The organism is Bradyrhizobium liaoningense (genome assembly GCF_018130825.1).
Taxonomy (GTDB): Bacteria; Pseudomonadota; Alphaproteobacteria; order Rhizobiales; family Xanthobacteraceae; genus Bradyrhizobium; species Bradyrhizobium liaoningense_B.
Map to the genome: position 1 here is coordinate 114,581 of NZ_JAFCJS010000013.1, position 54,509 is coordinate 169,089.

Below are 54,509 nucleotides of genomic sequence, written 5' to 3' on the forward strand. Positions count from 1 at the left end.
CTCGGTCTCGGGCATGGGCTTCGCCTATTGCGACTTCCATCACCAGGGCGGCAACCAGATGCTGATGGCGCGCGCGTCGGCGCGTCCGCGTTCGCTGCGCTCCTCAGAGCACACCGGGTCGGTCGCCTCCTCGAATACCGAGGTTGCGGCGCGTGTCGAGACCCCGCGTGTCGAGAGCAGCCGGATTGAGCCGGTGAAGGCCGAAGCCAAGCCGGAGCCCGCCAAGAACGAGGGCCCGCTGGAGCTGCGTCGCTCCACCCAGTGAGCCGCCCGCGCGGGGGCAATCCGCGCCTTTCGCTGCACATATCCATCGAACACGAAGCCGCCGCGCCGTAGTCATACGGACGGCGGCTTTCATGCGTTGGTAGCTGTTCGTGCCCCAGTTTGCGTACGGCCGGGGGGCGCGGCCCTAGACAAGGGTTCAACGATGTCGCTGTACTTCTTCCGCATCAGTACCGGTCGCTACTCCGGCGCCGCCGATCAGCCGTACGAGTTCGAGAATCGCGCGGCCGCGTGGAACGAGATGACCGAGGTCTGCGCCAACCTGCTCGGCGGGATCGCGCGCAGCATGAAGCCGAATGCGAAGTGGAGCATGGAGCTGCTCGACGAGAACAAGGAGCCGGTGTTCCGCATCAGCATCGTGGGCGAGACGGTCAGCTGACGAGGCTCACAAACGGGACGGTCCGTTAACGGACGCATTGTCCGCAAATCCGCGAAGTGCAAATTCAGTGCACGCGAAAAGTGTGCAAGTCCCATGGTTTGAGCCGCGTTTTCAGTATTTCTACCCAGGCCGCAGGCGCTCTCGCTTAACGTTAATGAGGAACCTCGCGGGCTAGCCTTCCCGAACTGTTCACGCGCATCGGCGCGACAATGCGTATCCCGGGATTGCTTCAATGTCGTTCATTCAGAACTTGCGAATTGGCACTAAGCTCGCCGTCACCTCCGCGCTGACCATCGCCCTCGTCGCGCTGATGCTCTTCCTCCAGATGAACGGTGGCACCGAAGTCCAGAGGCTCAGCAACGCCGCATCGGGTCAGCAGGCGATCGCGCAAAACGCCGCGGAGGCGAAGGCGTCGGTCCGCGGGATGCAGATCGGCATTCGCGACATACTGACCTCATCCTCGCCGGCCGAGATGCAGAAGGCGGTCACCTATTTCGGCGATCGCAAGACCTCGGTCCTGCAATCCGCGGGGGAGATGGCGAAGCTGTCACACTCGCCGGAGAGCCACAAGCGGATCGACCGCCTGACCGTGCTGATCGGCAATTTCAGCAGGGGCGGGCAGCAGATCGAAGCTGTCCGCAAACAGGAGCTTGCGCTCGAAGGCAAGAAGGACGGCGAAGCGGCGGCGGAGCACGCAAGGCTCGCGGCCGAGGTCAACCGGATCCGCAAGGAAATCCTGGCGCCGATCAACGAAGAGATATCCGAGCTCGCGAACCAGATCATCGACTTCGCCAAGAAGAGCAGCGCCGAGGCGCGTGCGGAGGCGGAAGCCGAGGCCGCGTCCGTTGCCCGGGTGTCGCTCGTCACGGGCGTGCTGGTCGCGCTGGTTCTGATCGGCGCGTGCATCTTCTCCGTCTTCAGCATCGCGCGGCCCATGCGGGCGCTGACGTCGGCGATGGAGAAGCTGGCCGGCGGTGATTTCTCGGTGATTCTGCCGGGCCTCGGCCGCAAGGACGAGGTCGGCGAAGTTGCGGGCGCCGTCGAGAAATTCAAGATCGTGTCCGAGCAGAAGGCGCGGGAGGAAGCCGAAGCCAAGATGCGGCAGGATCAGATTGCAGCCGAGCAGCGCAAATCGGAGATGCGCAGGCTTGCCGACAGCTTCGAAGGCGCCGTCGGCGAGATCGTCGGAACGGTGTCATCGGCTTCGACCGAGCTGGAAGCGTCCGCAACGACGCTGACCTCGACCGCCGAGCGCACGCAGCAGCTCACGACCGTGGTCGCGGCGGCCTCGGAAGAAGCCTCCACCAACGTGCAGTCGGTCGCCTCGGCCACGGAAGAGCTGTCGTCCTCGATCACGGAGATCAGCCGGCAGGTGCAGGAATCCGCGCGCGTGGCGAGCGAAGCCGTCGGGCAGGCCCGCACCACGACTGAGCGCGTCAGCGAGTTGTCCAAGGCGGCGACGCGGATCGGCGACGTCGTCGAGCTGATCAACACCATCGCCGGCCAGACCAACCTGCTGGCGCTCAATGCCACGATCGAGGCCGCGCGTGCCGGCGAGGCCGGCAAGGGGTTTGCAGTCGTCGCATCCGAAGTCAAGGCGCTCGCCGAGCAGACGGCGAAGGCGACCGGTGAGATCGGCCAGCAGATCTCCGGCATTCAGGCCGCGACGCAGGAATCGGTTGGCGCCATCAGGGACATCAGCGACACCATCGAAAAGCTGTCCGAGATCTCCTCGACGATCGCGGCCGCGGTGGAAGAGCAGGGCGCCGCAACGCAGGAAATCTCCCGCAACGTGCAGCAGGCCGCGCATGGCACGCAGCTGGTCTCGTCCAACATCACCGACGTGCAGCGCGGCGCCAGCGAGACCGGCTCGGCTTCCTCGCAGGTGCTGTCCGCCGCGCAGATGCTGTCGGGCGACAGCAACCGTCTCAAGCTCGAGGTCGGGAGATTTCTCGAGACGGTGCGGGCCGCCTGACCTTCCCATCTTCGCGTGTGATTAACTTGTTAAGCTCGCATTCCGTGCTGAATTTCAAGGGGTTTTCGTACTAATTCAGTATTTGAACGGTAGCGCTGTTAACCAATTTGGAATGGCTGGCGCTCACCTTTTGAGCAAGAGCGATCAACGCCAGGGAGCGCCGACAACGACTCGGCTGCGCATTCCTTTGGGGAAACACCAATGTTGAGCCTCGTTCGGAATTTGCGGATCGGGACCAAGCTGGCGATCGCGTCGGCACTCGGCATCCTCCTGGTCCTTTGCATCATCGCAAGCCAGCTCGTCGGCAACGGCAATGTGCGGGACTCCAACAAGGCCGCGGTCGCGCAGCTCGCGCTGGCGCGCGAGGCGGTGGAAGCCAAGCTTGCGGCGCGCAGCATGCAGCTCGCCGTCCGTGACATCCGGCTCGCCGGCAACGCGGCCGAGCTGCAGAAGGCCGGCGATGCTCTGGTCGAGCGCGCCGAAACGTTGACCAAAGTCGCTGAGGCGATGCTGAAGCTGTCGCAAGTGCCGGAAAACCGGACCCGGATGGAAAAGCTCAAGAGCCTCGGTGCGGATTATCTTAGGGCTGCCCGACGGGTCGCGGCCATCCGCGGCGAGGCCATCGCAGCGACGGGGCCCGACGCGGCCGCCAATGTCGCCAGGCTCGTTGAGGAAGGCGCGCGCCTGGTGCGTGAGGTGACGCTGCCGATTGCTGCCGAGCTCGATACGATCACGAGCGAGATTGCGGATTTTTCCAAGCACAAAAGCGAGGAAGAACTTGCCGCCGCCGCGCAGGAGATGGCGGCGGGCGAACGTCTCGGCATCGCGGTCGGTATCTGCGCCATGCTCGTTCTGATCGGCTCCTGGATGATGTCCTTCTTCACCATTGCCCGGCCGATCCGCGCGCTCACCGCGGCCATGGACAAGCTCGCCGGCGGCGACTTCTCCGTGGTGCTGCCCGGGCTCGGCCGCAAGGACGAGGTCGGTGGCGTCGCTGCGGCCGTCGAGAAGTTCAAGGTCGTGTCGGAACAGAAGGCGCGCGAGGAGGCCGAAGCGAAGGTCAGGCAGGACCACGCCGCGGCCGCGCAGCGCAAGGCCGAGATGCACAGGCTTGCCGACGGCTTCGAGGCCGCGATCGGCGAGATCGTCGATACCGTGTCATCGGCTGCGACCGAGTTGGAGGCTTCGGCATCGACGCTCACCTCGACCGCGGAACGCGGCCAGCAACTCACCACCATGGTTGCCGCCGCTTCCGAAGAGGCGTCCACCAACGTGCAGTCGGTGGCTTCGGCCACGGAAGAATTGTCATCGTCGATCACCGAGATCAGCCGCCAGGTGCAGGAATCTGCGCGAGTGGCCAATGAGGCGGTCGGCCAGGCGCGCACCACGACCGAGCGCGTCAGCGAACTGTCCAAGGCGGCGACGCGCATCGGCGACGTGGTCGAACTGATCAACACCATCGCCGGCCAGACCAACCTGCTGGCGCTCAATGCCACGATCGAGGCGGCGCGCGCCGGCGAGGCCGGCAAGGGATTTGCGGTCGTCGCATCGGAGGTCAAGGCGCTCGCGGAGCAGACGGCGAAGGCGACGGGCGAGATCGGCCATCAGATTGCAAGCATCCAGACCGCGACCGAGCATTCGGTCGGCGCCATCAAGGACATCAGCGACACCATCGAAAAGCTTTCGGAGATCTCCTCGACGATCGCGGCCGCGGTGGAAGAGCAGGGCGCGGCGACGCAGGAAATTTCCCGCAACGTGCAGCAGGCGGCGGAAGGCACCCATCAGGTGTCGTCCAACATCACCGACGTGCAGCGCGGTGCGAGCGAGACCGGCTCGGCATCGTCGCAGGTGCTGTCCGCCGCGCAGATGCTGTCGGGCGACAGCAATCGCCTCAAGTTGGAGGTCGGGAAATTTCTCGAGACCGTGCGGGCGGCCTGACGGCGGGCCGTCCTTCCACAGCTCGAGCCTGCAACCGCCGCGCGTGGCAGCGCGGCGCTTGCGCGTACGCATGCTGCGGCGCCATGACGGATAAGGCGCAGGGTTAACTTTCCGGAAAAGCGACGCAGTCATGATGCCCGCGATTTTCCGGGGCTGAGTCGTCCTGCCTGTATTGCGTCCCGAGCGTATTGGAGCACATTCATGAGCGGCATCTCCATCCGCCTGACCCACAAGGTCATGGCGATCGGACTCTTCGGCCTTGTCGGTCTTGCCGCCTTCGGCGCGATCTATCAGATCGGCAGCCTCTCCCAGGATGCCTCCCGCACTGTTGCCAACCGCGCCCGCGCGATCGCCGATCTCGACAAGCAGCTCTCGATCGACATGCTGGAGGCCCGTCGTAACGAGAAGAATTTCCAGCAGCGCCGTACCGAGAGCTATGCCAGGGCGCATGCCGAGCTGATCGGGCCGATCAACCGCGATTTCGACGAGGTGGAGCGGCTGATGGCGGCCGCCGGCATGAGCGCACTGTCCGAGAAGATGAAGCAGGCCCAGGATGGCTTCAAGCGTTACGCCTCCGACTTCGCCGCACTGGTGGCGGCCGAGACCAGGCTCGGGCTGAATGAGACGCTCGGCCTGTCCGGTTCGCTTCGCGGCGCGGTGCACGACATCGAGGTCAAGCTGAAGGAGATCGACGATCCCAGGACGACGACCTGGATGCTGATGATGCGCCGGCACGAGAAGGACTTCATGCTGCGGCGCGACCCCAAATACATTGCCGAGGTGAAGAAGGCCGGGGTTGAATTCTCCAAGGCGATAGAGGTCGTCGCAATCCCCACGGCGGCGATGAACGACATCACGGCCAAGCTCCAGAAATACCAGTCCGAGTTCGCGGCCTGGGCCGAGACGGCACGGCAGAGTGCGGCTCTCGACGCCGCCATGATGAAGACCTTCCGCGAAATCGAGCCTGCGATGGTCGAGGTGCGAACCGCGGTCGATGCCATGTACAAGCAGGCTGACGCGGCCGAGGCCGCGACCCGCGAGGCCGTGCGCTTGTGGATGGCCGTGGCCTTCGGCATCACCGTCGCTGTGCTCGCCGTGACCGGCTTTCTGCTCGGACGTTCGATCTCGAAGGCGCTCGGTGCCATGGTCGGTGCGATGACGCGGCTTGCGCGCGGCGAACTCTCGATCTCCGTTCCCGGCGTCGGGCGCAGGGACGAGATCGGCGAAATGGCCGGCGCCGTCGAGGTGTTCAGGACCAGCATGGCGGAGGCCGAGCGGCTGCGCGTTGAACAGTCGGAAGCGGCTGCGCGCGGACGCGAACAGCGCAAGGCCGACATGCGGCGGCTTGCCGATACGTTCGAAGGCGCGGTCGGCGAGATCATCGAGACCGTGTCGTCGGCGGCAACCGAGCTCGAGGCCTCATCCAACACGCTGACGCAGGCCGCCGAACGCGGCAACGGGCTCGCAACCGCCGTGGCGGCGGCCTCGGAGGAGGCGTCCGCCAATGTGCAGTCAGTGTCGTCGGCGAGCGAGGAGATGACCTCCTCGATCTCCGAGATCAGCCGCCAGGTGCAGGAATCGGCGCGTGTCGCCGACGTTGCGGTCGGACAGGCCGAGCGGACCAACGCGCGCGTCGCCGAGTTGACGAAGGCGGCGAGCCGCATCGGCGACGTGGTCGAATTGATCAACACCATCGCCGCCCAGACCAACCTCCTGGCGCTGAACGCGACGATCGAGGCGGCGCGTGCCGGTGAAGCCGGCAAGGGATTTGCGGTGGTCGCGACCGAAGTGAAGGCGCTGGCCGAGCAGACCGCGAAAGCCACGGGCGAGATCAGTCAGCACATCGGCGCGATTCAGACCGCGACGGAAGACTCCGTCGGCGCAATCAAGGAGATTGGCGACACCATCGCGCGGATGTCGGAGATCTCGTCGACCATCGCCGCCGCGGTGGAGGAGCAGGGCGCGGCGACGCAGGAGATCTCCCGCAACATCCAGCATGCCGCGCACGGCACGTCCGAGGTCTCGGCGAATATCGGCGACGTCCAGCGTGGCGCCGGCGAGACTGGAGCCGCCTCGGCGCAGGTGCATTCGGCCGCCCGGTCGCTGTCGCGGGAGAGCAACCGGTTGAAGGGCGAGGTCGCGCGCTTCTTGGAGTCGGTACGGGCCGCGTGACGATGTCGGTGCCGCCGTTCCAATGTTGCATTGCGGTGTGCTGGTGCGGCACCGCGCGATATCTGCGCGGCCGCAACAAATGGTTGCGGAAAAAATAACGCGGGCCGGATCGCCCCCGTAGTTCCACGTAGGTCCCTGTTAACGCCTGTTTGCGACTATGTGCGCAATCTTACCGGACAAGAACCAGCCAGCATTATTGGAATGACTTCCGCCCTGTCGTCGGTCGTGACGATGGCGGCGCGGGTGATTTGCGCGTTGCTAGTCTCATCGGGATTTGTCGTGATGTCGAAGTTGTCGATCGTCTTCAAGCTACTGACCGTGTTGTCGATCCTCGTGCTCTCGCTCGCCGGCGTCGGCGTGACGGCGATCGGCACCATGCAGAACATCAATGCCCACACGGTCGAGATCGCGGAAAGCTGGCTGCCGAGCGTGCGTGCGCTCGGCTCGCTCCGCGCCGACATCAACGAGCTGCGCGTCGCGCTCCGACTGCACCTGATGCAGGACAGCGCCGAGGGCAAGGAGGCCGCAGAGAAGCGGCTGGCCTCGTTGCAGGGGCGCATCGAGCAGACCCGCAAGATCTACGAGCCCTTGATCACCTCCGCCGAGGAGCGCTCGCTCTACGAGCAATGGACCAAGGCCTGGGCCGAATATCTAATTGGCGTGCAGGACGTGATGGCGCTGTCGCGCAAGGGCGTCGGACGCTTCCCGACTGACGCCAACGAGCTGTTGCAAACCAAGGTTGCGAAGATGGCCCAGGCGGCCGATCCCCTGCTTCAGAAGGACATCGAGCTCAACAATCGCGGCGCCGAGCTGGAGACGAAGCAGGCGGCCGACAGCTATGCCCTGATCTTCCGCGTGCTGGTCGGCATCATCGTGCTCTCGGTCGTGATCGCGATCAGCGCGGCCTATTACCTCGTGCGCGACGTGTCGCGTGGCATCGCTTCGATCATCAAGCCGATGCAGTCGCTCGGCGAGGGCGACCTCTCGGCCGAGGTGCCGCATCGCGGCGAGAAGACCGAGATCGGCTCGATGGCGAATGCGCTGCAGATCTTCAAGGAAGCGCTGATCGCCAAGCGGGCCGCCGACGAAGCGGCCAGGCTCGACGCCGAGGCCAAGATCGAGCGCGGCCGCCGGGTCGATGCCATCACGCGAAAGTTCGAGACGATGATCGGCGAAGTCGTCGGCACCGTCTCCTCGGCCTCGACCGAGCTCGAGGCGTCGGCGTCGACGCTGACCAGCACCGCGCAGCGCGGCCAGGAGCTCGCCACCGTCGTTGCGGCGGCCTCCGAGGAAGCCTCCACCAACGTCCAGGCGGTCGCCTCCGCCTCGGAAGAGCTGTCGTCCTCGATCACCGAGATCAGCCGCCGCGTGCAGGATTCGGCGCGGATGGCGGCGGAAGCGGTCGAGCAGGCGGCGCGGACCAACGAGCGCGTCAACGCGCTTTCGCAGGCCGCCTCCCGCATCGGCGACGTCGTCGAGCTCATCAACACCATCGCGGGCCAGACCAATCTTTTGGCGCTGAACGCGACCATCGAGGCGGCGCGGGCGGGCGAAGCCGGCCGCGGCTTTGCCGTCGTCGCGGCCGAGGTCAAGGCGCTGGCCGAGCAGACCGCGAAGGCGACCGGCGAGATCGGAGCACAGGTGTCCGGCATCCAGGCCGCGACGCAGGAATCCGTCAGCGCCATCCAGGAGATCGGCGGCACCATCGAGCGGCTGTCCGAAGTGTCCGCGGCGATCGCCGCCGCCGTCGAAGAGCAGGGCGCGGCGACGCAGGAGATCTCGCGCAACGTTCAGCAGGCCTCGGTCGGCACGCAGGAGGTCTCCTCCAACATCACCGACGTGCAGCGCGGCGCGATCGAAACCGGCGAGGCCTCGGTCGAGGTGCTGTCGGCGGCGAAATCGCTGGCGACTGACAGCACCCGCCTCAAGGTCGAGGTCGCGCAGTTCCTGGAATCGGTCCGCGCGGCTTGATCCTCATGAGCATGATCCGGAAAAGTGTGAAGCGGTTTTCCAAAAAGATCATGCTCAAGCAGTTTAGCTGCCCGTCTGCGGAGCCGGCGGCGGTGCGACCTGCCGCCGGAACAGGATGCGCTGGTAGAGCCAGCCGATCGCGACCAGCACGATGCCGAGGCACATGAACGACAGCGCGCGATAAACGCCTGTCAGCGTCGACATGTCGATGACGAAGGCCTTCAGGATCGTCAGCGCGATGACGGCGGCGGACGCCAGCCGTGCCCGTTCCGAGTTGACGAGAATGCCGACCCCGAGCAGCACCACGCCGAAGGCGAGCCAGCCGATCGAATAGGTGTATTGCTCGGCCCCGGTGGTCGGACCGCTGGAGAGGATCGGGCCGTGATAGAAGCGGCGGATCTCCAGCGTCACATAGGCGAGTGCGAACACCAGTGCGCCGCCGGCGATGCTGTTGGCGTAGACCTTGCCGCGCTCGCCGACCACCGCGTAGGACAATAGCAGCATCAGCACCGCCGGCAGCGCATAGCCGAGCAGCAGCAGGTTGAACACCGCGCCGCCGACGTCGATGCGCCAGATCAGCGGGTTCTCCAGGATGAAGAGGCCGAAAACGCTGATGAGGCCGGCGATCGCGGTCAATACGACCGCGCCGACATTGTGGACGATGCTGCGGCTGCGCAGCCGCAGGCGTTCCAGTCCGATCGCCATGGCGAGCGCGACGCAGACCTGCAGCGCGCATTCGAGTAGCGAGGGCGCCGAGGTCATCTGGCCGCCGGTGGCAAAATGACGGATCTCCACGAAGGCGAGCAGCGCGGTGAACAGGATCGCGGCCGCCTCGACGACGCGCAAGGGGACATCGTCGCCGCGGCGTCTCAGGAAGATGCTCGCGCCCCAGAACGAGGCGGCTGGCAGGCCGTAGCCCCACAGCAGCCAGTTGAAGATCGGCGTCGTGCCGACCGCATCGCCGACGATGCGCGGATCATAGACGATGCGCGCGGTGACGATCGCGGCGAAGATCGCCGCTAACCGGCGCAGCACCGGAATCGGCCGCTGCAACGAGATCCAGGCGGTGCCGAGCGACATCAGCGCGAGCGCAATGGTGAGCCAGCCCTTCTCCAGCGCGAAGGTCAGCGCCAGCGCCAGCGCGCCGAGTGTACCGGTTGCGAACAATGCGATCGAGGTGGCAACACCCGGTCGTTCTTCGCGACGCATCAGCGCTTCGGTCGCAGCACCGAAGGCTGCGGCGAGCAGAACGGCGAGGATCGCGAACGGGATCGAACGGTCGAGATGGGCGATGCGCGCATAAAGCGCGACCAGGATCGCGATCGGCGTGGCGACGCCCGCCGCTGACCACACCACGGGAATGATCGCCGAGTTCGAGCGGCCCTGCGCGAAGAAGCCCGCGACGCCGAAGCCGGCGGCGAAGATCGCGGCCATCACCAGATGCAGCGTCACCGAGCTGTCGGTCGCGACAGGGCCGACGCCGGGCATCGGGCCACCCGGCAGCACCAGCATATCGGGGTTGGCGCGCACCGCCCATTCGGCGAATACGATGAAGACGGTCGCAGCAGCAGCGCCCAGCGTGCCGGTCGCCGCAGGCGCGCGCCAGGCGACGAACAGCGTGCCGCCGACCAGCAGCGTGAAGGCGATCAGCGCGAGATCGGCATGCGCGCTCGACAGCACGACCAGCATCGCACCGAACAGATAGGCGCCGAGCGCGCCGGACGAGACCGGCTCGATCTCGCCGTCCTCGATGGTCGGGCCGAACATGAAGCCGCAGACCACGAGCAGCGCGGCGAGCACGAAGCCGGCGATGACATGGAAGGCGTGCGGCGCGACCTGCACCTGTTCGGTATCGAGCCCCGGGAAGATCCAGAGCACCGCGAATGCGATCGTCGTGACGGCCAGCCAGCGCCACAGCCGGATACGCGCTAGGCCAAAACTCGCGGCAGTGACGATGGCGAGATAGATGTAGAGCGCCCAATAGTCCGGCTTGCCGCTGGAGACGAGGATCGGCGTCACGAAGGCGCCGACCACGCCGAGGCCGGCGAGCGCGGGCCCGTGCAGCAGCGCGGCGGCGAGCGTGCCCATGGCAACGATGCCGAGCAGCACGAAGGCGGTTGCCGGCACGAGGAAGCCGTAGAGCGCATAGGCCGCGTAGATGGTGGCGAACGCCACCGCCGTACCGGCCGCGGTGAGGATCGCGGGAATGTTGGCGATCGGCAGCGCCTGGATGGTGGAGATGCTCTCCTTGCGCCGCGTCCATTCGCCGGCACCGAGCAGCGCTGCCGCGAACAGGCCGCCGAGGAAGACGCGCACGCCGGGGCCGACGAGGCCGGCCTCGATCGAATAACGCACCATGAAGAAGCCGCCGAGCGCGAGCGCAAGGCCGCCGATCCACACCACCCAGCGCGTGCCGAGACGCTCCTCGAAGCCGGGCGCGGGCGCGGCCTCCGGCACCGGAGGCGGCGCATCAGTGCCCGTGCTCGGTTCGAGCGGGGGCGGTGAAACCTCTTCGGTGACGAGCGGAGGCGGCGTCGTTTCCGCTTCCGGCGCAAGCGGCGGCGGCTCGGCGGCGGGCGTTGCGGGCGCTTCGGCCTGCACCTGCGCGGGCATCAGCGGCGGCGGCTGCACGACAGGCCGCTGCGCGTAAAACTTCTCTTCGAGCAAGTTCAGCCGACGGCGCAGCTCGGCCGCCTGGCTGGAGGCCTTGATCGCGATCAGGAAGGCGATGATCGCAATGATCAGCGCAAAGACGTCGAACGGGCCGTCGAACATGAAGCCTCCAGGCAACCGGCGGGCAGGGGCCGGTCCCACTGATATCAGGATCTAGCGCCGGGAGCGCACACGCAAGCCCGGCGCGGGCCGCTCCTGGAGCACCTCGCGGCGGAAGCGGTAGAGCGCTGCCGGCCGTCCGCCCGTCTGTGTCGACATCACGCCGGTCGGTTCGACCAGGGCTTCCGTTTCGACCAGGCGGCGGAAATTCTGCTTGTGCAGATGCCGGCCGGAGATCGCCTCCACCGTATGCTGCAATTCCGTAAGTGTGAACTCGGCGGGCAAAAGTTCAAACACCACAGGACGATACTTCAGCTTTGCGCGCAGCCGCGCGATTCCCGTGGCGAGAATTCGGCGGTGATCGAACCGCATCGAGGTCCCGAGCGCCGGCAGTGCCTTGCGCGCTAATGCCGCAGGACGGCCGTCGCGCCGTGCCTCCTCGATCAGCCCGGCCTCGTAGAGCAGCTCGTAGCGGTCGAGCACGCGCTCCTCGTCCCAGGGCGCGCCGTCGAGGCCGAAATAGAACCGCACGCGATCCCTGCGCGGCAATGCGCGCGTCGTCTCCGGCGTCTCCTGCTCCGCCCAAGCCGTCAGCGCGGGGATGATGTCGCGGGCAATGATCGCGGGCGGCTCCTCGCGCCAGTCTTCCCAGGGCAGGAAGCGGTACCACGGCTCGAAGCTTGCGCCGTTGGCTGCGAGCTCGCCGCCCGCGGCGCGCGTGAGCGCGAGATAGCCGATCGACACCATATGCGCGCCGGTGTCGCCGGCCTCGGCGTGACGGCCGCGATCGCCAAAGGTGTAGAGCTGCTCGACATAGCCGAGCCGCAAGCCCGCCTGCTCCTCGACCCAGGCGCGCAGGCCGATCTCGAAGGTACGATGGCTCAGCGCATCGAACGGCCCGAACGGCAGGCCCGCCAGCCCGTCGCTGCTGTGCGCGGTGAGGATCAGCGGCTCATGGTCCTCGATCGCGACGATCGCGGCGGTCAGGCCGATCTCGATCGGTGTCAGCAGCGTCTCGCTCATGCGGCTGAGATCGCTTGTGTCATTCGAGCTCGATCACGAAGGGGCGGCCCTCGACCATCATCGCGCCCGGGCCCATCTCGTCGAGCGCGCGCAGCATGCGGCCGTTGCGCCCGAGCGCGCGGTCGGCGAGGCCGACGATGCGCCGGTTCGGCGAGGCGATCGGCGAGGCGGCGCGGATCTTCTTCGCGATCTCGATCTCGTCGCGATGCGGATTGAGCGCGCATACGGCGGCGAAGGCGCTCGCGGTGGAGCGGCTGATGCCGGCATAGCAATGCACCACTAGCGGCGCGCTGCGGTCCCAGCCGCGCACGAAGTTCAGCACCTGCTCGATATGCGTCTCTGACGGTGCGACAAAGCCGTCCATCTCCTCGGTGATGTCGTCCATCGACACCTTGAGATGGTTGGCCGGCAGCACCGATACCGGACGCGCCACCTGCTCGACATTGGCCATCACGGTCAGCACATGGCTGGCCCTGGTGAGGCGGACGGTTTCGGGAAGTGCGGCGAGGGAACAGACGTGGATCATGGCGGACCTTTTTGCCGGCGATTATAGCGAGCGCTTGTAGGGTGGGCAAAGCGAAGCGTGCCCACCACTTTCGTCGCAATTGCGAAAAGATGGTGGGCACGGCGCAAGAGCGCCTTTGCCCACCCTACCTGACCTACGCAAACACCGCGTTGAACCGCTCCAGAAACTGCTTCTCCGCCCGCGCCGCGGTCCAGGGCGTGAGATAGTCGCGCCGGACGCTGTCGGGCAGGCCCGGATCGCGGCCGAACAGGCGTTTGGCCTCGGCGTCGCTGAAGCCGGCGAGCTCGGTTGCCTCGAGATAGGCCGCGCCGCGGTCGGCGGCCTTGATCGCCTGCGTGATCTCGTCGGCCAGCACCGGCGGCAGGCCGAAGCGGATGTGGATGGCGCCGAGCAGGCGCTTCTCCACCGCCTTGTAATGGCCGTCGAGCACCGCCTTGAACGGCGAGATCATGTCGCCGATCACATATTCGGGCGCATCGTGCAGCAGCGCGGCGAGCCGCATGCGCTGATCCACGCGCGGCATCTCGTGCCGCAGCACGGTTTCCACCAGCAGCGTGTGCTGCGCGACCGAGAAGATGTGCGCGCCGGTGGTCTGTCCGTTCCAGCGCGCGACGCGCGCCAGCCCATGGGCGATGTCGGCGATCTCGACGTCGAGCGGGGAGGGGTCGAGCAGGTCGAGCCGCCGGCCCGACAGCATACGCTGCCAGGCGCGGGACTGCGCATCGCGCGCGGTCTTCTTCGCGGTCATTTGACCTTGAGGCGCTGCTTGCGCTGCGTCTTGCCGCAGGTCGCGTGGCAATGGCAGTCGACGAGATGGTCGTTGACCATGCCGGTCGCCTGCATGAAGGCGTAGACGATGGTCGGGCCGACGAACTTGAAGCCGCGCGAGGCCAGCTCCTTGGAAATCTGCACCGACAGCGGCGTCGAGGCCGGCACGCTCGCGGTGGTCTTGAAGTGGTTGATCTTGGGCTTGCCGCCCATGAAGTCCCACAGCAGTTTCGAGAAGCCCGGGCCCTTTTCCATAATATCAAGATACGACTTCGCGCTCAGGATCGCGCCGTCGATCTTGGCGCGATTGCGCACGATGCCGGCATCGTTCATCAGCGCATGGACCTTCTTGGCATTGTAGCGCGCGATCTTCTCCGGCTGGAAATCGTCGAAGGCTTTGCGGAAATTGTCGCGCTTGCGCAAGATCGTGATCCAGGACAGGCCGGCCTGAAAACCGTCGAGGATCAGCTTTTCGTACAGCGCGCGGTCGTCATATTCGGGCACGCCCCATTCGGTGTCGTGATAGGCGACATAGAGCGGATCCTCTCCGGGCCAGGGGCAGCGGGTCAGGCCGTCGGGATGCAGGCGGGGAGCGCGGCTCATGCGATGGGCTGTTTCGAGGGAATGCGGACGGTTTCGGGGTCGGCCAGCGTCAAGGCAAGGCCGCCGGCGGTGAGCGGCTGTCCGGCATCGAGCGCATCGGCGACGCGGTCGATGCGCACCAGCGCGATGCCCTTGCCGTGCGCCGACGAGCCCATGGTCCCGACCGGCTTGTCGCCGGCCATCACGCTAACGCCGACTTCCGGCGAGATGTCATCGAGCAGCACCTTGACGCTGCGCGTGCGTGCGGTGCCGCGATGCTGCATGCGCGAGACGACCTCCTGGCCGACATAGCAGCCCTTGTCGAAATCGACGCCGGCAAGCCGGTCCATGTTGGTTTCGTGCGGGAACGCATCGTTGTACATGAAATCGAGCCCGCCGCGCGGGATGCCGAGCGCGATGCGGTGCGCCTCATATTCGGCCGGATCGACCAATTCGGCGCCGATGAGATCGGACAGCTTCTGCTTGAGATCCTCGGGGATCAGGATGCGTGTGCCGAGCTCGGCATTGCGCGGATCGGCGAAGGCCAGATCCGGCTGCGCTGCAGGCTGGCCATCCCAGGCCGCGAGCACGCCGAGATCGAGGTTCTCCACAGTGACCTTGGCGCGCAGCTTGTAGAATTTCAGCTTGGTGGCGAGGGTGTCCGCCAGCGCCTTCGGGCAATCGATCAGGAACCCGCCGCCATGGCCGGCGGGCACCTCCGTGATCAGGAAATCCAGGATGATCTTGCCCTGCGGCGTCAGCAGCGCGCCGAATCGCCCCAGCCCCGGCTTCAGCCTGTCGACATCGGTCGTGACCAGGCCGTTGAGGAAGTTGCGCGCATCCTCGCCCGCGACCTTGACCACGCCCCGGTCGGGAAGAAACGCTGATTTCATGCGAAAATCTCTTGCGACATGTTGCTCTGGAACGTAAGCCCGCAAGGCATAAACGACAAGACCTCGAGCCCTGCGCTTGGGGATGAGAGAGGCCCCATGACCCAGCGTTTCGATGTGATCTTGAAGGGCGGCACCGTCGTCAACCAGGACGGCGAGGGTGTTCGCGATATCGGCATCACGGGCGGTCGTATCGCCGAGCTGGGCCCGCTGTCGCAAGGCTCAGCCGCGGAAGTGATCGACTGCAAGGGTCTGCACATCCTGCCCGGCGTGATGGATACGCAGGTGCATTTCCGCGAGCCCGGGCTGGAGCAGAAGGAAGACCTCGAGACCGGTTCGCGCAGCGCCGTGATGGGCGGCGTCACCGCCGTGTTCGAGATGCCGAACACGTCTCCATTGACGGTGACCGAGGCCACCTTCACCGATAAGGTGAAGCGCGCCCATCACCGCATGCATTGCGATTTCGCCTTCTTCATCGGCGGCACCCGGGAGAACGTGCAGGATCTGCCCGTGCTGGAGCGCGCGCCGGGCTGCGCCGGTGTCAAGGTGTTCATCGGCTCGTCCACCGGCGCGCTGCTGGTCGAGGACGACGAGAGCCTGCGCCGGATCTTCCAGGTGATCCGGCGCCGCGCCGCCTTCCATGCCGAGGACGAATACCGCCTCAACGAGCGCAAGCCGCTACGCATCGAGGGCGACACGCGCTCGCATCCGGTCTGGCGTGACGAGACCGCGGCGCTGATGGCGACGCAGCGCCTGGTCAAGCTCGCGCATGAGACCGGCAAGCGCATCCACGTGCTGCACATCTCGACCAAGGAAGAGATCGAGTTTCTGCGCGACCACAAGGACGTCGCCTCCTGCGAGGCGACGCCGCACCATCTCACCCTGGTCGCGCCCGAATGCTACGAGCGGCTCGGCACGCTCGCGCAGATGAACCCGCCGGTGCGCGGCGCCGATCACCGCGCCGGCATCTGGCGCGGCATCGAGCAGGGCATCATCGACGTGCTCGGCTCCGACCATGCGCCGCATACGCTGGAAGAGAAGCAGAAGACCTATCCGGCCTCGCCCTCCGGCATGACCGGCGTGCAGACGCTGGTGCCGCTGATGCTCGACCACGTCAATGCCGGCCGCCTGTCGCTGGCAAGGTTCGTGGACCTCACCAGCGCCGGCCCGGCGCGCCTCTACAACATGGCCTGCAAGGGCCGCATCGCCGCCGGCTACGACGCCGACTTCACCATTGTCGACCTCAAGCGCAGCGAGACCATCACCAACAAATGGGTGGCGTCCAAGGCCGGCTGGACCCCTTACGACGGCGTTCGCGTGACGGGCTGGCCCGTCGGCACCTTCATCCGCGGCCGCCGCGTGATGTGGCAGGGCGAGCTGGTCACGCCGTCGCAAGGCGAGCCGGTGCGGTTTTTGGAGACGTTGAAGCCGTAGGGCTTTGGTCGTTTGGCGGCACAAACACGCCTCATGTTCGGTGTCGTCCTGGCGAAAGCCAGGACCCATAACCCCGACCGGATATTGTCGCGAAGACTGGTGGCCACACTTGCCCGCAGCCAGATAATGCGGTGGTAATGGGTCCTGGCTTTCGCCAGGACGACGTTGGAGAGGTCATTGCATGTCCCAACCGATACCCCTCATCACCACCGAGCAACTCGCCGCCATGCTCGGCGATCCCAACCTCCGCCTCTACGATTGCACGACCTACAACGAGCCGGTGCCGCCCGGCAGCGACGTGCCTTATCGCGCGGTGCCCGGCGACAAGACGTTCGCAGCCGGCCACATTCCCGGCGCCGATTTCCTCGACCTGCAAGGCGAGTTCTCCGACACCTCCGCGCGACCGCTCTACATGATGCCTGACGTGGCCCAGCTGGAGGCCGCCTTCGGCCGCCACGGCCTCGATGCGAGCAAGACCATCGTGCTCTACAGCATCGGCACCATGATGTGGTCGACGCGGTTCTGGTGGATGCTGCGCTCGCTCGGCGTCGATGCCCGCGTGCTCGACGGCGGCCTCGACAAATGGAAAGAGGAGGGGCGGCCGATCGAGACGGGCGCACCGAAGGGCTATCCGGCCACGACCTTCAAGGCCGCGCCGCGCGCGGGCTTTTTCGTGGACAAGGACACCGTGAAGGCGCGGATCGGTGATCCCTCGACGGTCATCGTCAACGCGCTCTTGCCGCAATATCACCAAGGCCTCGAGCCGAGCCGCTACGGCCGGCCGGGCCGCGTGCCGGGCAGCATCAACGTGCCAGCCCCAACGCTCGTCAATGCCGACAAGACGCTGACGAATCTTGCGGATGCCGAGGCAAAGTTCGCGGCCCAGGGCGTCACGCGCGACAAGAATGTGATCGTGTATTGCGGCGGCGGCATCTCGGCGACGATCGACCTCTTGCTGCTGACGCAACTCGGCTACGACAAGCTGACACTGTACGACGGCTCGATGGGCGAATGGGCCAGGGACCCGTCGCTGCCGATCGAGACGGATTAGATCTTACCCTCCCCTGGAGGGGGAGGGTCGATCGCGCGCAGCGCGAGCGGGGTGGGGTGACAGTCTCTCGCCGTTGGCGGTGCCGGTGTGGAGAGATCACCCCACCCCGCTTCGCATTGCGCTCTCGCTCCATGCGAAGCGACCCTCCCCCTCCAGGACCCTCCAGGGGAGGGTAAGATCCGGGCAAGAAAACTGGGAACCTTTTGGCGCCGGCCTGCATCCAATGTCCGAGGCCAACGGAGACAAGCAGGTGACCGCCATGCAACGGACCGCAGCCGGCGCCAAGGCACCGAACGCCAAGGCATCAGAAATCCGGTCATTGGAAGCCCAGCTGATCGACCGCGCGCGGGCCCGTGACGAGGCCGCGCTGCGCGAGATCATGCAGGTCAACAACCGCAGGCTATATCGCCTCGCGCGCGCAATTCTGCGTAGCGACAGCGAAGCCGAGGACGTGGTGCAGGAAACCTATGTGCGCGCCTTCACCCATCTCGACGGCTTCCGGGGCGAGTCCGGCCTGTCGACCTGGCTGTCGCGCATCGCCATCAACGAGGCGCTTGGCCGGTCGCGCAGCGCGAGGCCGCATGTCGAGCTCGGCGCGGTGTCCGAAGCCGCGCTCGAGGCGCAGATCATCAAATTTCCCGTCTCTCCCGCAGGCGATCCGGAAAGGACCATGGCCCAACGTGAAATCCAGCGCGTCGTCGAACGCGCCATCGACGAGTTGCCGGACGTTTTCCGCATGGTGTTCGTCGCACGCGTCATGGAGGGCATGAGCATCGAGGAAACCGCCGATCTGCTCGCCGTGAAGCCCGAGACCGTGAAGACGCGGCTGCACCGCGCCCGCACCATGCTGCGCGAGAATGTCGAGAAGGAGATCGGCCCGGTGATGATGGATGCCTTTCCGTTTGCCGGCTGGCGCTGCGAGCGCCTGACCGAAGCGGTGCTGAAGCGGCTCGGTGTCGGCGGCTGAAATTTTCCGGGAACGTTTGCGCGAAACGCCCATCCAATTCCTGTGAAGCAACGCGCCGGCAAAATGTCCGGCAGCACAGGAGTGTCAAACCATGTTCATCCGTTGGAGCGCGGCGGTCGCCGCGGCAATTCTGCTGTCGAGTCCCGCGCTGCAGGGCGCCAGCGCCGCCGACAAGCCGACCGATCCGCAGATCGCCCATATCGCCTACACCGCCGGCGTGATCGACATCAACGCCGCCAAGCAGGCGCAGAAAAAAGCGAAGAACAAGGACGTGAAGGCGTTTGCCGAGGACATGCTGCGCGACCACGAGGCGGTCAACAAGCAGGCGCTGGCGCTGGTCAAGAAGCTGAACGTCACCCCTGAAGACAACGACACCAGCAAGGCGCTGTCGAAGCAGGCGAGCGACAAGCTGGCCGAGCTCGACAAGCTGAGCGGCGCAGCGTTCGACAAGGCCTATGTCGCGAACGAGGTCGCCTACCACAAGGCGGTCAACGGCGCGCTGGAGACCCAGTTGATTCCGTCCGCGAGCAATGCCGAGCTGAAGAGCCTGTTGCAGACCGGCCTGAAGATCTTTCAGGGCCATCAGCAGCACGCCGAGCATGTCGCGGCCGAGCTAAAATAAAAAGGGTGGGATGATGCCGGGACGCCTCGCTTCGATCGCGCTTGCGGTCGTCTTCCTGTCGATATCAGTCCCGGCGCGCGCCGCGACGATAGAGATCACGATGGAGAATCTCGTGATCGCTCCGGCCGAGGTATCGGCGAAGGTCGGCGATACCATCACCTGGATCAACAAGGACGTCTTCGCCCACACCGCCACTGCGAAGAACGGCGATTTCGACGTGACGCTGCCGCCGAAGAAGTCGGCGACGTCAGTGCTGAAGACGGCGGGCACGGTCGAGTACTACTGTCGCTATCATCCCAACATGAAAGCGACGCTCAAGATCGAGCCGTGAGAAGGAGGAGGGAGCGCATTCCCGGCTCTGTCGGGAATATCTCCCGCTCATCGCGAGACTAATGCTTGTCCGCGGGAGACGGCTTCCGTGCGATAAAGGCGGCAGACTTCGCGACCTTGTCGTCAAGACCTCGTCGCAAAGTCATTCATCCGTCAACTGGCCCCGCCCGCGTGGCGGGGTCATTTTCGGAGTGTGCTTATTGCCGGGAGATGTCGACGGAGAATTCGCCGTTGCGGATACGGCCCGGAAAACCCTCGACGAATTTTGCCACCGCATCCTCGCCATAGGTGCCGACGAGTTCGGCGAATGCGGCGAACAGGCTCGCCTGCGCCAGGCAATCACCATCGACGCCGTCATGGCGCGCCTCGGCCCAGGCCTCGTTGAGATAGCTCAGGGCAGCCTGCTTCTGCTCGTGATCGGGCAGCGGCGCACGGTCGGGGGCGTATGAAATCGGCTGGCTCATGAAACTCGATCAGGGCTGGGGCGCGTCCACGGCGATGCGCTGCACGAGAGGTGTAGCACGGGTGTTAATGCCCGCTAGGCTACATCTTTAGGAACGGTTAACGGCTGTGAACAAAGTCGATGACAGGGTTCCAGGTCGGATCCTCCGAACCCAAACCCTCATGGTGAGGAGCGTGCGAAGTACGCGTCTCGAACCATAGAGCCCCTACTGCTGCAGCCGGGCCTTTCATCCTTCGAGACGCGCGCAAAGGGCGCGCTCCTCAGGATGAGGAGATACTCAGTTCGCGTAGCGCGCCGTCAGATCCCGCGAGATCTTCGAGCCTTCCTCGATATAGCGGCGGATCGCCACCGTCGCGGCCGGCGTGCAGCTCCGGTAGGTCTGCTGGAAGCCGTTATAGCCGCGGTTGAAGCCGGCGATCATGCGGGTGCGGCGCTCTCCGGACGGGGTTTCGGCATCGATCAGCGCCTGCATCTCGCTACGCCATTTGTTGCCCTCGTTGGACCCGCAAATGCCGCGCAGATAATGCAGCCCGCCGAGGATCTCGGCCAGCCGCTGCAGTTCGCCGTCGAACGGCGCCGCCACGTCCTGGGCCCTCGTGGGCACGGAGGCGCAGGCGAGAATCAGGGCGAAAATGGCCAGAAATCGCGTCGACATCGGCGGCTGTATGCCCCCTTGGGACGGCGGGCGCAAGGCGGGCCGTCAGGCCCCGAGCAGCCGGTGGGCGGACTGGATGACCTCCACCAGCCCCCCGGTCATCTTGAGGTCGCCGAGGCCCGCCAGGGCGTCCGGGGCGATCCAGCGGTAGTCGTCGAGCTCGTCGTTCAGGACCGGCTCCCGGGCCGCCCAGCGGGCGGCAAAGGACATGATCAAATAGTGGCCGGCGCCGGGGGCGGCCGGCAGCACCTCGCGCCAGCCGGCTAGCCCAATGATCTCGATCTCGAGCCCGGTTTCCTCGTCGACCTCGCGCCTGAGCGCCTGGTGCAGCGATTCGCCGAACTCGACCCGGCCGCCCGGCAGCGAATAGAACCCCTTTGCGGGCGAGCGGGCGCGGCGGGTCAGCAGCACCTTGCCGTCGCGAAAAATCGCGGCACTGACGGCGATCTGGGGATGGCTGGGCTGGACGACTGCTGACATCTTCTCAAAGGACCTGGCTCAATTCGCCATGATGGTGTCGACGTCGGCCTCCGCGCCGCCATTGATGATGCCGCCGCAGGCCGCGATCAGCGGCTTGACCCAGAGGGTGGCCTGCTCGGCAAGGCGAACGCGGGTCGTGTCCTTCTCGACCTCGCGCATGGCCGAGCCGACCGCGGTCAGGATCGAGGTCATGGTGTCGGTGATGTGGTCGAACTGGGCGCGCACATTGGGATCGGCCTTCTCATAGGCCTCGATCGCGAGATCCCGCGCCTTGAAGTTCGAGGCCGTGAAATGCTCGGCATAGGACAGCGGCGTCCAGGTCAGAAAGTCTTCGGCGCATTCCGGCATGTCAGGGACCATTTCGAGCAGCATCACGGCTTCATTGAAATGGTTGAGATAGTCAGTGGCAAGCCCGGTCCGCGGGTTGATGTTGGCCACGCGCAGCCGTTCGGCCCAGGCCGCAGCCTCGGGGCCCGTCTGTGCTTGCGTCCGCGCGGGTTGGGAGGCCATTGAGCTCATCTGCCGCAGTGTTAACGTTCGGGGTTAAAAGGACCTGAACGGACCCTATATAGACGCCCAAGGATGTGTGGACGCTTCGTCATAACTTCGGCCCCCGCGGCTTTGCGGCAACTGTTCGGCTATGTCGAGCAGCCGAATTTCCCGCCCCGGTACAATGTCGCCCCGACGCAACCGATTCCGGTCGTGCTGATCGAGAACGGCACGCGCCATTTCCGCCTGATGCGCTGGGGCCTGTTGCCGAGCTGGGTCAAGGACCCCCGCGGATTTACCTTGCTGATCAACGCCCGCTCGGAGACGGTGCTGGAGAAGCCCGCCTTCAAGAAAGCTATACGCCGGCGGCGCGGCCTGATCCCGGCCGACGGCTATTACGAGTGGAAGTCGGAAGGCGGCCGCAAGCAGCCCTTCTTCATCCACCGTGCCGATGGCGAGCCGCTCGGCTTTGCCGCGGTGTTCGAGACCTGGGTCGGACCGAACGGCGAGGAGCTCGACACGGTCGCGATCGTCACCGCGGCGGCGGGCGAGGACCTCGCCGCGCTGCATGACCGCGTGCCCGTCACCATCAGCTCGCGCGATTTCGAGCGCTGGCTCGATCATCGCGGCGACGAGGTCGATGCGATCCTGCCGCTGATGAGGCCCCCGCGCATCGGCGAGTTCGCCTGGCATCCCGTCTCCACCCGCGTCAACCGCGTTGCCAATGACGACGAGCAACTGCTCTTGCCGATCAGTGCGGAGGAGATGGAGGCGGAGGCAGAGGCGGCGAAGCCGAAGAAGGTGCGGAAGGTTGCCGCTAGCCCGGCGGATGACGGGCAGGGGTCGTTGTTCTAGGCGAGCTTCCGTGGGGTGGGCAAAGGCGCAACGCGCCGTGCCCACGATCTCTCGCCGTAACGCGCAAGGGTGGGCACGCTTTCGCTTAGCCCACCCTACGGCAGCGGAGAGTGTGGCGCTCTACACAATCTCCCTCGCCCTCAGCGCCGCAATCTCCTCCGCATCGAACCCCAACTCGCCAAGCACCGCATCCGTATCCGTCCCCAGCTCCGGCGCCATGCGATCCAGCTTGCCGCCGCCATGGGCGAGCTTGAACCCGCTGCCGGCAAAGCGCAGGCGGCCATAGGGCGTGTCGAGCTCCTGGATCGCGCCGCGGGCCTTCACTTGCGGATGGTCGATGACCTCCTCGACCTTCCAGATGCTGGCACAGGGGGCGCCGGCGTCTTCCAAAATCGTCTCCCATTCGCGCGCGGGCCGTTTCGCCAGCGCCGCCTCGATGATGGCGCGCAGCGCCGGCTCGTTCTCGTTGCGCGAAAACCAGTCGGCAAAGCGCGGATCGCTCAGCGTGTCCTCGCGGCCGAGCGTGGACATCAGCGCGCGGTACTGCTTCTCGTTGTTGACGGCGAGCAGGATGTGACCGTCGCCGCATTTGAACAGGTTCGCGGTGGTCCTGCGGCTCACCGCCTGGTTGCCCGAGAGCTGCTGACGATGGCCGGCGACCGACCAGTCCGCTATCTGGCCCGAGAGGAACGCCATCGTGGCCTCCAGCATGGAGACGTCGATGAGCTGTCCCTTGCCGGTGCGGTCGCGCTGGTACAGCGCGCTCGACACGCCGAATGCGGCGGTGGCGCCCGAGAGCACGTCGCACACGGCAAAGCCGGCGCGCGTCGGCCCGGTCTCGGGATGGCCGGTGATCGCCATGATGCCGGACAGCGCCTGCATCTTGCCGTCATAGCCGGGCCGCAGGCGGTCCGGGCCGGTCTGGCCGAAGCCTGATACCGCGCAATAGATCAGCTTTGGATTGATCGTCGAGAGCGCCTCGTAGCCGATACCGAGCTTGTCCATCACGCCCGGACGGAAGTTTTCCATGACGACGTCGACCTGCGCGGCGAGCTTCTTCACGATCGCGATGGCGTCGGGCTTCTGCAGATCGAGCGTCAGGCTGCGCTTGTTGCCGTTGATGGCCTGGAACGCCGGGGCCAGCCCGCGCTCGGCCCATTCGCGGGAGAGCGGCGTGCGGCGCATGTCCTCGCCCTCGCGCCGCTCGACCTTGATGACGTCGGCACCGAGCAGCGCAAGCTGGTAGCTCGCATAGGGGCCGGCCAGCACTTGCGTGAAGTCCAGGACCTTCACGCCCTCGAACGGTCGCGTCACGTCTCTCTCCCGATGGTTGTTGTTATTGGAGGACGTCAGGCGGCGCGGTTGCCGCGCGCGATCTCCTTTTGCTTGTCGAATTCGGCGCGGCGCCGCGCCAGCTCTTCCGGCGAAAGCTGCGCGACGTTGTTGTAGTCGAGCTTCCAGGAGGCGTCCTCGCTCCAGCGCAGCGGCGATTGCATCGTGGTCTGCGGTCCGCTCGCGGTCTCCAGCAGCCTCAAGGCCAGCTCCAGCGTCTGCGCCTGCGAGGCGACGTCGTGCGGCTTGCCGGCGGAATTGCCGAGCGGGAAGTCGCTGAACAAAAACCGCGGCACGGCGGCGTGCTCGATGATGTCCTTGGCGCAGCCCATGATCACGGTTGGAATGCCGTTTCGCTCGAGGTGCCGCGCCACCAGCGCGGTGGTCTGGTGGCAGACCGGGCAGTTCGGCACTAGCACGGCGACGTCCACCTTGTCGGCGAGGCAGCGCGACAGGATCTCCGGCGCGTCGGTGTCGAGCGTGACGCGATGGCTGCGGTTGGTCGGTGCGCCGAAGAAGCGCGGGGTGACCTCGCCGATGCGCCCCGATGCCGACGCCTTCAACAACTGCGGCAGCGGAAACCAGGTGCCGCTGTCGGTCGCCGAGGTGTGCTTGCGGTCGTAGCCGATGTGCGAGATGCGCAGGTCGTGCTCTTGCGACGTGTCGCCGTCATAGACCTGATAGAATTTCGCGCTGCCGTTATAGGCCGCGCCCGGCCCCTGGTCGCCCTTGGTGGGATCGTAAGGTGCAGCGGTGGTGATGATGGTGACACGCGACTTTGCCAGCGGCTTCTTCAGCGGCTGGAACGGTACCTCGGTGTAATGCGCCCAGCGATACGGCGTGGTGTAGCCGATCGCCGCGTAATAATCGCGCGTGCGCTGCATGTAGGGGACGGGGGAGTCATAGTCGGGCGCAAAGCCGAATTCGTCGTCGCGCGGAGCGGACATGGGGCGCGTCTCCTGGTTCTTGGTTGGCGACAGACTAGAGCTAGTTTCGGGGTTGCTCAACGGGGAGAGCGGCGACGCGGGACAGAATTGCAGAATGAGGATGATGCGGCGCGAACGGTGCCTCTTACCCTCCCCTGGAGGGGGAGGGTCGCTGAGCATGGAGCGAAGCGGAATGCGCAGCGGGGTGGGGTGACGGTCTCTCCGCCAACAATACTGCCCGGGTGGAGAGATCCCCCCACCCCGCTCGCGCTACGCGCTTACCCTCCCCCTCCAGGGGAGGGTAAGCGCGTCACCTGAAAATATGCAGCGCCACGTATTGCAGCAGCATGATCGCCTTGGCGTCGATGATGCGGCCGTCGGCGATCATCGCCAGCGCTTCGTCGATGGAAAGTTCCAGCACCTCGATGTCCTCGCCCTCGTGCTCGAGCCCGCCGCCGTCGCTCACCCGCATCTCCGGCTCGTATTCGGCGACGAAGAAGTGCAGCTTCTCGGTGACGGCGCCGGGGCTCATGAAGGCCTCGAACACCTTGTGGACGTGATGCAGGCGATAGCCGGTTTCCTCCTCCGCCTCGGCGCGGATGCGTACCTCGGGCGAGGCATCGTCCAGCACGCCGGCCGCGGCCTCGATCAGGAGATCGTCGTAGCCGCGGATGAAGGCCGGCAGGCGGAACTGGCGCACCAGGATCACGGTGCGGCGGGCAAGATTGTAGGGCAGCACGGCGGCGGCGTTGTCGCGCTCATAGGTCTCGCGGTGCTGCGTCTGCCACGCGCCATTGGCGCGCCGGTACTCGAACGTCGTGGTCTTGAGCGGCGTCCAGTTGTCCGAGAGCACGCGGACGTCCTTGATGCGGACGCGGTCGGAAATGGTCATGGCTGGATCTCAGTTGCTTGGCGTGGTCTCGCGGCCGTCGAGCCACTTCTGGAACATCACCGAGGTGGACAGCTCGAAACCCAGCGAGCCATAGAACGCATTGGCCTGCGCGTTCTCGCGCCGGACCAGGAGCTGGAGCTTCGAAATTCCGGCCGCGCGCAGCCAGTCCTCCGCCGCCGCCATGATGACGCGGCCATGGCCGCGCTTCCAGCTGTCAGGGTCGACCGCGACGTAATAGACCCAGCCGCGGTGGCCGTCATGGCCGACCATGACGGACGCGACGACCGCGCTGCCATCGCGGCCGACCAGCACGGTGGAGTTCTCCCGCCGCCGCGCTAGCGCGATGTCGGCATGCGGGTCGTTCCAGGGACGCGTCAGGCCGCAGCGTTGCCACAGCGCGACGACCTTCTCGACATCGGCATCGCTGATCGCATCGATCGTGAGAGACACGCTCACAGCACCTTCCCCGGGTTCATGATGCCGAGCGGATCGAGCATCGCCTTGATCGACCGCATCAGCTCGATCGCGGTCTTGTCCTTCACCTCGGGCAGCTCGTCGCGCTTGAGCACGCCGATGCCGTGCTCGGCCGAGATCGAGCCGCCCATGCGCAGCACGATCTCGAACACCACCGCGTTCATCTCGTGCCAGCCCGCCAGGTAATCCGCGGTGTTGGCACCGATCGGCTGGCTGACATTGTAGTGCAGATTGCCGTCGCCGAGATGGCCGAACGGCACCGGCCGCGCGCCCGGGATCAGTTTCACCACCGCGGCGTTGGCTTCCTCGATGAAGGCGGGCACGGCGGCGACGGGCACGGAGATGTCGTGCTTGATCGAGCCGCCCTCCGGCTTCTGCGCCGCCGACATTTCCTCGCGCAGCTTCCAGAAATTGTTGCGCTGGGCGAGGCTGGCCGCGATCACGGCGTCGTCGACGATTTCCTCTTCCATGGCACGGGTCAGGATCGTCTCCAGCGGCGTGCGGGCGTCGTCACCGGGAGAGGACAATTCCATCAGCACGTACCAGGGATGCTTCTCTTGAAGCGGATCGCGCACGTCGATGCCGTGGCGGACCGAGAAATCGACCGCCATCTCCGAGAGCAGCTCAAAGCTCGTCAGTGCATTGGCGGCCTCGCTTTGCGCGATCGTCAGCAGCTTCAGCGCCGCCGCCGGCGATTTCAGTCCGACATAGGCGGTCTCGACCGCCCGCGGCTTTGGAAACAGTTTGAGCGTCGCCGCCGTGATAATGCCGAGCGTGCCTTCCGCGCCGATGAAGAGGTTGTGCAGATTGTAGCCTGTGTTGTCCTTCTTCAGCTTCGACAGCACGTTGAGCACGCGCCCGTCGGCGAGCACCACTTCCAGCCCCAGCGCCATCTCGCGCGCGACGCCGTAGGCGAGCGCGGCGGTGCCGCCGGCATTGGTGGAGAGATTGCCGCCGATGGTGCAGCTGCCTTCGGCGCCGAGCGACAGCGGAAACAGCCGGTCCATGTCGGACGCCTTCGCTTGCGCGACCTGCAGCACCACGCCGGCTTCGACCGTCATGGTGTTGGAGGCGGTGTCGACCTCGCGGATCTTGTCGAGCCGCCGCAGCGACACCACGACTTCGCCATTGTGCGGCGTCTGGCCGCCGACGAGCCCGGTGTTGCCGCCCTGCGGCACCAGCGCGATCCTGTGCTCCGAGGCGAGCTTGCAGATTGCGGCGACTTCCGCCGTCGAGCCCGGGCGCAGCACCAGCGGCGAGCGGCCGTGGAACAGATTGCGCTCCTCGGTGACGTAAGGCTCGATGTCGGTCGCATCGGTGATCGCGTGGCGATCGCCGACGATCTTGCGGAATTGTTCGATCAGCTCGGGCGCAAGCGGAGGGGTGGCAGATTTATTGATGTTCATCTCGTCTTCTTCTTTCATTCCGCCTTCTAGCGCGCCACGGCCGCCCGGCGCAGCCGGTCATTGATCGCTTCGCCCAAGCCTTCCTCGGGAATCGGCATCACCGCGATCGCCTGCGGGTTCTTCGCATCCAGGCTGCGAAGATAGCCGAACAGGTTGGCGGCGGCTTCATCGAGATCACCGGCGGGCGACAAATTCATGACGACTGAGGCAGCGTCAACGCCGGGCAGGTGCGAAGGCCCGAACGCCAGCAGCGCTTCGCCCGGCGCAACGTCCTGCGCGCGGAGCCGCACATTGGCGCGCGGCGCGTAATGCGAGGCCAGCATGCCTGGCGCCAGCGGCTGGCTGTCGTTGCTGCCGGCCTCCACGGGCGGCCGCGCGAGAGGAGCGCCGAGCACGGCCTCGATTCGCTCGCGCGACAGCCCGCCTGGCCGCAGCAGCATCGGCGTCTCGAAGCAGCCGACGATCGTCGATTCGACGCCGACGTCGACCGGCCCACCGTCGACGATCAGGTCGATCCGCCCGGCAAGATCGCTTTCGACATGCGCGGCCAGCGTCGGCGAGACGTGTCCGGAGATGTTGGCCGACGGCGCCACCACCGCCCCGCCAAAGGCGCGCAGGATCGACTGCGCCACCGGGTGGGCGGGGATGCGGATCGCGACGGTGTCGAGGCCTGCAGTGGCGAGATCCGCCACCGGGCAGTCGTCCGTTTTCGGCACCACCAGGGTCAGAGGGCCCGGCCAGAACGCCTCCGCAAGCTTCAAGGCGCGCGCGTCGAACCGGCCGATCCGGCGCGCAGCGGCGATGTCCGCGACATGGGCAATCAGCGGATTGAAGGCGGGCCGTCCCTTGGCGCTGTAGATATGGGCGACAGCGCTAGCATTGGCGGCGTCCGCGCCGAGCCCGTAGACCGTCTCGGTCGGGAACGCGACCAGCCCGCCGGCGGCAAGCGTCCGGGCGGCGGTCCCGGCGGCGGCCTCGCCGGCCGGTAAAATCAGCGTTTCAAGACCCGTTTTCACAGGGACAAAATTCCTCATCTCGGCCGCTTGCGGTGCGCCAAACCCGACGCTATAAGCCGCCTTCTTGTCGGAGTGTGGCTCAGCCCGGTAGAGCACTGCGTTCGGGACGCAGGGGTCGCAGGTTCGAATCCTGCCACTCCGACCATTCTTCCAAAAGTTGACGTTTTCCAGAGGCTTGGCGGACCGGCCGCCGGCACCTCGGAACGCCTTTTTGCAACGATTTCGGGATCGGGTCCACGGCGGATTTGGCCGGGCAGGGCGGCTTGCCGCGGCGGCATGGCTCCACAGGCGCACAGGCGAGGGAGCGGCCTCGTTTCGCAGCCGCGCGGCCAGTCCTCTGTGCTACCTAGCGATATCGCCTCGATCCGGAGCCCCGATGCAACGCCGCCGTCCAGCCCTGCCGCGATACGTGCTGATCGGCATAGCCGCGCTTGCGGCCATCGCGGCGGCGGGCTGGCTGGCTTACGTCCTTGCGCTGGATGCCGCCTTTGCGCGCATGGAGCGGGAGGCCAATGACCGGCTTGCGCTGATTGCCAGCACCTTCGATGCGACTGTTGCGCGCTATCGCTATCTGCCGGCGGTCCTGTCGCTCGCCGATCCGATCCGCGAGCTCTATCGCGATCCCCATGATGCAGCGGCGACCGCCGCCGCCAATCGCTACCTCAAATCGCTCAATCAGGGAGCCCGGTCCGCCGAGCTCTATGTTCTCGACAGCACCGGCCTCGCGCTCGCGGCAAGCAATTTCGATCTGGATTCGAGTTTCGTCGGACACAATTACGGGTTCCGCGCCTATTTCATGGACGCCATGCGAACCGGCGAGGGCCATTACTACGCCGTCGGCGCCACCACGGGACAGCCCGGCTATTTCCTGTCGCACCGGATCGTGGAGGGCGGCAAAACCCTCGGCGTTGCCGTGGTCAAGATCGATCTCAGTGCGCTCGAGGCCGACTGGGCGCGTGCCGGCGACCTCGTCGCGATGGAGGACGAGAATGGCGTGATCTTCCTCGCCAGCCGCGAGGACTGGAAATACCGTCCGCTGCTGCCGGTCCCCGCGCAGCGGCTCGCGGAGCTGAATGCCGCGCAGCAATTCGGTCAGGCGATCGACGCAGCTCCGGTCTTCGTGCCCAGAGGCGACCGGGAACGGGTTCAGATCGGTCGCGCGCGCGGCCGCGGCAATGTCGAGCTTGGGGACTACGCCCTTCAGGTCCGTCCGCACGATCAAGGCTGGCGGCTGCTCCTGTTCTCGGATGTCGCCGATGCTCGGCGCAATGCATCGACCGTTGCTATCGCGAGCGTCTTCGCCCTGATCGCCTCTCTGCTGGTCGTGCTGGTTGCCTATCAGCGGCGGCAGGTCGTTCGGGCAAAGCTCGACGCGCATGACGTTCTCGAGCGGCGCGTGGCCGAGCGCACGGAAGAGCTGCGCCGGACCATGGAAAGCCTGGTGCAGAGCGCCAAGCTTGCAAGCCTCGGTCAGGCGCTCGCCGGCGTCGCGCACGAGATCAACCAGCCGCTCGCGGCGCTGATCACCTATGTCGCGAGCAGCCGCGTCCTGCTCCGCCGCAACGAGGTCGATCGTGCCGCCGCCAATCTCGACCTGATGTCCTCGATCGCCGAGCGCATGATGGCGCTGATCGATCACCTCAGGATGTTCGCGCGCAAGGAGACCGGCACGCGCAGCGCCGTCGCGCTCGCGCCCGTGGTCGACAATGCGATCCGCCTGCTGCAATACCGCATCGCCAACGAACATATCGAGGTGGTGCGCTCCGCGCCTGACGAGCCGCTTCATGGTCTCGCCAATCCGATCCGGCTCGAGCAGGTCGTCGTCAATCTGCTGTCGAACGCGATCGATGCGATGCGCGATCGCGAGCGGCGGGTCCTCGGGGTCGCGCTCGGTCGCCGCGACGACAGCGCCGTGATCGAGGTCAGCGACACCGGCGCCGGCATCGCCCCCGAGCACATCAAATCGCTGTTCGACCCGTTCTTCACGACCAAGGAGATCGGCGAGGGGCTTGGCCTAGGGCTCTCGATCTCGTACGGAATTGTCAGGGAGTTCGGAGGAGATATCCTGGTGGAGAGCACGCCGGGCAGGGGCTCGACTTTCAAGGTCGTCATTCCGGTCATGGACGTCGCGCCGGCCTCGCAACATCGGGAACTGCACGCATGAGCGGGTCCGTGCTAGTCGTCGACGACGAGGAGATCGTCCGCAATTCGGTGCGGCAATGGCTGGAGCTGGGCGGTTTCACGGTCCGGGCCGCCGCCGGCGCGGATGAGGCTATTCGCCTCGTGACAGAGAGCCCGCCCGACGCCGTGCTGACCGATTTTCGCATGCCGCAGCGGTCCGGACTCGATTTGATGCGCGACGTTCACCGCGCCGATCCCGACATTCCCGTCGTGCTGCTGACCGCGCATGGCGACGTGCCTCTGGCGGTCGCTGCGATGCGCGAGGGCGCCTACGACTTCCTGCAGAAGCCTCATGATCCCGAGCTCCTCTCGGCCGTCATCACGCGCGCGATCGAGCGGCGGCAGTTGAAACTGCAGCTTCGCCAGCTCGCGGATCGCCTCGCCGCGCCCGGCGCGATCGATGCCCGCCTGGTCGGCCTGTCGAAGGCGATGGTGGCGGTACGGGCCAGCATCCTCGAGCTTGCCGGTCATGATCGCGACGTGATCGTCACCGGCGAGACCGGAACCGGCAAGGAGGTGGTGGCGCGGGCCCTGCACGATTTCGGTCCGCGTGCGAAGGCGCCCTTCGTCGCCGTGAACTGTGCCGCGATCCCGGCCGAGCTGTTCGAGAGCGAATTGTTCGGCCATGAGGCCGGCGCCTTCACCGGCGCACGGGGTGCCCGCATCGGGAAGTTCGAGCACGCCAGCGGCGGCACGCTCCTGCTCGACGAGATCGAGAGCATGCCGCTGCCGTTCCAGGCCAAGATCCTGCGCGCTCTCCAGGAGCGTACGATCGAGCGGGTCGGCTCCAACAAGCTCCTGCCGGTCGACGTCCGCGTCATTGCGGCTGCAAAGGGCGATCTTGCGATCGAAAGCCGCCAGGGGCGCTTCCGTTCCGATCTCTACTTTCGCCTCGCGGCAGCGGAGATCCAGCTGCCGCCGCTGCGCGAGCGCGGCAATGACGTCCTGCTGCTGTTCGAGCATTTCGCGGCCGCCGCCGCCAAGGGCGCGGGCCGCACCATGTCGTCGCTGCGGGCGAACGATCTCGATGCGCTGCTCGCCCATGACTGGCCAGGCAATGTACGCGAGCTGAAGAACGTCGCCGAACGCTACGCGCTGGGGCTGGCGGCGACCGGCCACAGCGTGGCCGAGATCCTGCGACGGGGCGAGCCGGGGGCGCCGCAGCGGACGCTCGCCGACCGCGTTGCGGCCTATGAGCGCGCGCTGATCGAGGCCGCCTTGCGCGAGCACGACGGGTCGATTGCCGCTGTCACCGAGGAGCTCGGCGTCCCGCGCCGGACCCTGAACGAGAAAATGGCGAAATACGCCCTGGCGCGGCCCGGCCGCAGGGATCCCTGAGCCGGCAAGCCATCGGCGGAAATCCGCCGATGGCGGCGTTCGCATCGGCGGATTCTTGCCGACGCTCTGACCTTCGCGAGGCCTCCCTCCTCAAGAAACTGCTCTGTTTGCTGCAATTCCCCGCATTTTCGCGCGCCGGTCGCGACTGGCACAGCCGTTGCTGAAGGAGCGCCGAAACCATCCGGTTTTCCGGGACGGCATCAACTCGCGCGCCAACACGCGAGCGGATGGCTTCGTCAAAGGACAACAAATATGCGGAGGACGTCGTGAGTTCACAGGAAGCCTCAATTCATAATGTCGGCGCGCCCGTCACGGAGACGCGCGCGGATAGCCTCGACATGAAGCGCCGGCTGCGGGCGATCTTCGTCGGCTCCGTCGGCAATCTCGTCGAGTGGTACGACTTCTACGCCTATGCGGCGTTTTCGCTCTATTTCGCCAAGGCGTTCTTTCCCGATGGCGATGAAGTGGTGCAACAGCTCAACGCGGCTCTGCTGTTTGCGGCGGGCTTCCTGGTGCGCCCGCTTGGTGGCTGGCTGTTCGGCCATCTCGCCGATCGCTACGGGCGGCGCAACGCCCTGACGCTGTCCGTCGTGATGATGTGCTTCGGTTCGCTGATCATCGCGGTGACGCCGACCTACGCGTCGATCGGGCTGGCCGCTCCCGTCATCCTCGGCCTTGCGCGCGTCCTGCAGGGCCTGAGCCTCGGCGGCGAATACGGCACCAGCGCCACCTATCTCAGCGAGGTCGCGGACGAGAAGAATCGCGGCTTCTATTCCAGCTTCCAGTATGTGACGCTGATCGGCGGTCAGCTCTGCGCCATCCTGGTGCTGCTCCTGCTGCAGAAGGTGTTTCTCTCGACCGAGGAGATCCGCGCCTGGGGCTGGCGCGTGCCGTTCGCGTTCGGCGCCGTGCTCGCGGTCGTGGCCGCGCTGATGCGCAGCAATCTTCATGAGACCGATGCCTTCAAGAGCAGCCAGGCGGCGGTCAAGAAATCCAGCTCGATCCGCGCGCTGCTCAACTATCCGCGCGAGTTGATGCTGGTGGTGGGGCTGACCATGGGCGGCACGGCGGCCTTCTACACCTACACCACCTATATGCAGAAGTTCCTTCGCCTCTCGGTGAAGCTGACGGACGACCAGACCACCATGGTGACGGCAGGAAGCCTCGTCTTCGCGATGGTGCTGCAGCCGATCTACGGCGCGATCTCCGACCGCATCGGGCGCAAATGGCTCCTGATCGGATTCGGCGTGTCGGGCACGCTATTCACCATTCCGCTGCTCACGACGCTCCAGGCGACGCATGATGCGTTCTCGGCCTTCCTCCTCATCGCCGCTGCCTGGATGATCGTGTCGGGCTACACGGCGATCAATGCGGTGGTGAAAGCCGAATTGTTTCCGACCAGCGTGCGGGCGACCGGCGTCGGCGTGCCCTATGCGCTGACTGTCTCGATCTTCGGCGGCACCGCGGAATCGATTGCGCTCTGGTTCAAGTCCATCGGTCACGAAAGCTGGTTCTACTGGTATCTCACCGGCTGCATCGCGGTGTCGCTGCTGGTCTATCTGACCATGCGTGACACCAAGACCGCGTCCGCAATGGATCGCCACGAATAGGGCCTAGGCGTCGCTACCGGCGGTGTGGACGTCCTCACCGCCGCGCCACCAGCACGCCCACCAGGAACGCCACCATCAGCGACGGCAGCGGTGCCTCGCGCACCATGCCGCGCACGATGTCCGTCCAGTGCTGCTCCGGGACGAGCCTTGGTGACCTGACTTCGGGCATCGGCGGGATGTCCCAGTGTGATGCGAGCTCGGTGATCTCGCTTTGCGCGAGCCGCACGCCGTCGCGGATGCGGAAGATGGCAGCCTCCGATCGCTCGCGCGGGCCGAGCGCCATCAGCGTCGCGATGGCGGTGCGCAACGTCATCTCGCCGAAACCTTGCAGCCTTACCGACTCCTCGGGGTCCGACGTCATGTGATCATCCCTCACAGCGCGAAGTGGCGCGCGATGGTGAAGGCGGCCGTCGCGCACAGGACCAGCGTGGATACCGCGCCGGCCACGCCGCGCACGAGATGGGCGCGTGTCAGGTGCCTGGTCATGATCTTGCTCCATGCTCAGCATGGAAATGGCGGGGCGCAAGGTTGGTTCCCTGCGCAAGCTGCGAATCGGTAGGCCGGCTACTTCCGCAGCAGCTCGCTCAACGCCTCCGTCGCCTCCGCGCAGCGGATGTCGTCGATCTCGCGCGACAGGCTGAGCGCGCTCGATCTCAGCTCTTCGAGCTTCCAATTCTCCGGATTCTGGTTTTCGAGCTGGCTGAGACGCTTGTTCAGATCGTCTAGCCTGGATTGGAGCTGCCCGATGCTGGCGGCCCCATTCACTTTCCAAACGCGTTGTGCGCGCATCGTCATTCCCCTGATAGTCTCACGGCGTTGTGAGAGCGGTTCGTGGCCGCAATGGGAGTTTCTTTTGTCCGGCTTCAGACGGCGGGGAACCGTTGCAGATTGGCAACGGAAGTTCCTCGATTGGTCGCGCAGGCCGGCGTGCTCTTGCGCGGCGCGCGTCATAGGCGCGGAATCTGCATGTGCGCGGTCACGACGGCGCGGAAAAAGCGAAGGACAGGGTGTGGCGAGATTTGTGAATGTGGCGGCCGGCCAGCTTGGCCCGATTGCGAGGCGTGAGACCAGAACCGAGGTCGTGGCGCGGCTGATGGCCTTGATGCGTCAAGCACGGTCCAACGGCTGCGACCTGATCGTCTATCCCGAGCTCGCGCTGACCACCTTCTTTCCGCGCTGGTATTTCGAGGATCAGGCCGAGATCGACAGCTTTTTCGAGCGCGAGATGCCGGGCCCGGAGACGCGAGCCCTGTTCGATCTCGGGAGCGAGCTTGGCATCGGATTTTACCTCGGCTATGCCGAGCTGACCGTCGAGGCAGGTGCCGTCAGGCGCTACAATAGCTCCATTCTCGTCGACAAGAGCGGCGCGATCATTGCGAAGTACCGCAAGGTCCATCTGCCCGGCCATGCCGAGCACGAGCCCTGGCGCAAATTCCAGCATCTGGAGAAACGCTATTTCGAGCCCGGCAGCGGCTTTGGCGTCGTCGATGCGTTCGGCGGTATGATGGGAATGGCGATCTGCAATGACCGCCGCTGGAGCGAGACCTACCGCGTGATGGGTCTGCAGGGTGTCGAGATGGTGATGATCGGCTACAACACGCCGGTGCACAATCCGCCCGCGCCGGAGCATGACGATCTCTCGCTGTTCCACAATCATCTGGTGATGCAGTCCGGCGCCTATCAGAACGGCACCTTCGTGGTCGGCGTCGCCAAGGCCGGCATCGAGGAGGGCGTGGACCACATCGGCGGCAGTTGCATCATCGCGCCCTCCGGCGAGATCATCGCGCGCTGCACGACCAAGGGCGACGAGCTCGCGCTCGCCCGCTGCGATCTCGACCTCTGCAATTCCTACAAGCGCACCACCTTTAATTTCGACGTTCACCGCCAGCCGCGCGCCTACGGGATGATCGTCGAGCGGAAGGGCGTGACGACGATGGCGGATGGCACGACGGTGCGGCCGAAGGGGTGATCCCTTCTTTCCATGGCCGGGACACGAGAGTGAGGCCGGCCGCTGCTCTTGTTTCGCTATCCCTACCCCATCACAACCACGTGTCTTTATTCGGAAACGACCATTCCCTATTATCCCGCAATGCAAAAGGCCGCCCGCCAGTCCCAGTCTTTCGCTCGTCCGCCCGGTCGTCCCCGGGAGTTCGACATGGACACCGCGCTCGATCGCGCTCTTCGGGTGTTTCGCGAGCGCGGCTATCACGCCACCTCGATCGGCGATCTCACCGCGGCGATGCGGCTTGCGACCGGCAGCGTCTACAAGGCGTTTCGCGACAAGCATGCGGTGTTCCTCGCCGCCTTCGAGCGCTACACCGCGGTGCGCGGGGAGCAGACCCGCAGCGCGGCGGCGCGCGGGGGGAACGGCCGCGAGCGGCTGCGCAACGTCCTCTTGTCCTATGTCGAACATTCCCAGGGCGTCGAGGGGCGGCGCGGCTGCCTCGTGGTCGGCAGCGCCGTTGAATTGTCGGCGGTCGATCCGGCGGTCCGTGCACGCGTCAGCGCGCAGCTCGAGACCAACGAGAATTTCATCGCTGGCCTCATTCGCGAAGGCCAGGCCGACGGCTCGATTCCGGGCCATGTCGATGCCGACGACACCGCGCGGCTGATGATCTGCATCACGCAAGGCATGCGCGTCGTCGGCAAGGCGCGCCTGCCGCTCGACGGGCCCCGCCTCGTCGGCGTCGCGATGAAGCTGCTCGCCTGAATTCATGTCTTATTAGGGAATGATCGTTCCCGATTATCGGAGACCCACGTAAATGACGATGAATGCCACGATCGAGGCCGCACCCGGGCCGGATGCGGTATCGCAGCGCCTGACCTTCGTGCTTGCCGCGGCCTGTGGCATGGTCGCCGCCAACCTCTATTACGCCCAGCCGCTGATCGCCCCGATCAGCGCTGCGCTCGGCCTGTCGCATGCAGCGGCGGGGCTGATCGTGACCATGACCCAGATCGGTTATGGCGTGGGACTGCTCTTCATCGTGCCGCTCGGCGACCTCGTCGAGAATCGCGTGCTGATCTGCTCCGTCATCACGCTCGGCGCCGCCGCGCTGCTCGCCGCCGCCTTCGCCACCCATGCGCTGCCGTTCCTGGCGGCCGCGCTGTTCATCGGCCTCGGCTCGGTCGCCGTGCAGATCATCATCCCCTATGCCGCGCATCTGGCGCCCGAGGCGATCCGCGGCCGCGTCGTCGGCAACGTCTCGACCGGGCTGATGCTCGGCATCATGCTGGCGCGGCCGGTGTCGAGCTTCGTCACCGCGGCCTCGTCGTGGCATGCGGTGTTCTTCGCCTCCGCCGCGCTGATGATCGTGCTCGCGGCCGCGCTCTGGATGGCGCTGCCGAAGCGCAGGCCCGTCGCGCGCATGCACTACGGCACGCTGCTGCTGTCGATGCCGCATCTGGCCCGGACCACGCCGCTGCTCCGGCGCCGCGCGCTCTACCAGGCGAGCCTGTTCAGCTGCTTCACCCTGTTCTGGACGGTCGCGCCGCTCCAGCTCGCCGGCGCGTTCGGCTTCTCCCAGCGCGGCATCGCGCTGTTCGCGCTGGCCGGCGTCGCCGGCGTGTTCGCAGCTCCGATCGCGGGCCGTCTCGCCGATCACGGCCATAGCCGTATCGCGACGTTGGTTGCGATGCTGCTCGCGGCCGCGGGCTTCCTCGCGACCTATCTCGGCGCGCCCGGCTCGATGCTGAACCTCGCCTGCCTGGTCGTGGCCGCGATCGCCATCGATATCGGCGTGCAAGGCAACGTCGTGCTCGGCTTCCGCGCCATCTTCACGCTCGGGCACGAGCATCGCAGCCGCCTCAACGGCCTCTACATGGCGACGTTCTTCGCCGCCGGAGCCGCCGGCTCCGCGGTCGGCGCCTGGGCTTTCGCACAGGGCGGCTGGACGCTCGCCTCGGCCATTGGCCTCGCGCTGCCCGTCGCGGGCCTGCTCTATGCGGCCACCGAGTAGCGGCGGCCGGGACGGAAATTGTGCGATGCGGGTGTTTACCAAGCCGCAGACATGCGGCCGTGCCATGCCGTGTGTGCCGCAATTTCCATCTCGCGGTTTGGTTGCAGCTGTAGTACTTTCGTCGCAATCGGACCTGGTTAACGGGCGGCAGGGGGAGGTTGATGAAGCGTGCGGGGCTGTTTGGCGTACCGCGGGTACGGCCATGGTCGTGGCAGGCGTTCCTGCTCGGATTCGTCGTCGTCGCAGTGTCGGCCCTGCTTCAGGGCATCTTCGTGGTACTTGGCGCAAAGCTTTATTTCGCGGCGTTCCTGCCCAGCCTGTTCCTGCTCGCGCTTGTCGCGGGCGCGCCGGCGGCGGCATTCGCCGCGCTGCTGACCGTGCCGCTGGTGTGGTGGGCGTTCATACCGCCGTTCTTCGAGTTCACCCCGCTGTCCAGCGCGGGCGCGGATTCCATCAACCTGTTCTGCCTGCTCGCCGTGCTCCTGATCGGCCTCGCCGATCTCTGCCGCGAGACGATGACCATCATCAGCCGCGGCGGGCTGAAGCCTTCGGGCAAGAGCGCGGCAACGAATTCGCAATAAATCGGCATTGCGCGAGCGTGCGCGTTGCGCACGCGCAACAGTCCGGCAACCATGCGCGAGCTTGCCGCGCGCCGCTAACTTTTCGAAAAAGATTTGGCCGCAATTTCTCCCCCGGGAATGACGAGGGAGTTTTCGGACATGAACGGCCAAGCAAACGGTCAGGCCATTTTGGAGAACGTGCGCCGCTATCGCGGCATCGCATCGCTCTATCGCCAGACCGCCGCGTTCCGCCCGGGCCAGAGCTGGTCGCTGCTGGAGCAGGCGAGGGATTGGGAAGCGCGGGCGCTGTCGGAGCTGGAAGCCTATTTCGCCACGCGCATGGACTGCGCCGCTCCGCTCGCGGCCTGATCGTTGACCGCGCAGGGCGGGGCGCGATCGGCCCGGTCGGGGCCGGACGACCCGGGACGACTACGGGATTGTCTCGATGCCCTCTTGTGCTAGCAACATCCCGATCGAGATCTCCTTCAGGGAGGCCGGGGGCGAGCGATGACCACCTTCAACCGCATCTTCACGACAGAGCGCCTGCTGCAGATCATCGTCATTCTGGCGGCGACGATTGCGATGAAGCTGATGGCATAGCCATCTGCGGGCTATGGCCCGCCGAGCTCGGGCACGACGGGCAGAAAGTTCGCCCCCTCGGAACCAAGAAAATCGAACATCGCCTGCGCCGGCGGCAGTAGCACCTTGTCGCTGCGGCGGATCACGTACCACTGGCGGACGATCGGCAGGCCGGCGACATCGAGCACGATGAGCCGGCCCTCGGCGAGTTCATGCGCGACCGTGTGGGCCGAGATGAAGGCGATGCCGAGCCCGGCGATCACCGCCTGCTTGATGGTCTCGTTGCTGCTCATCTCCATGCCGATGATCGGCTCGAGATCCGACCTCTGGAACATGCCCTCCATCAGCGTCCGCGTGCCCGAGCCGGGCTCGCGGGTGAGGAAGGTCTCGTGCACGAGGTCGGTCAGGCTGAGGCCGGAATCCTTCTCCAGCCAGTGCCCCTTGCGCGCGACGATGACGTGCGGATTGCGTCCGAGCTGACGGACGTCGACGCTGACGTCGGCCGGTGGCCGACCCATCACCGCGAAGTCGAGGTCGTAGCCATGCATGGCCTCGCGGATCTCCTCGCGATTGCCGATGGTGAGCTTGATCTCGATCTTGGGATGCCGCCTCGAGAACGCCGCGATCGCGTGCGGCACGAAATATTTCGCGGTCGAGACCGCGCCGAGCTGCACCGTGCCGCCGGTCCGCCCCGCCAGCAGGTCGAGCGCGCCCTGGCAATCCATGATCGCGGCCTCGACCCGCTCGGCCAGCGCCAGAACCTCCTTGCCGGCCTCCGTTAGCAGCATGCCGTCGCCGGTCCGCTGCACGAGCGGCAGGCCGGCGAGGTCCTGAAGCTGCCGGAGCTGCTGGGTCACGGCCGGCTGCGTCAGCCCGAGATGGCCGGAGGCCGCCGTCACGCTGCCCTTGGCCGACAATGCCGCGAGCGAGCGAAGCTGCCGGATCGTCAGATGCCGGAGCTGGGCCGCCGCATGGCCGGGGCCATTATAAGAAAATTCTTTGGCGCTCATTATGAATAGAAATTTTCCTTATTAAGCTGCCCCTGTCAATCTCCTCATGCCGGGACTGACCGCACCGACCTCCAGCGTGGAGGGAAATGGATGCGGCGCCGGCCCAGGGGATGGACGCAGATGACCGGGCAACTCAGGCTGGACGACCACCTTCAACGGTATTCAGAAACCGCACCCCACGCGCTGGCCGTGGCGACCGCCGTCGATGCGATCGCCGCGGCCGCGATCGAGATCGCCGATCTCATCGCCACCGGCGATCTCGCGGACGCCTCGGGACTGACCACCGGCCGCAACAGCGACGGCGATGTCCAGCGCGATCTCGACGTGCAGGCCGATGCGATCCTGCGCCGCTGCCTCGGCAGGCTGCCGGTCGCCGCGCTGGCGTCGGAGGAGATGCGCGAGCCGCAGATCGGCGACCGCGAGGGGCGCATCTGCGTCGCGATCGATCCGCTCGACGGCTCCTCCAACATCGACATCAACATGACCGTCGGCACGATCTTCTCGATCCTGCCCGCGCCCGATGACCTCTCGCTCGCCTTCCACCAGCGCGGCTCGGCGCAGCTCGCGGCCGGCTTCGTCACCTACGGCCCGCAGACCTCGCTGGTGCTGACGCTCGGCGACGGCGTCGACATCTTCACGCTCGACCGCAAGGCCGGCTGCTTCCGCCTCGCGCGCAGTGCCGTGCAGATCTCCGAGGCCTGCGAGGAGTTCGCGATCAACGCATCGAACCGCCGCCATTGGGATCCGCCGGTGCGCGCCTTCATCGACGAATGCCTCGCCGGCGTCGAGGGGCCCGCCAACCACGATTTCAACATGCGCTGGATCGGCTCGCTGGTCGCAGAGGCCTATCGCATCCTCACGCGCGGCGGCGTGTTCCTCTATCCCTCCGATGCGCGTCCCGGCTATGGCGACGGTCGCCTGCGCCTCACCTACGAGGCGCATCCGATGGCGATGATCATCGAGCAGGCCGGCGGCTCGGCCACGACCGGGCGCGAGCGCATCCTCGACCTCTCCGCGCAGAGCCTGCACCAGCGCGTGCCGCTGATCATGGGCTCGAGCAACGAGGTGCGGCGCGTCGAGGAATTGCATTGCGATCCGCTGCTGGTTGCCAGCGTCTCAGCGCCGCTGTTCGCGCGGCGCGGATTCTTCCGACTCTGAGCGAGGCATCCCATGTCCAGGAAGCACCCGATCATCTCCATCACCGGCTCCTCCGGCGCCGGCACCACCTCGGTGAAGAAGACGTTCGAGCAGATCTTCTTCCGCGAGAAGGTCAACGCCGCCTACATCGAAGGCGATGCCTTCCATCGCTACGACCGCGCCGAGATGCGCACGCAGATGGCCAAGGAGGCCGAGCGCGGCAACAAGCACTTCAGCCATTTCAGCCCCGAGACCAATTTGTTCGAGGAGCTGGAACGTGCCTTCCGCGACTATGGCGAGACCGGCACCGCGGTGACGCGGCACTACGTCCATGACGCCGAGGAATCGGCGCTGCATGGCGCGGCGCCCGGCACCTTCACCGAGTGGAAGCAGCTGCCGGAGAACTCCGACCTGCTGTTCTACGAGGGCCTGCACGGCGCCGTCGTCACCGACAAGGTCAACGTCGCGCGCTATGCCGACCTCAAGATCGGCGTCGTGCCCGTCATCAATCTCGAATGGATCCAGAAGCTGCACCGCGACCGCAGCGCGCGCGGCTATTCGACCGAGGCCGTGACCGACACCATCCTGCGGCGGATGCCGGATTACATCCACTACATCTGCCCGCAATTCACCGAGACCGACATCAACTTCCAGCGCGTTCCGACGGTGGATACGTCGAATCCCTTCATCGCGCGCTGGATCCCGACGCCGGACGAATCGATGGTCGTGATCCGCTTCAAGAACCCGCGCGGCATCGACTTCCCCTATCTGCTCTCGATGCTGCCGCAGAGCTGGATGTCGCGCGCGAACTCGATCGTGTGTCCCGGCGCGAAGCTTGATCTGGCGATGCAGCTGATCCTGACGCCGCTGATCATGCAGCTCATCGAGCGCAAGCGCAGCCTGAAGTGAACAGGGAGAGAATCCGATGAACATCTCCGTCCACGCCGAAGCCGACCTCACGGCGGTCACGCATCACGATCTCGCCAATGCCGTCCGCTTCCTCGCGGTCGATGCCATCGAGACCTCGCAGTCCGGTCATCCCGGCCTGCCCATGGGCATGGCCGATGTCGCAACCGTGCTGTTCTCGCGCTTCCTGAAATTCGACTCCGCGCATCCGAACTGGCCGGACCGCGACCGCTTCGTGCTGTCGGCGGGGCACGGCTCGATGCTGCTCTATGCGCTGCTGCACCTCACCGGCGGCGATGTCAGCCTCGATGACATCAAGGCCTTCAGGCAGTGGGGCTCGAAGACGCCGGGCCATCCCGAATATGGTCACACGCCTGGTGTCGAGACCACGACGGGCCCGCTGGGGCAGGGCATTGCGACCGCGGTCGGCATGGCGCTCGCCGAGCGCATGGGCAACGCGCGGCATGGCGATGGCCTCGTCGATCACTTCACCTATGTCATCGCGGGTGATGGCTGCCTGATGGAGGGCATCAGCCAGGAGGCGATCTCGCTCGCCGGCCATCTCGGGCTCGGCCGCCTGATCGTGCTGTTCGACGATAACGGCATCTCCATCGACGGTCCCACCTCGCTCGCAACGTCGGACGACCAGCTCGCGCGTTTCGCTGCCTCCGGCTGGTCGGTGCGCCGCGTCGACGGACACGATCCCGAAGCCGTTGCGCAGGCGATCGCGGAGGAGCGGGAGACCGCAAAGCCGTCGCTGATCGCCTGCCGCACCATCATCGGCTACGGCGCGCCTGATAGACAAGGCACCGAGAAGGCGCATGGCGCGCCGCTCGGCACCGAGCAGACGGCGGCGGCACGTCGGACGCTCGGTTGGGACTATCAGCCGTTCGTGGTGCCTGTCACGATCCAGAAGGCGTGGCGCATGATCGGGCAGCGCGGGCAGGTCGATCGGCTCGCCTGGCTCGATCGCTACGAAGACGCGACGCCGGAGCAGCGCGACCTGTTCGTCGAGGGCAAGGCCGTGGCTCTGCCGGCCGCGTATGCGCTGGCTGCGGCGAAATTGCGCGAACGCTTTGCCAGCGAGCGGCCCAAGCTTGCGACGCGGCAGGCCTCGCAACAGGTGCTCGACGGCATCGCCGGAACGATCCCCGGCCTGGTCGGCGGCTCCGCGGACCTGACCCATTCCAACCTGACGCATGCGAAGGCGCAGGCGCCGGTCAAGAGTGGTGCATTCGCCGGCAACTACATCCACTATGGCATTCGCGAGCACGGCATGGCCGCCGCGATGAACGGCCTCGCTCTGCATGGCGGCTTCATCCCCTACGGCGGCACGTTCCTGGCGTTCTCCGATTACAGCCGGCCCGCAATCCGTCTTGCGGCCCTGATGCGGCTGCGCGTCATCCATGTGATGACGCACGACTCCATCGGTCTCGGCGAGGACGGCCCGACGCACCAGCCGGTCGAGCATCTCGCGGCACTGCGCGTCATTCCGAACCTGCTTGTGTTTCGCCCGGCCGACGCAGTCGAAACGCTGGAAGCATGGGATTGCGCGCTCGAAGCGGAGGATCGCCCCTCGGTGCTGTGCCTGTCACGGCAGGCGCTGCCGACCTTCCGCAGCGACGTCCGCGGCAGGAACCGCGTCGCACGCGGCGCCTATCTCGTCGTCTCGCCCGACGGCGGCCGCGACGTGACGCTGATAGCGACCGGCTCGGAAGTGTCGATCGCCCTGGAAGCCGCCCGCCTGCTTGCGACCGAGCACGTCCGCGCGGCCGTGGTCTCCGCGCCCTGCTTCGCGCTGTTCGAAGAGCAGCCGGAGGATTACCGCGCCTGTGTGCTCGGCACCGCGCCGCGCGTCGGCATCGAGGCGGCCGTCGTTGGCGATTGGCATCGCTGGATCGGCACCGACGGTGAATTCGTCGGCATGCGCGGTTTCGGCGCCTCGGCGCCGGCGCCGGTGCTGTATCGCGAATTCGGCATCACGCCGCAAAGCATTGCGGAAGCGGCCCGCCGGGCGATCGCCCGCAAGAGCCAATAAGGAGGACGACCCTTGGCCCGTATCACCCTTCGCCAACTGCTCGACCACGCCGCAAGCCACGGCTACGCCGTGCCGGCGTTCAACATCAACAACATGGAGCAGGGCATCGCGATCATGCAGGCGGCGGCCGAGGTCGACGCGCCCGTCATCATCCAGGCCTCGCGCGGCGCGCGCAGCTATGCCGGCGATCTCATGCTTTCGCACATGATCGACGCGCTGGAGCGGACCTATCCGGACATTCCGCTCTGCATGCACCAGGACCACGGCAATGACGAGGCGACCTGCGCCTCCGCCATCGCCCACGGGTTCACTTCGGTGATGATGGACGGCTCGCTCAAGGCTGATGCCAAGACGGCGGCCGACTACGACTACAACGTCGCGATCACGCGTCGCGTCGTCGATCTCGCCCATTGGGTCGGTGCCTCCGTCGAAGGCGAGCTTGGCGTGCTCGGCTCGCTCGAGCATGGCGGCGGCGAGCAGGAGGACGGCCATGGCGTCGAGGGCAAGGTCAGCCACGACCAGTTGCTGACTGATCCTGATCAGGCCGTCGATTTCGTCCGCGCCACGAAAGTGGATGCGCTGGCGATTGCGATGGGCACCTCGCACGGCGCCTACAAGTTCAGCCGCAAGCCTGACGGCGACATCCTGGCAATGCGGGTGGTCGAGGAGATCCACCGCCGGCTGCCGAACACGCACCTGGTCATGCACGGCTCCTCCTCGGTGCCGCAGCCGCTCCAGGACATGTTCAACCAGTTCGGTGGCGAGATGCCGCAGACCTGGGGCGTGCCGGTCGAGGAAATTGTCCGGGGCATCAAGAGTGGCGTGCGCAAGGTCAATATCGACACCGACTGCCGCCTCGCGATGACCGCGGTGTTCCGGAAAGTCGCCGCGCAAGCACGCTCCGAGTTCGATCCGCGCAAATTCCTCAAGCCGGCGATGGACGCGATGCGCGAGCTTTGCCGCGAGCGGTTCGAGCAGTTCGGCACCGCGGGCCATGCCAGCAGGATCAAGGTGGTCCCGATGAGCGAGATGGCACGGCGCTATCGCGCCGGCGAGCTCGATCCACGCATCGGCGCCCGCGAGCCGGTCGCCGCCTAATCATTCAGAGAGAGAAGAGCAGGAGAGAGCCATGAATGCACATGCTGGAACGATCCGCGGCAAGGAGCGCTATCGATCGGGCACGATGGAATACGCGCGCATGGGCTATTGGGAGCCCGAATACACGCCGAAGGACACCGACGTCATCGCGCTATTCCGCGTCACGCCGCAGGACGGCGTCGATCCGATCGAGGCGTCGGCTGCTGTTGCCGGCGAATCCTCGACTGCGACCTGGACCGTCGTTTGGACCGACCGCTTGACCGCTGCGGAGAAGTACCGCGCCAAGTGCTATCGCGTCGATCCGGTGCCCGGCACGCCAGGCTCGTATTTCGCCTACATCGCCTACGATCTCGACCTGTTCGAGCCCGGCTCGATCGCGAACCTCTCGGCCTCGATCATCGGCAACGTGTTCGGCTTCAAGCCGCTCAAGGCCCTGCGGCTCGAGGACATGCGCTTCCCCGTCGCCTATGTGAAGACGTTCCAGGGACCGGCGACGGGCATCGTGGTCGAGCGCGAGCGGCTCGACAAGTTCGGCCGGCCGCTGCTGGGCGCAACGGTGAAGCCGAAGCTCGGCCTGTCCGGCCGCAACTACGGCCGCGTGGTCTACGAGGCGCTGAAGGGCGGGCTCGACTTCACCAAGGACGACGAGAACATCAACTCGCAGCCCTTCATGCATTGGCGCGATCGCTTCCTCTATTGCATGGAGGCGGTGAACCGCGCGCAGGCGGCCTCCGGCGAGGTGAAGGGCACCTACCTGAACGTCACCGCGGGGACGATGGAGGACATGTACGAGCGCGCGGAGTTCGCCAAGGAGCTCGGATCGTGCATCGTCATGATCGACCTCGTGATCGGCTACACCGCGATCCAGTCGATGGCCAAATGGGCGAGGCGCAACGACATGATCCTGCATCTGCATCGCGCCGGTCACTCGACCTACACGCGGCAGAAGAGCCACGGCGTGTCGTTCCGCGTCATCGCCAAATGGATGCGGCTCGCCGGTGTCGACCACATCCATGCCGGCACGGTGGTCGGAAAGCTCGAAGGCGATCCCAACACCACGCGCGGCTACTACGATGTGTGTCGCGAGGAGTTCAACCCGACCAAGCTCGAGCATGGCATCTTCTTCGACCAGTCCTGGGCTAGCCTGAACAAGATGATGCCGGTCGCTTCCGGCGGTATCCATGCCGGCCAGATGCACCAGTTGCTCGATCTCCTGGGCGAGGACGTCGTGCTGCAGTTCGGCGGTGGCACGATCGGCCATCCGATGGGCATCGCGGCCGGTGCGATCGCCAACCGCGTGGCGCTGGAAGCAATGATCCTCGCCCGCAACGAGGGGCGCGACTACGTCCACGAGGGTCCGGAGATCCTGGCGAAGGCAGCGCAGACCTGCACGCCGCTGAAATCGGCGCTCGACGTCTGGAAGGACGTCACCTTCAACTATCAATCCACCGACACGCCGGACTTCGTGCCGACGGCGCTGGAAACCGTTTGAGGAGTTATGAGATGAAACTGACCCAGGGCTGCTTCTCGTTCCTGCCTGATCTGACCGACGACCAGATCACCAAGCAGGTGCAATATTGCCTCGCTAATGGCTGGGCGGTGAACATTGAGTTCACCGACGACCCGCATCCCCGCAACACCTATTGGGAGATGTGGGGCTTGCCGATGTTCGATCTCCAGGACGCCGCCGGCGTGATGATGGAGCTCGCCGAATGCCGCCGGGTGTATGGCGACCGCTACATCCGCATCAGCGGCTTCGATTCCAGTCATGGCTGGGAGTCGGTGCGGATCTCCTTCCTCGTCAACCGTCCGCCGCAGGAAGCGGAATTCGAGCTGGTGCGGCAGGAAGTTGGCGGCCGCGCGATCCGCTACACCACGGTGCGGAAGCCGGCTGCCCACGCCACTCAGTAGCCATTTTCCCTCCGCGCGGAGCGCTCCCTGCTCCGTATCCTTGGCGGACCACTGCTTCGCCGCCTCCCCCGCGGCGAAGCCCTTTTATTCGAGGTGCCGATGCTCGATGTCCCCCATGCAACGACGACCGATCAAAGCGAGACGCAATTCGATCTTCGCAAGGAGGCCGAAGCCGCCGGGATCACCGATACGCTGCAACAACTCGAGCAGGAGCTGATCGGGCTCAAGCCGGTGAAGAGCCGCGTACGCCAGATCGCCTCGCTGCTGCTGATCGAGCGCATCCGGCAGCGCGCCGGCCTCGCCGCCGCGCCGCCGACGCTGCACATGTCGTTCACGGGCAATCCCGGCACCGGCAAGACGACTGTCGCGCTGCGCATGGCCAAGATCCTGCACGGCCTCGGCTTCGTGCGGCGCGGGCAGGTGATCTCGGTGACGCGCGACGATCTCGTTGGCCAGTACATCGGCCACACCGCGCCGAAGACGAAGGAGATCCTGAAGAAGGCGATGGGCGGCGTGCTGTTCATCGACGAGGCCTACTATCTGCATCGTCCCGACAACGAGCGCGACTACGGCCAGGAATCCATCGAGATCCTGCTCCAGGTGATGGAAAACCAGCGCGAGGACCTCGTGGTGATCCTCGCCGGCTATGGCGAGCGGATGACGAGCTTCTTCGCCTCCAATCCCGGCTTCCGCTCGCGCATCGCGCACCATATCGAATTCCCTGATTATGCAGAGGCCGAGCTGCTCGTCATCGCCGAGCTGATGCTGAGGGAGCGGGGCTATCGCTTCTCGGCAGCGGCACGCGAGGCGTTCGAGAAATACATCGCGCTGCGCCGGACCCAGCCGTTCTTCTCCAACGCCCGCTCGATCCGCAACGCGGTCGACCGCATCCGCCTGCGGCAGGCCGATCGCCTAGTGTCCGATCTCAACCGTATGCTCGATGTCGCCGATCTCGAAACCATCGACCCGGCGGATGTCCTCGCAAGCCGCGTCTTCAGCGGTGGTCCGGTCGCGGAAAGGAGCGTGAAGGCATGACCAGCGAGATCCTTATTGCCCCCTCGATCCTGGCTGCGGACTTCGCGCGTCTCGGCGAGGAGGTCGCCGCGATCGACGCTGCCGGCGCCGACTGGATCCATTGCGACGTGATGGACGGACATTTCGTCCCGAACATCAGTTTCGGTGCCGATGTGATCAAGGCGATCCGGCCGGTGACGAAGAAGGTCTTCGACGTGCATCTCATGATCGCGCCGGTCGATCCCTATCTCGAGGCGTTCGCGAAGGCCGGGGCCGATGTCATTACAGTTCATGCCGAGGCGGGCGCTCATCTCGACCGCTCGCTCCAGGCGATCCGGGCGCTCGGCAAGAAGGCCGGCGTCAGCCTGTGTCCCTCCACACCGGAGAGCACGATCGAGTATGTGCTCGATCGTCTCGACCTCGTGCTGGTGATGACGGTCAATCCGGGCTTCGGCGGCCAGTCCTTCCTCGATTCCCAGCTGGCGAAGATCGCACGGATCAAGGCCATGATCGGCGACCGGCCGATCCGGCTCGAGGTCGATGGCGGCATCACACGCGACAATGCCGCCGCCGTGGCCGCAGCGGGCGCCGATACGCTGGTGGCGGGTTCCGCCGTGTTCCGCGGCAAAGGTGATGCCGACTACGCCGCCAATATCGCAGCGATTCGCCTCGCCGCCGAGGTCGGCCGAGTTCCGCATTTGCAAGAAAGTTCCGCGCAGCGGATGCGCGTCAGTGATGGAGGCCGCACCCGGTAGATTACGGAAGATCTACGCATCGGAACATTCGACGTGCCGGTTGTCCCAAGGCGTGGCACTTTCAACGAAGTTAGCGCGATAAAGCGGGCATGTCTTTCAGGCCAGGGTAACCAACGGGTTTGACACGAGGCCTCGATTAACGTCCGGGCAATGCTGTACGTCGCAGTCTGCGGTCCGGGAACGCGAGAGAGCGCGGGGATGCGGATCCAGCATATTGGCAGGTATGAGGCCCGCGCGCGGCGCGAGGCGATGCCGTGAGCATGCATCGCTTGTTCGCCGAGCAGCTTCGCTGTGCCACCAATGCGGCCGGGCAGGTCGACATTGTGAGGCTGGGTGAGCTCGTCAGTGCAGCCTATGAGGCGAGCGATCGCGAGCGCCAGCGGATGATCGAAGCACGCGCGCACACGCGGGATGAGGTCGAACAAGATCTGCTGCGGACCCAGGAGTTCCTCGATACTATCGTCGAAAACATCCCGATCGCCGTGTTCGCGAAATGCGCGAAGGATTCGCGCTACATCCTGCTCAACCGCGCCGGCGAGAGATATTATGGCATGCCCCGCGAACAGATGCTGGGCCGGACACCCGACGAGATCTTTCCGGCCGACGTCGCCCGCATCGTCAACGAGCAGGATCGTCGAGTCGTTGCCAGCGGCATGCCGATGTTCCTCGAGGAGCATCTGCTCGAAATTGGCGTCAAGGGTCACGACCGCGTCGTCAATTCACGCAAAATGCTGATCACGGATGGTGCCGGCGATCCGCAATATCTGGTCGGCGTGATCGAGGACGTCACCGAGCGCGTCACCACGCGGGAACGCATCAGCCACCTGGCATATCATGATGCGCTGACCGACCTGCCGAACCGTAGCGCCTTCAACGCGGCGCTGGACGAACGGCTGGAGCGCGCGCAAAAGGCCTCGACCGGTTTTGCCGTGCTCAGCCTCGATCTCGACCGCTTCAGGGAGGTCAACGACGTCTTCGGACATCCGGTCGGAGACATGCTGATGCGGGCGGCGGCCGATCGTCTCGCCGCGGAAGCCGATGGCGCCTTCGTCGCCCGTATCGGCGGCGACGAGTTCATGATTCTGATGCCCGACAACGTCCGCCGCGAGGACGTGCTGACGCTCGCCGAGCGCCTGGTCGAGGTGATCGGCAAGGAACTCGAGATCGACGACTATCTCTCCCAGGTCGGTGTCAGCGTTGGCGTCGCCGTTTACCCCGATGACGGCGTGGATGCGGCGACGCTGCTCGCCAATGCCGATTCCTCGCTCTACCGCGCCAAGCGCGAAGGGCGGGGCAGGGTCTGCTTCTTCGAATCCGAGATGGACCAGGAGCTGCGCGACCGCAGGCTGTTGCAGCACGATCTGCGGCAGGCGCTGGAGCAGAACCAGCTCCTGGTCTATTTCCAGCCGCAGGCGCGGATGGACGGCGAGGTCATCGGCTTCGAGGCGCTGCTGCGCTGGGACCATCCGACGCGGGGCTTCGTGCCGCCGGACCAGTTCATTCCGCTCGCCGAGGATAACGGGCTGATCATCGAGATCGGCGAATGGGTGCTGCGCGAGGCCTGCCGCGAAGCGGCATCCTGGCCACGGCCGTTGCAGGTCGCGGTCAATTTGTCGCCGGTCCAGTTCCAGGCCGGTGACCTCGAACGCTCGATCCACCAGATCCTGCTGGAGACGGGGCTTTCGCCGACGCGGCTCGAGGTCGAGATCACCGAGGGCGTACTGATCGGAGATTTCACCCGCGCGCTCAACCTGCTGCGGCGGCTGAAGGCACTCGGCATCCGCATTGCGATGGACGATTTTGGCACCGGGTACTCCTCGCTGTCCTATCTGCAGTCGTTTCCGTTCGATAAGATCAAGATCGACCGCAGCTTCATCTCCAATCTCGAGGCGACGCCGCAATCGGCCGAGATCGTCCGCGCGGTCCTGAGCCTTGCGCATGCGCTGAATATCCCGGTCGTCGCCGAAGGCGTGGAGACGGAAGCGCAGCGTGACTTCCTGGCACGCGAGGCCTGCGAGGAGATGCAGGGCTATCTCGTCGGCCGGCCCGAGCTGATCGAGCGCTATCTCGACCTAGTCGGTGTGATCGTGGAGCGCCGCCTCTATGCCTAGCGCGTTGGGCGTCAGAGTTCTGCGCGTTTGGAACTAAAATTCCTGCCGGATATTCTCGAAAGTTAACCGAGGTTAGGCGCGTGGTGCACGCAGCAAATGTTTTGCACAAACGCCATCGGCCTGACGCAAATCAGGACAATAAGCGCTGTGAATGCGAGGGAGGGTCTCATGGAGAACGTACGTCGCTACCGGGCGTTGGCGTCCCTCTGTCGTCAGCAGGCCGCCTATAGGCCGCTTCAAAACTGGGAACTCCTCGGTCAGGCCGAACATTTCGAATATCTCGCCGAGGTCGCGCTGAAGGCGCATTTCGACGCGTGCAATGCGCAACGCGACGAGGATGCAGAGGCCCCCGTCGCGGCGTGAGAGCGTCGGGCCGGCTTCGCTAATGCGACATCAGCGTCGGCACCGTCATGGCCTCCAGCATGGCGCGGGTGACGCCGCCGAGAAAGCGCTCCTGCAACCGCGAATGGCCGTAGCCACCCATCACCAGCAGATCGAGTCTCTCGTCGGCCGCCAGTGACAGGATGGTCGGCTGAATATCGGAGCGCGCGGCTGACAGGCCGACCGTGTGGGTTGACAGGCCGCGCCGGCCAAGATGCCTCGCCAGATTGCGGGCCGATACCTCGCTCGGGACCGTGTCGGCCTCGTTGATCGAGATGAGCAGGATCTCCTCGGCACGCGCCAGGAACGTCGCTGCGTCGCGCATCGCGCGGGCGGCGACGCGACTACCGTCCCAGCAAATGCCGATCCGCTTCGCCTTGAAGGCACCACGGAAGGTGTAGGGCAGGAACAGCACCGGGCCGCCGGCCTGGAACAGGATTTCGCCGGGCACGTCGTTGTCGAACGAGCCTTGCGCCGGATCGGGCTGGAGCACGACGCTGAGGTCGTGCAGCCGCGCCATCTCGCCGAGCGAGCTGGCTGCATCCGCGGGGATCGCGCCGAGCGGATGGCAGTCGTAGGAAATTCCGGCGTTCGCCGCCTCGCTTTTGAACACCTCGAGCGCGGCCTCGGCCCGCTCCAGGGCGCGCTCGCGCTCCAGCTCGAACACGGCCGCCAAGGCGGCACCGCCGTCCATGACGTAAGCTGCGCTGCTCGCGACATAGCCGACCGCAACCGCGTCGAGGTGGGCGTTGAGATGCGCCGCGAGCGTGATCGAGCCGTCGATCGCGGCGCGCATCGGCCGCTCGGTCGGGATGTGGACGAGAATGTCTTTGTACATGGCGCGCCTCCGATCGACCATCGTTGATGGAGGCAGTCTTCCACTGCGGCGAGGGGCGGCCTTGAGCTGCATCAAATGTGCAGGCGCGATCTTGGCCGGCCGTCGCCCACCTTTGCCAAGATTTAATCGCGTGGACGGAACGCCGTAAGGTGGCAACGGCCATGTTGGGTGCAAGGCGACACCTGACCCAACATGGACATTTCGACATGAACGATCGCGTCAATTCCCACACCACCACGACCGGGAAGATCCTGAGACCGCGCCGGCTTGCGCTGCTCGGCACCGTGGCCGCGCTTGGCGTGGCCGTGCTGGCCGGCTCTCCCGGTTCCTCGCAGTTCGGCATGACCTCCTTCGTCGCGCCCGCGCAGGCCGCGGAAACCGCCGCCACGCCGCCGGGCTTCGCCGACCTCGTCGCCAAGGTCAAACCCGCCGTGATCTCGGTGCGGGTCAAGATCGACCGCGACAACGACAAGAATGCGATGCTGCAACAGAACCGGATGGATTCGGACGAGGACTCGCCGTTCGACCAGTTCTCGCGGCAGTTCGGCTTCCGCGGCCCAGGCGGCATGAACGGTATGCCGCGCCAGCGTCACCAGATGGTCACGGGCGAAGGCTCCGGCTTCTTCATCTCCGCCGACGGTTACGCCGTGACCAACAATCACGTCGTCGATCATGCCGAGTCCGTGCAAGTCACCATGGACGACGGCACGACCTACACGGCCAAGGTGGTCGGCACCGATCCGAAGACCGATCTTGCGCTGATCAAGGTCGACGGCAAGAAGGACTTCCCCTTCGTCAAATTCTCCGAGCAGAAGCCGCGAATCGGCGACTGGGTGGTGGCGGTCGGCAATCCCTTCGGCCTCGGCGGCACCGTGACCGCCGGCATCGTCTCGGCCAGTGGCCGCGACATCGGCAACGGGCCCTATGACGATTTCATCCAGATCGACGCGCCCATCAACAAGGGCAATTCCGGCGGCCCGGCCTTCGATATGAACGGCAACGTGATCGGCGTGAACACCGCGATCTTCTCCCCGTCGGGTGGCTCGGTCGGCATCGGCTTCGACATCCCGGCGACGACCGCAAAGCTCGTCGTCGCGCAGTTGAAGGACAAGGGTGCTGTGACCCGCGGCTGGCTCGGTGTGCAGGTGCAGCCGGTGACCGCCGACATCGCCGACAGTCTCGGCCTGAAGGAGGCGCGCGGCGCGATCGTCGACAATCCGCAGGACGGCAGCCCGGCGGCGAAGGCCGGCATCGTGGCGGGTGACGTCATCACCGCCGTCAACGGCACCGCGATCAAGGACTCCCGCGATCTCGCCCGTACCATCGCGACGCTGGCGCCGGGCAGCTCCGTGAAGCTCGACGTCTTCCGCAACGGCGGGAGCAAGACTGTGACGCTCGCGCTCGGCGAACTGCCGAACGAGCGGCAGGCCCAGGGAAACGGTAAAGCCGACGAGGGCAAGGCGCAGCTGGGCAAGGGCACGCCGCGCCTCGGGCTCAGCCTGGCACCGGCCGGCGAGGTGCAGGGCGCGGGCCAGAAGGGCGTCGTCGTCACCGAGGTCGATCCGCAAGGGCCGGCAGCACAGCGCGGCATCCAGACCGGTGACGTCATCCTCAATGTCGGCGGCAAGCCTGTGGCCAATGTCGGTGACGTCCGCGCTGAATTGGCGCAGGCAAAATCGTCCGGCAAGAACAGCGTGCTGCTTCAGGTGAAGGGCGCGGAAGCGACCCGGTTCGTCGCGGTGCCGCTCGCCTAAGTCTCTCGCTTTGAACGTCAATTCAAAAGGCGGCCCGCGGGCCGCCTTTTTCGTGCCGGCGTGAAAGATACCCACAGGCCGACGATAACATTCTCGTTAACGGCAGCATTGATGACGGGTTAGTCCGAAAAAGCCGCGTTCGCTCGTCAGACTTGAGTCCATATTACTTGCAGGGGGTGGGAATTCCGAACGTCCGGCTGCTTTCGTGGAACCGGCCGGTGTTCGCATTTGATCGGTGCCGACATGGATCGATTGAAGCTCTCGCTGAGACGTGCGCTGCTCGTGGCGCCGCTCGTGCTGGCGGCCGGAAGCGCCCTCGGGCGCGACGATGGCCGCTACGCCGATTCACCGCTCAAGCCGTGGTTCGACAGTCTGCGCAGCCATCTCGGCCCGTGCTGCTCGGATGCCGATGGATTTGCCGTCTCGGATCCCGATTGGGAATCGCACGACGGGCATTATCGCGTGCGCCTCGACGGTCAATGGGTGGATGTGCCGGATGAAGCCGTCATCACCGAACCGAATCGGGCGGGACGCACCATGGTTTGGCCAGTGAAGACGGCGTTCGGGATTTCGATCCGGTGCTTCATGCCGGGCAGCATGATCTGACGGGTGTCAGCGTCACCGCTTGCTGGATTTGCGCTTCGACGATTTCCTGGCGGTCT

At 65.8% G+C, this 54,509-nt stretch carries 53 protein-coding genes and 1 tRNA gene (2 of these 54 running past the window's edge); 33 read left to right on the forward strand and 21 right to left on the reverse strand.

Features of this window, described 5'->3' with window-relative positions; all coding sequences use genetic code 11:
- From JQ603_RS36225 to JQ603_RS36250, 6 genes are all read left to right on the forward strand, one after another.
- Positions 1 to 265: the 3' portion of a hypothetical protein gene (locus JQ603_RS36225; RefSeq protein ID WP_212347834.1), read on the forward strand. Its footprint begins 335 nt before the window's first position; the window shows 265 of its 600 coding nt (coding positions 336-600); the start codon falls outside the window, past its left edge; it ends in the stop codon at positions 263 to 265.
- A gap of 162 nt (positions 266 to 427) precedes the next feature.
- Complete coding sequence (locus tag JQ603_RS36230; protein ID WP_212347837.1) at positions 428 to 661, forward strand: DUF6894 family protein; 234 nt, start codon at positions 428 to 430, stop codon at positions 659 to 661.
- 232 nt (positions 662 to 893) lie between these two features.
- Positions 894 to 2,636, forward strand: a complete 1,743-nt coding sequence (locus tag JQ603_RS36235) for a methyl-accepting chemotaxis protein (protein WP_212347840.1) — start codon at positions 894 to 896, stop codon at positions 2,634 to 2,636.
- Between the two features lie 201 nt (positions 2,637 to 2,837).
- Entirely contained in the window at positions 2,838 to 4,574 is a 1,737-nt protein-coding gene (locus JQ603_RS36240) for a methyl-accepting chemotaxis protein (protein WP_212347844.1), read from the forward strand.
- Between the two features lie 201 nt (positions 4,575 to 4,775).
- On the forward strand, positions 4,776 to 6,746 hold the full coding sequence (locus JQ603_RS36245) for a methyl-accepting chemotaxis protein (protein ID WP_212347847.1): 1,971 nt from the start codon (positions 4,776 to 4,778) through the stop codon (positions 6,744 to 6,746).
- A 282-nt stretch (positions 6,747 to 7,028) separates the two neighbouring features.
- A complete protein-coding gene (locus tag JQ603_RS36250) occupies positions 7,029 to 8,717 on the forward strand; it encodes a methyl-accepting chemotaxis protein (protein WP_212347850.1) in 1,689 nt (562 codons plus the stop codon).
- 63 nt (positions 8,718 to 8,780) lie between these two features.
- Here the strand turns inward: JQ603_RS36250 and JQ603_RS36255 are convergent, their stop codons facing one another.
- The 6 genes from JQ603_RS36255 to JQ603_RS36280 form a co-directional block, all read right to left on the reverse strand.
- Complete coding sequence (locus tag JQ603_RS36255) at positions 8,781 to 11,492, reverse strand: DUF2339 domain-containing protein (protein ID WP_212347853.1); 2,712 nt, start codon at positions 11,490 to 11,492, stop codon at positions 8,781 to 8,783.
- Positions 11,493 to 11,543: 51 nt separating this feature from the next.
- Entirely contained in the window at positions 11,544 to 12,512 is a 969-nt protein-coding gene (locus JQ603_RS36260; RefSeq protein WP_212347856.1) for an NUDIX hydrolase, read from the reverse strand.
- A 19-nt stretch (positions 12,513 to 12,531) separates the two neighbouring features.
- Entirely contained in the window at positions 12,532 to 13,038 is a 507-nt protein-coding gene (locus JQ603_RS36265; protein WP_018648769.1) for a tyrosine phosphatase family protein, read from the reverse strand.
- Between the two features lie 133 nt (positions 13,039 to 13,171).
- Entirely contained in the window at positions 13,172 to 13,786 is a 615-nt protein-coding gene (locus JQ603_RS36270; RefSeq protein ID WP_212347859.1) for a YfbR-like 5'-deoxynucleotidase, read from the reverse strand.
- Complete coding sequence (locus JQ603_RS36275) at positions 13,783 to 14,409, reverse strand: DNA-3-methyladenine glycosylase I (RefSeq protein WP_212347861.1); 627 nt, start codon at positions 14,407 to 14,409, stop codon at positions 13,783 to 13,785. Before JQ603_RS36275 ends, JQ603_RS36270 begins: the two co-directional genes overlap by 4 nt.
- The gene (locus JQ603_RS36280; RefSeq protein WP_212347864.1) at positions 14,406 to 15,281 is read right to left on the reverse strand and encodes a YgfZ/GcvT domain-containing protein; all 876 of its coding nucleotides are present in this window, start codon (positions 15,279 to 15,281) and stop codon (positions 14,406 to 14,408) included. The genes JQ603_RS36275 and JQ603_RS36280 overlap by 4 nt, the downstream gene beginning before the upstream one ends.
- A 96-nt stretch (positions 15,282 to 15,377) precedes the next feature.
- Between JQ603_RS36280 and JQ603_RS36285 the strand changes: the two genes are divergently transcribed.
- From JQ603_RS36285 to JQ603_RS36305, 5 genes are all read left to right on the forward strand, one after another.
- Positions 15,378 to 16,712 (forward strand): dihydroorotase, encoded by a 1,335-nt coding sequence (locus JQ603_RS36285; protein WP_212347867.1) that lies wholly within the window; start codon positions 15,378 to 15,380, stop codon positions 16,710 to 16,712.
- A gap of 181 nt (positions 16,713 to 16,893) precedes the next feature.
- The gene (locus JQ603_RS36290) at positions 16,894 to 17,763 is read left to right on the forward strand and encodes a sulfurtransferase (protein WP_212347870.1); all 870 of its coding nucleotides are present in this window, start codon (positions 16,894 to 16,896) and stop codon (positions 17,761 to 17,763) included.
- Positions 17,764 to 18,022: 259 nt separating this feature from the next.
- Entirely contained in the window at positions 18,023 to 18,730 is a 708-nt protein-coding gene (locus tag JQ603_RS36295) for an RNA polymerase sigma factor (RefSeq protein ID WP_212347873.1), read from the forward strand.
- A gap of 91 nt (positions 18,731 to 18,821) precedes the next feature.
- Positions 18,822 to 19,352, forward strand: a complete 531-nt coding sequence (locus JQ603_RS36300; RefSeq protein ID WP_212347876.1) for a DUF4142 domain-containing protein — start codon at positions 18,822 to 18,824, stop codon at positions 19,350 to 19,352.
- Between the two features lie 10 nt (positions 19,353 to 19,362).
- On the forward strand, positions 19,363 to 19,683 hold the full coding sequence (locus JQ603_RS36305) for a cupredoxin domain-containing protein (RefSeq protein WP_212347879.1): 321 nt from the start codon (positions 19,363 to 19,365) through the stop codon (positions 19,681 to 19,683).
- A gap of 196 nt (positions 19,684 to 19,879) precedes the next feature.
- Here the strand turns inward: JQ603_RS36305 and JQ603_RS36310 are convergent, their stop codons facing one another.
- The 4 genes from JQ603_RS36310 to JQ603_RS36325 all read right to left on the reverse strand — a co-directional run bounded on the left by JQ603_RS36310 (position 19,880) and on the right by JQ603_RS36325 (position 21,799).
- Positions 19,880 to 20,146 carry a hypothetical protein gene (locus JQ603_RS36310; protein ID WP_018648760.1) on the reverse strand — a complete coding sequence of 89 codons (267 nt, stop codon included), beginning with the start codon at positions 20,144 to 20,146 and terminating at the stop codon, positions 19,880 to 19,882.
- 276 nt (positions 20,147 to 20,422) lie between these two features.
- The gene (locus tag JQ603_RS36315) at positions 20,423 to 20,800 is read right to left on the reverse strand and encodes a TIGR02301 family protein (RefSeq protein WP_212347882.1); all 378 of its coding nucleotides are present in this window, start codon (positions 20,798 to 20,800) and stop codon (positions 20,423 to 20,425) included.
- Positions 20,801 to 20,845: 45 nt separating this feature from the next.
- Positions 20,846 to 21,280: an NUDIX hydrolase gene (locus tag JQ603_RS36320; protein ID WP_212347885.1), complete on the reverse strand. Its 435-nt coding sequence runs from the start codon at positions 21,278 to 21,280 to the stop codon at positions 20,846 to 20,848.
- An 18-nt stretch (positions 21,281 to 21,298) separates the two neighbouring features.
- A complete protein-coding gene (locus JQ603_RS36325) occupies positions 21,299 to 21,799 on the reverse strand; it encodes a hypothetical protein (protein WP_212347888.1) in 501 nt (166 codons plus the stop codon).
- Positions 21,800 to 21,862: 63 nt separating this feature from the next.
- Here JQ603_RS36325 and JQ603_RS36330 point away from each other — a divergent pair, with 63 nt between their 5' ends.
- The gene (locus JQ603_RS36330; RefSeq protein WP_212347891.1) at positions 21,863 to 22,624 is read left to right on the forward strand and encodes an SOS response-associated peptidase; all 762 of its coding nucleotides are present in this window, start codon (positions 21,863 to 21,865) and stop codon (positions 22,622 to 22,624) included.
- A gap of 120 nt (positions 22,625 to 22,744) precedes the next feature.
- On the opposite strand, the gene JQ603_RS36335 is transcribed toward JQ603_RS36330, so the two are convergent.
- The 6 genes from JQ603_RS36335 to JQ603_RS36360 all read right to left on the reverse strand — a co-directional run bounded on the left by JQ603_RS36335 (position 22,745) and on the right by JQ603_RS36360 (position 28,670).
- Positions 22,745 to 23,938 (reverse strand): CaiB/BaiF CoA transferase family protein, encoded by a 1,194-nt coding sequence (locus tag JQ603_RS36335; RefSeq protein WP_212347894.1) that lies wholly within the window; start codon positions 23,936 to 23,938, stop codon positions 22,745 to 22,747.
- Between the two features lie 35 nt (positions 23,939 to 23,973).
- A complete protein-coding gene (locus JQ603_RS36340; RefSeq protein ID WP_212347897.1) occupies positions 23,974 to 24,903 on the reverse strand; it encodes a glycine/sarcosine/betaine reductase selenoprotein B family protein in 930 nt (309 codons plus the stop codon).
- Positions 24,904 to 25,192: 289 nt separating this feature from the next.
- A complete protein-coding gene (locus tag JQ603_RS36345; RefSeq protein ID WP_212347900.1) occupies positions 25,193 to 25,774 on the reverse strand; it encodes an NUDIX domain-containing protein in 582 nt (193 codons plus the stop codon).
- 9 nt (positions 25,775 to 25,783) lie between these two features.
- Complete coding sequence (locus JQ603_RS36350; protein WP_212347903.1) at positions 25,784 to 26,230, reverse strand: GNAT family acetyltransferase; 447 nt, start codon at positions 26,228 to 26,230, stop codon at positions 25,784 to 25,786.
- Positions 26,227 to 27,654 (reverse strand): FAD-binding oxidoreductase, encoded by a 1,428-nt coding sequence (locus tag JQ603_RS36355; protein WP_212348001.1) that lies wholly within the window; start codon positions 27,652 to 27,654, stop codon positions 26,227 to 26,229. The genes JQ603_RS36350 and JQ603_RS36355 overlap by 4 nt, the downstream gene beginning before the upstream one ends.
- 26 nt (positions 27,655 to 27,680) lie before the next feature.
- On the reverse strand, positions 27,681 to 28,670 hold the full coding sequence (locus JQ603_RS36360) for an L-threonylcarbamoyladenylate synthase (RefSeq protein WP_212347906.1): 990 nt from the start codon (positions 28,668 to 28,670) through the stop codon (positions 27,681 to 27,683).
- Positions 28,671 to 28,738: 68 nt separating this feature from the next.
- On the opposite strand from JQ603_RS36360, the gene JQ603_RS36365 reads away from it, so the two are divergent.
- From JQ603_RS36365 to JQ603_RS36380, 4 genes are all read left to right on the forward strand, one after another.
- A tRNA-Pro gene (locus JQ603_RS36365) sits at positions 28,739 to 28,815 on the forward strand.
- 231 nt (positions 28,816 to 29,046) lie between these two features.
- Positions 29,047 to 30,834 (forward strand): sensor histidine kinase, encoded by a 1,788-nt coding sequence (locus JQ603_RS36370; RefSeq protein ID WP_245004097.1) that lies wholly within the window; start codon positions 29,047 to 29,049, stop codon positions 30,832 to 30,834.
- The gene (locus tag JQ603_RS36375) at positions 30,831 to 32,189 is read left to right on the forward strand and encodes a sigma-54-dependent transcriptional regulator (RefSeq protein WP_212347909.1); all 1,359 of its coding nucleotides are present in this window, start codon (positions 30,831 to 30,833) and stop codon (positions 32,187 to 32,189) included. Before JQ603_RS36370 ends, JQ603_RS36375 begins: the two co-directional genes overlap by 4 nt.
- Positions 32,190 to 32,527: 338 nt before the next feature.
- The gene (locus JQ603_RS36380; protein ID WP_212348006.1) at positions 32,528 to 33,799 is read left to right on the forward strand and encodes an MFS transporter; all 1,272 of its coding nucleotides are present in this window, start codon (positions 32,528 to 32,530) and stop codon (positions 33,797 to 33,799) included.
- A 34-nt stretch (positions 33,800 to 33,833) separates the two neighbouring features.
- On the opposite strand, the gene JQ603_RS36385 is transcribed toward JQ603_RS36380, so the two are convergent.
- Both JQ603_RS36385 and JQ603_RS38210 read right to left on the reverse strand, forming a co-directional pair.
- Positions 33,834 to 34,160 (reverse strand): hypothetical protein, encoded by a 327-nt coding sequence (locus JQ603_RS36385; RefSeq protein WP_212347912.1) that lies wholly within the window; start codon positions 34,158 to 34,160, stop codon positions 33,834 to 33,836.
- A 203-nt stretch (positions 34,161 to 34,363) separates the two neighbouring features.
- Positions 34,364 to 34,750 carry a hypothetical protein gene (locus JQ603_RS38210; protein WP_245004098.1) on the reverse strand — a complete coding sequence of 129 codons (387 nt, stop codon included), beginning with the start codon at positions 34,748 to 34,750 and terminating at the stop codon, positions 34,364 to 34,366.
- A 58-nt stretch (positions 34,751 to 34,808) separates the two neighbouring features.
- Here JQ603_RS38210 and JQ603_RS36395 point away from each other — a divergent pair, with 58 nt between their 5' ends.
- The 5 genes from JQ603_RS36395 to JQ603_RS36415 all read left to right on the forward strand — a co-directional run bounded on the left by JQ603_RS36395 (position 34,809) and on the right by JQ603_RS36415 (position 38,684).
- A complete protein-coding gene (locus JQ603_RS36395; protein ID WP_212347915.1) occupies positions 34,809 to 35,768 on the forward strand; it encodes an N-carbamoyl-D-amino-acid hydrolase in 960 nt (319 codons plus the stop codon).
- A gap of 120 nt (positions 35,769 to 35,888) precedes the next feature.
- Entirely contained in the window at positions 35,889 to 36,509 is a 621-nt protein-coding gene (locus JQ603_RS36400; protein WP_212347917.1) for a TetR/AcrR family transcriptional regulator, read from the forward strand.
- A 52-nt stretch (positions 36,510 to 36,561) separates the two neighbouring features.
- Positions 36,562 to 37,755, forward strand: a complete 1,194-nt coding sequence (locus tag JQ603_RS36405) for an MFS transporter (protein ID WP_212347919.1) — start codon at positions 36,562 to 36,564, stop codon at positions 37,753 to 37,755.
- Positions 37,756 to 37,916: 161 nt separating this feature from the next.
- Complete coding sequence (locus JQ603_RS36410; protein ID WP_212347922.1) at positions 37,917 to 38,336, forward strand: DUF4118 domain-containing protein; 420 nt, start codon at positions 37,917 to 37,919, stop codon at positions 38,334 to 38,336.
- A 138-nt stretch (positions 38,337 to 38,474) separates the two neighbouring features.
- Positions 38,475 to 38,684 carry a hypothetical protein gene (locus tag JQ603_RS36415; protein ID WP_212347925.1) on the forward strand — a complete coding sequence of 70 codons (210 nt, stop codon included), beginning with the start codon at positions 38,475 to 38,477 and terminating at the stop codon, positions 38,682 to 38,684.
- Positions 38,685 to 38,926: 242 nt separating this feature from the next.
- Here JQ603_RS36415 and JQ603_RS36420 read toward each other — a convergent pair whose 3' ends face one another.
- Positions 38,927 to 39,904, reverse strand: coding sequence for a LysR family transcriptional regulator (locus tag JQ603_RS36420; RefSeq protein WP_212347928.1), 978 nt, complete (start codon positions 39,902 to 39,904; stop codon positions 38,927 to 38,929).
- 120 nt (positions 39,905 to 40,024) lie between these two features.
- On the opposite strand from JQ603_RS36420, the gene JQ603_RS36425 reads away from it, so the two are divergent.
- From JQ603_RS36425 to JQ603_RS36470, 10 genes are all read left to right on the forward strand, one after another.
- Complete coding sequence (locus JQ603_RS36425) at positions 40,025 to 41,062, forward strand: class 1 fructose-bisphosphatase (RefSeq protein WP_212347931.1); 1,038 nt, start codon at positions 40,025 to 40,027, stop codon at positions 41,060 to 41,062.
- Positions 41,063 to 41,074: 12 nt separating this feature from the next.
- Positions 41,075 to 41,950, forward strand: a complete 876-nt coding sequence (locus JQ603_RS36430) for a phosphoribulokinase (RefSeq protein WP_212347934.1) — start codon at positions 41,075 to 41,077, stop codon at positions 41,948 to 41,950.
- A gap of 16 nt (positions 41,951 to 41,966) precedes the next feature.
- Entirely contained in the window at positions 41,967 to 43,985 is a 2,019-nt protein-coding gene (gene tkt, locus JQ603_RS36435; RefSeq protein WP_212347937.1) for a transketolase, read from the forward strand.
- Positions 43,986 to 43,997: 12 nt separating this feature from the next.
- Positions 43,998 to 45,083 carry a class II fructose-bisphosphate aldolase gene (gene fba / locus JQ603_RS36440; protein WP_212347940.1) on the forward strand — a complete coding sequence of 362 codons (1,086 nt, stop codon included), beginning with the start codon at positions 43,998 to 44,000 and terminating at the stop codon, positions 45,081 to 45,083.
- 31 nt (positions 45,084 to 45,114) lie between these two features.
- Positions 45,115 to 46,575, forward strand: a complete 1,461-nt coding sequence (locus tag JQ603_RS36445) for a form I ribulose bisphosphate carboxylase large subunit (protein ID WP_212347943.1) — start codon at positions 45,115 to 45,117, stop codon at positions 46,573 to 46,575.
- Positions 46,576 to 46,586: 11 nt separating this feature from the next.
- A complete protein-coding gene (locus tag JQ603_RS36450) occupies positions 46,587 to 46,994 on the forward strand; it encodes a ribulose bisphosphate carboxylase small subunit (RefSeq protein ID WP_212347946.1) in 408 nt (135 codons plus the stop codon).
- 99 nt (positions 46,995 to 47,093) lie between these two features.
- Entirely contained in the window at positions 47,094 to 48,029 is a 936-nt protein-coding gene (gene cbbX, locus JQ603_RS36455; protein ID WP_212347949.1) for a CbbX protein, read from the forward strand.
- Positions 48,026 to 48,763 (forward strand): ribulose-phosphate 3-epimerase, encoded by a 738-nt coding sequence (gene rpe, locus JQ603_RS36460; RefSeq protein WP_212347953.1) that lies wholly within the window; start codon positions 48,026 to 48,028, stop codon positions 48,761 to 48,763. Before cbbX ends, rpe begins: the two co-directional genes overlap by 4 nt.
- Before the next feature lie 260 nt (positions 48,764 to 49,023).
- A complete protein-coding gene (locus JQ603_RS36465; RefSeq protein ID WP_245004104.1) occupies positions 49,024 to 50,874 on the forward strand; it encodes a putative bifunctional diguanylate cyclase/phosphodiesterase in 1,851 nt (616 codons plus the stop codon).
- Positions 50,875 to 51,042: 168 nt separating this feature from the next.
- Positions 51,043 to 51,237 (forward strand): hypothetical protein, encoded by a 195-nt coding sequence (locus JQ603_RS36470; RefSeq protein WP_018648730.1) that lies wholly within the window; start codon positions 51,043 to 51,045, stop codon positions 51,235 to 51,237.
- A gap of 19 nt (positions 51,238 to 51,256) precedes the next feature.
- Here JQ603_RS36470 and JQ603_RS36475 read toward each other — a convergent pair whose 3' ends face one another.
- Positions 51,257 to 52,093, reverse strand: coding sequence for a universal stress protein (locus JQ603_RS36475; protein WP_212347958.1), 837 nt, complete (start codon positions 52,091 to 52,093; stop codon positions 51,257 to 51,259).
- A gap of 206 nt (positions 52,094 to 52,299) precedes the next feature.
- On the opposite strand from JQ603_RS36475, the gene JQ603_RS36480 reads away from it, so the two are divergent.
- Positions 52,300 to 53,847 carry a Do family serine endopeptidase gene (locus tag JQ603_RS36480; RefSeq protein WP_212347961.1) on the forward strand — a complete coding sequence of 516 codons (1,548 nt, stop codon included), beginning with the start codon at positions 52,300 to 52,302 and terminating at the stop codon, positions 53,845 to 53,847.
- 243 nt (positions 53,848 to 54,090) lie between these two features.
- Entirely contained in the window at positions 54,091 to 54,453 is a 363-nt protein-coding gene (locus JQ603_RS36485; RefSeq protein WP_212348012.1) for a hypothetical protein, read from the forward strand.
- Between the two features lie 12 nt (positions 54,454 to 54,465).
- On the opposite strand, the gene JQ603_RS36490 is transcribed toward JQ603_RS36485, so the two are convergent.
- On the reverse strand, positions 54,466 to 54,509 hold the final stretch of the coding sequence (locus JQ603_RS36490) for a DUF6496 domain-containing protein (protein ID WP_212347964.1). It continues 214 nt past the right edge of the window; 44 of the gene's 258 nt are visible here — the last part of the coding sequence; the start codon falls outside the window, past its right edge; the stop codon is at positions 54,466 to 54,468.

What these genes read in the sequence shown, in the direction of transcription:
- JQ603_RS36230 (WP_212347837.1), top strand. Translation starts at nt 428, where the DNA reads ATGTCGCTGTACTTCTTCCGCATCAGTACCGGTCGCTACTCCGGCGCC.
- JQ603_RS36235 (WP_212347840.1), top strand. Translation starts at nt 894, where the DNA reads ATGTCGTTCATTCAGAACTTGCGAATTGGCACTAAGCTCGCCGTCACC.
- JQ603_RS36240 (WP_212347844.1), top strand. Translation starts at nt 2,838, where the DNA reads ATGTTGAGCCTCGTTCGGAATTTGCGGATCGGGACCAAGCTGGCGATC.
- JQ603_RS36245 (WP_212347847.1), top strand. Translation starts at nt 4,776, where the DNA reads ATGAGCGGCATCTCCATCCGCCTGACCCACAAGGTCATGGCGATCGGA.
- JQ603_RS36250 (WP_212347850.1), top strand. Translation starts at nt 7,029, where the DNA reads ATGTCGAAGTTGTCGATCGTCTTCAAGCTACTGACCGTGTTGTCGATC.
- JQ603_RS36255 (WP_212347853.1), bottom strand. Translation starts at nt 11,492, where the DNA reads ATGTTCGACGGCCCGTTCGACGTCTTTGCGCTGATCATTGCGATCATC.
- JQ603_RS36260 (WP_212347856.1), bottom strand. Translation starts at nt 12,512, where the DNA reads ATGAGCGAGACGCTGCTGACACCGATCGAGATCGGCCTGACCGCCGCG.
- JQ603_RS36265 (WP_018648769.1), bottom strand. Translation starts at nt 13,038, where the DNA reads ATGATCCACGTCTGTTCCCTCGCCGCACTTCCCGAAACCGTCCGCCTC.
- JQ603_RS36270 (WP_212347859.1), bottom strand. Translation starts at nt 13,786, where the DNA reads ATGACCGCGAAGAAGACCGCGCGCGATGCGCAGTCCCGCGCCTGGCAG.
- JQ603_RS36275 (WP_212347861.1), bottom strand. Translation starts at nt 14,409, where the DNA reads ATGAGCCGCGCTCCCCGCCTGCATCCCGACGGCCTGACCCGCTGCCCC.
- JQ603_RS36280 (WP_212347864.1), bottom strand. Translation starts at nt 15,281, where the DNA reads ATGAAATCAGCGTTTCTTCCCGACCGGGGCGTGGTCAAGGTCGCGGGC.
- JQ603_RS36285 (WP_212347867.1), top strand. Translation starts at nt 15,378, where the DNA reads ATGACCCAGCGTTTCGATGTGATCTTGAAGGGCGGCACCGTCGTCAAC.
- JQ603_RS36290 (WP_212347870.1), top strand. Translation starts at nt 16,894, where the DNA reads ATGTCCCAACCGATACCCCTCATCACCACCGAGCAACTCGCCGCCATG.
- JQ603_RS36295 (WP_212347873.1), top strand. Translation starts at nt 18,023, where the DNA reads ATGCAACGGACCGCAGCCGGCGCCAAGGCACCGAACGCCAAGGCATCA.
- JQ603_RS36300 (WP_212347876.1), top strand. Translation starts at nt 18,822, where the DNA reads ATGTTCATCCGTTGGAGCGCGGCGGTCGCCGCGGCAATTCTGCTGTCG.
- JQ603_RS36305 (WP_212347879.1), top strand. Translation starts at nt 19,363, where the DNA reads ATGATGCCGGGACGCCTCGCTTCGATCGCGCTTGCGGTCGTCTTCCTG.
- JQ603_RS36310 (WP_018648760.1), bottom strand. Translation starts at nt 20,146, where the DNA reads ATGAGCCAGCCGATTTCATACGCCCCCGACCGTGCGCCGCTGCCCGAT.
- JQ603_RS36315 (WP_212347882.1), bottom strand. Translation starts at nt 20,800, where the DNA reads ATGTCGACGCGATTTCTGGCCATTTTCGCCCTGATTCTCGCCTGCGCC.
- JQ603_RS36320 (WP_212347885.1), bottom strand. Translation starts at nt 21,280, where the DNA reads ATGTCAGCAGTCGTCCAGCCCAGCCATCCCCAGATCGCCGTCAGTGCC.
- JQ603_RS36325 (WP_212347888.1), bottom strand. Translation starts at nt 21,799, where the DNA reads ATGAGCTCAATGGCCTCCCAACCCGCGCGGACGCAAGCACAGACGGGC.
- JQ603_RS36330 (WP_212347891.1), top strand. Translation starts at nt 21,863, where the DNA reads ATGTGTGGACGCTTCGTCATAACTTCGGCCCCCGCGGCTTTGCGGCAA.
- JQ603_RS36340 (WP_212347897.1), bottom strand. Translation starts at nt 24,903, where the DNA reads ATGTCCGCTCCGCGCGACGACGAATTCGGCTTTGCGCCCGACTATGAC.
- JQ603_RS36345 (WP_212347900.1), bottom strand. Translation starts at nt 25,774, where the DNA reads ATGACCATTTCCGACCGCGTCCGCATCAAGGACGTCCGCGTGCTCTCG.
- JQ603_RS36355 (WP_212348001.1), bottom strand. Translation starts at nt 27,654, where the DNA reads ATGAACATCAATAAATCTGCCACCCCTCCGCTTGCGCCCGAGCTGATC.
- JQ603_RS36370 (WP_245004097.1), top strand. Translation starts at nt 29,047, where the DNA reads ATGCAACGCCGCCGTCCAGCCCTGCCGCGATACGTGCTGATCGGCATA.
- JQ603_RS36375 (WP_212347909.1), top strand. Translation starts at nt 30,831, where the DNA reads ATGAGCGGGTCCGTGCTAGTCGTCGACGACGAGGAGATCGTCCGCAAT.
- JQ603_RS36380 (WP_212348006.1), top strand. Translation starts at nt 32,528, where the DNA reads ATGAAGCGCCGGCTGCGGGCGATCTTCGTCGGCTCCGTCGGCAATCTC.
- JQ603_RS36385 (WP_212347912.1), bottom strand. Translation starts at nt 34,160, where the DNA reads ATGACGTCGGACCCCGAGGAGTCGGTAAGGCTGCAAGGTTTCGGCGAG.
- JQ603_RS38210 (WP_245004098.1), bottom strand. Translation starts at nt 34,750, where the DNA reads ATGACGCGCGCCGCGCAAGAGCACGCCGGCCTGCGCGACCAATCGAGG.
- JQ603_RS36400 (WP_212347917.1), top strand. Translation starts at nt 35,889, where the DNA reads ATGCAAAAGGCCGCCCGCCAGTCCCAGTCTTTCGCTCGTCCGCCCGGT.
- JQ603_RS36405 (WP_212347919.1), top strand. Translation starts at nt 36,562, where the DNA reads ATGACGATGAATGCCACGATCGAGGCCGCACCCGGGCCGGATGCGGTA.
- JQ603_RS36410 (WP_212347922.1), top strand. Translation starts at nt 37,917, where the DNA reads ATGAAGCGTGCGGGGCTGTTTGGCGTACCGCGGGTACGGCCATGGTCG.
- JQ603_RS36415 (WP_212347925.1), top strand. Translation starts at nt 38,475, where the DNA reads ATGAACGGCCAAGCAAACGGTCAGGCCATTTTGGAGAACGTGCGCCGC.
- JQ603_RS36420 (WP_212347928.1), bottom strand. Translation starts at nt 39,904, where the DNA reads ATGAGCGCCAAAGAATTTTCTTATAATGGCCCCGGCCATGCGGCGGCC.
- JQ603_RS36425 (WP_212347931.1), top strand. Translation starts at nt 40,025, where the DNA reads ATGACCGGGCAACTCAGGCTGGACGACCACCTTCAACGGTATTCAGAA.
- JQ603_RS36430 (WP_212347934.1), top strand. Translation starts at nt 41,075, where the DNA reads ATGTCCAGGAAGCACCCGATCATCTCCATCACCGGCTCCTCCGGCGCC.
- tkt (WP_212347937.1), top strand. Translation starts at nt 41,967, where the DNA reads ATGAACATCTCCGTCCACGCCGAAGCCGACCTCACGGCGGTCACGCAT.
- JQ603_RS36445 (WP_212347943.1), top strand. Translation starts at nt 45,115, where the DNA reads ATGAATGCACATGCTGGAACGATCCGCGGCAAGGAGCGCTATCGATCG.
- JQ603_RS36450 (WP_212347946.1), top strand. Translation starts at nt 46,587, where the DNA reads ATGAAACTGACCCAGGGCTGCTTCTCGTTCCTGCCTGATCTGACCGAC.
- cbbX (WP_212347949.1), top strand. Translation starts at nt 47,094, where the DNA reads ATGCTCGATGTCCCCCATGCAACGACGACCGATCAAAGCGAGACGCAA.
- rpe (WP_212347953.1), top strand. Translation starts at nt 48,026, where the DNA reads ATGACCAGCGAGATCCTTATTGCCCCCTCGATCCTGGCTGCGGACTTC.
- JQ603_RS36465 (WP_245004104.1), top strand. Translation starts at nt 49,024, where the DNA reads ATGCATCGCTTGTTCGCCGAGCAGCTTCGCTGTGCCACCAATGCGGCC.
- JQ603_RS36470 (WP_018648730.1), top strand. Translation starts at nt 51,043, where the DNA reads ATGGAGAACGTACGTCGCTACCGGGCGTTGGCGTCCCTCTGTCGTCAG.
- JQ603_RS36475 (WP_212347958.1), bottom strand. Translation starts at nt 52,093, where the DNA reads ATGTACAAAGACATTCTCGTCCACATCCCGACCGAGCGGCCGATGCGC.
- JQ603_RS36480 (WP_212347961.1), top strand. Translation starts at nt 52,300, where the DNA reads ATGAACGATCGCGTCAATTCCCACACCACCACGACCGGGAAGATCCTG.
- JQ603_RS36485 (WP_212348012.1), top strand. Translation starts at nt 54,091, where the DNA reads ATGGATCGATTGAAGCTCTCGCTGAGACGTGCGCTGCTCGTGGCGCCG.